This is a genomic window from Enterococcus durans, from assembly GCF_002277935.1.
GTDB lineage: Bacteria > Bacillota > Bacilli > Lactobacillales > Enterococcaceae > Enterococcus_B > Enterococcus_B durans.
Genome location: NZ_CP022930.1, coordinates 115,344 through 173,014 on the forward strand (window position 1 = coordinate 115,344; position 57,671 = coordinate 173,014).

The window sequence follows — 57,671 nt, forward strand, 5'->3', positions numbered from 1 at the left end:
ATAGTCTTCCTTAGATTCCCAGCTATCAGATACCAGCCAACTTAATGCAATTTTTTTATGTCCATCGCATCTTTGACTGTTGCTAACTCGTTTAAGATCAACGAAACAGCCTTGCAAGGAAATTGCTCGAGATAAAAAGGGAGGTTGATCTTTATCGCTATCTTTTCAAGAAAGCTTGGTCTCAGTTTTAAGAGTGATTGCTGAAGACAAAAAAGAAAGTACTTTATTGAAGTGTCCCCGCTAAACTTTGGAACTGGGGTCTTACTTCATTGTTAAGTACTTTCTTTTTCTTAGATATCACAATAATTTATTCGATTTATCCATACCTACAGTGATCGAAATGACTTCTGGATGATCCATGATCGTTCGAACCAATTCTTTTTCAAGCATATTCGTTTTTACTTTTACTATATAGTGTAAGGAACAAGTTTCTTTATTGATTTTTACTTTTTTTAAATTGCAGTTTTCTGTATACTCTGCAATTTTTTCTTCAATAATACTCGAAAGAAACAAGGATTTAGAAACTTTTAGCTTGATCGTTTTTTCAGTATTAAAAACTGTATGTTTATTTTTGATTGGAAGCGTGAAGATGATGACTTGGATAGCAGCAACTATACTAGACACGAATAGTGCATAGACAATATACCCCATTCCTGTGGCTAAACCAATCGACGTTGCCCAAAAAATACTGAAAATATCTCTTGAGTTCCCTTGAGCAGACCGGAACCGCACTAAGTTAAATGCGCCCAGAACAGCGATCCCCGTACCTAAGTTGCCGTTGATCAACAAAATGATGGTATGTACTAAAGTAGGTAACCCAATCAAGGCAAACATGAAGTTTTTTGTACAGTTGTTTTGATACATATGGGTGTAAGCAATCAGAATGCCTAGCAAAATCGACACCACCATACATAAAAAGAAATCATCTAGTGTGAGTTGAGAAGGCTCATTTTTTAAGACACTATTGAACATAGAGGGGGTCCTCTTGGATATATCTTTTATAGACTTGTTTATATTTAGAAAATTTTATCTCTTTTTTGCCCATCCTATCCAATCCTACCTGTAACCATTCAGGTATTTCTCCTGTCGTTTTTACTTCCATCAGCACATCGATTTCTGGCGCTACCAGATTGTCTTCTGTACAGTGTTCCCAGGTCGTTAAGTCCATTAGACGGTAATGGATATTTTGATCAAAAGTGATTCGCAAATCTTCTGAATCTCTATTTACAAATGCTTCTCTTAAATAATAGATATATACTTTGGGCTCCAATGCCAACCTTCTGAACAACCACTGTATTTCATTAAAAATATACTCTTCTTCTAAATTACTGAATGTGGTTTCTGCCAATTCGATATTTTCCAACATATCATCGAGCTCATGATGCGCTAATTTTATTCTACGTTTATCTGTCATTCCTTGAAACTTTCTTTTTATCTCTAAGTAGATAGGCGATATGTCCTGAGGATCTCCATATTTTCTGATTCTAAATTTTTCTCGATAGGACTTTTCTGTAGTGATTTCTTTTAAAAAGTGATGATCGTTTGTATCAAAATACAAGGAAGAAATAAAATGATCACTATATTTATCCCGAACTACCTGTTTTGGAAATAGTGTTTTCAAATACTTAGCTTGGTCATAAGTTAATGCAAATTTTCTTTCAATGCGTTTAAATCTTTTTTTGTTCATATACTATCTCCTATAAAATACTTTATCTCAAAATAGAATTACTTTCGATTATATTTGTGACAGTGAATGTATAAAAAAGCGAGTAGATAAATACTGATTTTTTCATTCTGGCCTACTTGTTCCACGTTTTACTATGTATACTTCTTGTCCATCTTGTTTTGTCCATCAAATCATCCGGTTCATTCCTTCCATAGATTTTATTGCCGTTAACATTTTATTATGCAACTGGTTTATTGCTTGACCGATATTTTCCAATAAAAAAAAATATCGTTTTCGCATTCATTTTCAATGTTACAGTTATTTGTATCTACAAAAGTCTTCATCATGATCGAGGTCTAAAAAATCTGTTAATTTGAAGATTTATGTTTTCGATAAAAGCTTTTTTCAACATAATTCGTTATAATAGAAACGTCGTGAAAAAACTGATTGACTATTTAGTAACTAACTTTTCTATATTCGATATATTTACTACTAAATGATGCTATCTTTTTTAAGAAAAAATTTACAAATCGAAAGGAGTTCATTCAATGAATCTTACTAGAGACCTGATATTTTTAGTTATCTATATTTTAGGAATGTCAGGCATCCTCTATTGGCGCAAGCGCCAAAGCGATCCCGCTCTATTCTTTTATTGTGGGACGTGGACTTTTATGATGATGGTCACTTACTTCGTCGTTTTAGAAGTTTTTTATCATACATTTTATTTTTTGATTCCATTGCTATTTTTCAGTATTTTTGCATTTTTCTATTTTAAGGAAAAACGTAGGTTAATCAATGGCGTACTTTTTAATACGTTTTTGATTGTCTTTGGTGGTTATCTAGGGTGGCTACTAATAGAGACGCAAAATATCTTTATCGGTGGGTTATTGGCTTTGATCGGGATACCAATATTAATTCTTTTGGCAATCGGTATCTACATTTTGATCATTTTTTTATTTTGGAATGGTGTTGTAGTCATGAAAAAAGAATCCCGTTCTTTGGCCAACCTTTTGACTCTCTTGTTAGGAGTCGCTTTGACTATCTTTTTGATATTGGACTATACATTAGTCCGTTGGCTCCCACAATGGGCAAATGCTCTATTTGCTGTCATTCCGTTTATTTTTGCTTATCTACTCATCGTTTTCTTTAATTTTATGACTGTTTCAATTTTGTATCAGTTCAACCGTCCAAGGTATAACCAAGATTATATCGTTGTTCTCGGCGCTGGCTTGATTGATGGTGAACGCGTATCTCCCCTACTTGCTAAAAGGATCAATAAGGCGATCGCATTTTATTGGGCACAAAGTAAAGCAACTTTGAATCCGCCAGTCTTGCTCATGTCAGGAGGAAAAGGAACCGATGAAAAAGTAGCTGAAGCCATTGCAATGAAACAATATGCTTTAGAAAAAGGGATTCCCGAGCGTGATATTCTAGTAGAAACGAATTCCACAACGACGCTAGAAAATATGCTGTTTTCAAAAGAAATAATGGATCAGCAAATGAATGGGCCTTATCGCGCAATTTTTACTTCAAATAATTACCATATCTTTAGAGCTGGACTATATGCGCGGCAAGCGAAACTCAACGCAAACGGAATCGGTGCAAAAACTGCACTATATTACCTACCGAATGCTATCTTAAGAGAATTTATTGCCATCCTTGTCTTACACAAAAAACGCCATCTTATCATCTGTGGCTTAATGGTTGGCTTTGCAGTATTTTCTGCTCTTATTCTCAAATTTGCTCAATAAAAAAGAGCGTGGGACAAAACTAAAAATCAGTTTTGCCACAGACTCTAACTCCGAATAAACGGTGGGAGCAGAAGCAACTCCTTCGGAAATAAGCGAAATTCACAAAAATTTGAAAAGCAATTTTCGTGAACTTCTTCTTATTTCTCGGAGTTAAACACTTCTGTCCCAACCTCTTTTTATTTCTCTTTTTGTCGTGAGATTCTTCCAAGGATCGGTAAGAACAAGATCCCTTTTTTCACTTCAACTTTTTGTGCAGAATAGATTCCACTATTTCCTGAACACATAAAGCTAATCAAACAGATCATAAAGAAGTAGCTGGCTGCTTGACCTCCAAAAAGTTCGATCCCCATAACAAAGCAAGCAATCGGTGTATTCGTTGCTCCAGAGAACACCCCAATAAACCCTAATCCTGCTAAAAAAGGTACTGATACATGAAGAATGGGTGCTAATGTCGCACCTAAAGTTGCCCCAATCTCAAACAAAGGGGTCACTTCGCCTCCTTGGTACCCCGCACCAAGTGATAGAACGGTAAAGCCAAGTTTCCCAAGAAAATCATAAAACTGTGCACTTCCATTAAATGCATCTTGTAATAAAGGTAAGCTTAATCCAAGATATCTTTGCGTCTGTAAAATCACTGCTACGAGTACCACGACTGCTCCTCCAATAAAGTTGCGTAAAACTGGATGAGGGATCCGCTTTGCATACCAAGCTTTTAACCAGACGATCGAACGGCTAAAGAGCCAGCCAATGATACCAAATGCAATGCCCGCAAGCAACAGTTTGAAGAAAAGCGAAGGGTCCCATGCAGGAATCGCCCCCATTTGATAATGGGTATGCTTGACATTGAAACTTTCCGTTACAAAGTTCGCAAAAAGTGCTGCAAAAAAGCTTGGAAACAGTGCTTCGGTTCTCACTTTTCCGATTGCCAATACTTCTAATCCAAACAATGTCCCAGCCAAGGGTGTCCCAAATACTGAGCTAAAACCTGCGCTGATCCCACTGATGACAAGAATCTCACGCTCGATTTTGTTCAATTTTAGCCAACGAGCAAAATTCTCAGCAAGTGCCCCGCCCATTTGGACCGCTGTACCCTCCCGACCAACAGAACCACCAAAAAGATGTGTGGTAATGGTGCCGAATAAGGTCAGTGGGATCAGCCGTAATGGAATCTTTTCATTTCCTCCATTCCCTTGATCGATCACTAAATTGTTTCCTCGGGAAGAATTGCCTCCATACGTCGTATATAGATAAGCAAAAAGTCCTCCACTTATCGGCAAAAGAAAAAGTAACCAAGGATGCTCCAGCCGAATAGCTGTCACATCAGTCAAACTAGTTAGAAAGAATGCGGATAAACTTCCCATAAAAATACCTAAAATTGCTGTGATCAATAACCATTTGATCATATAGATGATCACCTTCAATGGATCAGGTAATCGATTTTCCATCTCATTTCCTCCTCAAAAAAACGCCTACTAAAAAAAGGGATAGCCCCGTTTCTTTAGTAGGCGTCATTAGTTATCTTACGATCAACGTTTAAAGGCGAACACCATCACCTATTCACTTCACCAAATAAGATAGCATATTTTTCAGAAAAATACAATGAAATCACCGCTCACGTTTCACTCGTTCTGTGAATTCGTAAAAAGGAGCTAATTGTACCAACTGCTGATTACATTGGTCACTATCATGACAAATATAATTTCCTTTTTTCGTGTATGTTCCATCTGAACCAGTTTTTGTGGTAGAAAGAAAGAGTGAAACATTTGAAGTTCTTTGACAAATCGAACAAATTCCTTTGTTGATTGTAGGAGATAATGTTCCACTGATCCCTTTTAGTTTTTCTTCTTCATAATAGATCATAAATTTTTTTTGGCTACCTGGATCGTTCCAACCAATATAAGTATGTTCCCTTAAATCCAGTTGATTCCAATCTGGTTGTTTTAACTTTTTCACTTTTCGGAATAATTTATCGATCTGCGGTTTTGTCGGTTGTATGAATGGAAGAACGATCACTTTCAATTCCTCTAATAGTCGTTCTGCTTTTTCTTTTTTTATAGTGACGTCTAGTACCTTTTCCATAAATTCATTTACAGCTGTATTAGGATGACCAAGTACCTCGTGGATCTTTTCCGCAGCTAATGCTTGGACTGTTTGGACTGTCTTTGGATCATTCACTGAACTATAGGCGCTTAACAGCTGCTCGACTTCTCGCTTGATAAAATAATATTGATATGGTTTGATTGTTTTTTCCATGACTTTGAGTCCTTTCTTCTTTCAAAATCGGCTACTTTGAAGAAAAAAGTGATCTTTCTATCAAAGTGCCTTTAGATAAAGCCCTCAAACTCTTTTAAATAAGATACACATCGCATCTTATCATCACCCCCTTTATTTTTATGTTGGTTATGTACTTTTTCATCTCAACAAAGTAAACACTAAAAAGACCAATTAGTCAATGTCTAAACAAAAAACCCGAGGATTTTTTTCAAAATACTCGGGTCAAATACTTAGTTAACTACCTTAAATCGATTGTTCTTTACCGAAATATCGTTGCCATTTTTGTTTCATTGAAGCTGTCATTGGTTGAGCTGCTTCTTTGACTGCACAATATTTATCCACAAAAGTAACGATATAACCTTCTTTATATTTAGGAGGGGCAATCGTTGCTCCCCACATATGTTTCAAAATAATATCACGCTCTAGATCTGAAAGCTCCGTGATTTTTTCAGCATTTTTCACAGCGATCCTTGGGTGAACATACGCATGTGTACCTTCATCGAACTTCGTCGTACGCCAATCGTAGTAAAATAAATCATGTAAAAGGCCTGCTCGAGCAGTCGCTCTTGCATCACCGCCCCATTTTTTCGCTAATTTGTAGCTATAATAAGACACACTGATTGAATGCTCTAATCGTGTCGAGTGGACATGTTGCGTGTAATTTGCTAATTTCTTTACTGCATCAGTTTCTAATAGATCATTTATATAAGACATATATTCTTCGTCTTCACGCCATTTTTCTGTCATAATTATCGATCTGCCACCTTTTTGAATTCCATTTATCTTTGAAATTGAACTTAGTATACCACTAGTGTTCGTAATATTCTAGTGAGGTTTTCGCAAAATGCAGAAAGCTTAATAGTTCCTTAACTATACGGAGAAGTGATAAAGCATGATCCCCGCTGCAACTCCTACATTTAAAGACTCCGCATTTCCTTGAATCGGTATATACACATTTTTATCCGTTAGCGCCAGCACTTCTGGACGTACGCCTTGACCTTCATTCCCCATCACGATCGCATAATTTTTCGTTGTCTGGATATCATTCAGGGACACTGCTTCTTCATTCAGTTCTGTTCCATAGGTTATAAATCCTTGCTCTTTAAGGATAGGCAATAGTTTTGTTAGATCCTCTTGGATGATCGGTAAATGATAGTTACTCCCCTGCATGCTTCTTAATACTTTGGTACTGTAGACATCAGCCGTTCCCTTACCTAGCACGACACAAGATAGACCAAAAGCATCGGCTGTGCGGATCATTGTCCCTACATTGCCGGGATCTTGTACGTTGTCGAGCAACAACCAACCACCTTCAAAATTCGGTATCTCTCTTTTTTCCACTTCCACCACTGCCATGATCCCTTGCGGAGTTGGTAGATCTGAAACAGTTGCCATCACTTCTTCTGATACTAATGTAACAGAAAGTGTCTGATTTTCTTCAAGCCAACTAGACCACTCAGTCAGACCGCGTTGCGTAACAAAAAGTTCGTTGACCTTCGCATTTGAGGCAACAGCCTCCTCAATCAGGTGAAACCCTTCAAGCAGATATTCCCCTTTTTCTTCACGATATTTTTTCTTATGTAATTTTTTTAATTCTTTGATTCTTGGATTTTTTGCTGATTGGATTTCTTTCACATTTTTCACCTCAACTGATTATACCATGGATTAGATCATTGCACTTGTTCAGTAGCAAAAAAGTCGGTATCATTAATTTAAAAATAAAAGAAAGAACGGTGAATAAAATGAACAAAATCAAGATGAACGTGCAAGGACGTGTACAAGGCGTTGGTTTTCGCTATATGACAAAAATCGTAGCGGATCAATTAGGGATCACCGGAACAGTGAAAAATGAAGATGACGGCTCTGTCACGATCGAAGCTGCGGGCGACGATGAGGCAATCAAAAAATTCGTGGAAGAAGTCAAACGATCACCAAGCCCCAGCGGACGTGTCCAATATGTAGACCTTCAGGAAAATCCGATGATGGAGGACAGAAAAAAGTTTGTTGTAATAGGCTGACCTTCTAGAAATGAATAGGAAATGTCAGAAAAATCGGACTGTCTGTATGTAGATCGAAAAAGTTTGCCCCTCTCTCCATCCTAGATTGACAAAAAAACATTCTTATTAGCGAGTTTAGTAACCAGTGATAGGCATACGTAAAAGCGGGAGGACTTCAAAAATTTTGGTTCAATAAAATGGAGTCTATAATATTTTATGGTAGTGGAAAATCGACTTTGATTTTCCACTACCACTTTTTCATTGTCAAATCCTGACGCTGCCCAGTCAACAAGCCAACTCTCGAAAGGATCATTTTCCCTCTTTGTTCTAATGGATACCCATAGCTGTTTTCAAATATCCAGTTTTATCTAAAAATTTAGTTTTGCTAAACGATCAAAGGCTTCACCTAAAATTTCCAATGGTTGAGTCGCTGCTAGTCGAATATAGTTGTCCCCGATCGTTTCCTCAAACGCTTTTCCAGGGACAAAAAGTACGCCGCTTTTTTCTAAAACCTCTTCCACAAACGTTACTGAATCGAGCCCACTCTTACTGATATTAATAAAAGCATACATGCTTCCAGAAACAGAAGATAAAGATAAGTAAGGGATTTCTGCCACTCTTTTCTCAATATAAGCTAATCGTTCTTTGAATACTTCAACAACTGGCGGTACAAGCTGTTCATAGTGCTTTAAGGCGTAGATTGCACCTCTTTGAGAAGCAGTCGGTGCGGAATAAGTGATGTTTTCATTGATCAACCCAGCAATTTGATTGATGTATGCTGGTGCGATCATGTACCCTAAGCGCCAGCCAGTCATCGCAAACCCCTTCGATACACCACTGACAGTGATCGTATTATTAGGCGCAAATCGCGCCATCGGTACGAACTTCTCTTTAAAAGCAAAGTCTTCATAAATTTCATCGGAAATGATATAGAGTTCATTTTCGATTGCGACTTCAGCGATTTTTTTCAACGTGCTTTCAGAAAAAACAGCTCCCGTAGGATTATTCGGCGAATTGATGACGATCACCTTTGTACGATCCGTAATCGCTGCTTTTAAATCTTCCACATCCAACTGGAAGCCCTTTTCTTCATAGGTAGGAACAAAAACAGGCTTGCCTCCAGATAAAATGACTTGTTCCCGATATGGTGAAAAATAAGGTTCATGGATGATGACCTCATCCTCTGGATCTAGTAATGCCTGTAAAACTAGATACATCCCGTGCATTGCTCCGACTGTAGCTCGAACTTGGTTGCATTCAACGCTCAATCCATATTTCTTTTGATAAAAATCTACGACCGTTGACAAGAAATCTTTGCTGCCATCAGGTGCAGTATAATTAGTAGCACCATTTTTTACATCTGTATAAGCTGCTTCAATAATCGTCGGATCAGTGATCAAATCAGGATCACCAATCGATAAATCGATAATATCTTCTTTTTCCTTTGCCAAAATAGCAATATTCATCAACAGATTTTCTGCTGGTTGCTGAAACCGGCGTGCAATCTTACTTTTGTCCATCTTACTTCCTCCATCTTTGTTACAACACTTTGTTCAAGAAATCCTGTGTTCGACTATTTTGCGGATTTTCAAAAATCTCTTTCGGTGTTCCCTCTTCTTGAATGATGCCGTCAGCCATAAAAATCACACGATCGGCAACTTCTTTAGCAAAACCCATTTCATGAGTGACCACGACCATCGTCATCCCTTTTTTAGCTAAATCCTGCATGACTGCCAACACTTCACCGACCATTTCAGGATCAAGTGCAGATGTAGGTTCATCGAAAAGCATCACATCAGGATTCATTGCTAATGCTCGAGCAATTGCTACCCGTTGTTGCTGTCCCCCAGATAAACTGGTAGGATAACTGTCCACTTTTTCCTTTAGACCAACTTGGTTCAATAATGATAGAGCATGTTCTTTTGCTTTTTTAGGGTCTTCTTTTTTGATTTTTACAGGTGTGATGGTCAAATTTTCGAGTACATTCATATGGGGAAACAAGTTAAAACTTTGAAATACCATTCCCATTTTTTGACGAATTTGATTGATATCGCTGTCAGGGGCTGTAATGTTTTGTCCCTTAAAAAAGATTTCACCAGAAGTTGGTTCTTCCAGCAGATTCATACAACGTAGAATTGTACTTTTACCACTTCCTGAAGGGCCAATGATCACCACTACTTCTCCTTCTTTCACAGAAAGATCAATTGATTTTAAGACTTCATTCTCGCCAAAACTTTTTGACAGTTTTTTTACATTAAGCATTCAGACCCATTCTCCTTTCAACTAAAGCTAATATACGGGAAATACTGAAGGTCAACACGAAATAAATCAAAGAGACCAACACATATGGTAGGAATGGTTTGAAGCTAGCACCTTGTACCACGCCCGTTTGAAAGATCAATTCCGATACCCCAATGACCGAAACAACTGAGGACTCTTTGATGATCGTGACAAACTCATTTCCTAGAGCTGGAAGAATATTTTTGATTGCTTGTGGGAAGATGATGAAACGCATGGCTTCTTTCTGGTCCATCCCTAAAGAACGTGCAGCTTCCATCTGTCCTTTGTTGACCGCATTGATCCCAGCCCGAACAATTTCGGCTACATAAGCAGCACTATTCAACGAGACAGCAATACAACCTGCTACCAGTTTCGATAGATCCAATCCCAGTACTCCTGTTCCGAAGTAAACGATAAAGATTTGAACTAAGAGAGGTGTTCCCCGTACGTATTCGATATAAATAATGGCTAATGCCTTTAAAAATTTATTCTTACCCAATTTCATCAGTGCAAGCAAACTACCAAAGACCATTCCAAACAATACACCCACAAAAGCTAATAAAATAGTGTATTTTGTTCCAATCAAATAATACGGACCGTATTTTTGAAGAAAGGACTGATCATCTTGGAACATCAATTGATTCGCTTGTTTTTGATAATCTTTCAGCAAGCCGTCGTCATTGATCGTTTTGATTGACGCATTGACATGATTTTTCAGTTCTGGTGTATTTTTTGACATCGCAATAGCTGTGGTTTTTTCGCCTTGCGCAAATTTTACTGGAGTCAAAGCTACTTTCTTATTCTGTTGGGCATATGCTTCTGCAACTGGTTGTTCCAGCACAACACCTTCAACTTTTTCATTCAGCAAATTATTGATCAGATCAGGAACTTTTTGCAGGGAGGTCAACTCTGCACCAGTCAGTTCATTTTTCACTAACTCCTCTTGTGTGGTTTGCTTTTGCGCCCCAACGGCTAAGCCAGAAAAGTCGGCTGTCGTCTTAAATTTATTTTTGTCCTCTTTACGAACGAGTACTTTTTGCTGTACCACGAAATATGGGTCAGAAAAGTCAACTTCTTGTAAACGTTCTTCAGTCACCGCCATACCAGATATAACTAAATCGATCTTGCCAGTTTTCAACGCACCTAATAATGCATCAAAACCAAGTTCTTCTACTTTTAGTTTCACACCCATATCCTTTGCGATCTTTTCGGCAATGGATACATCAAAACCAACGATTTTATCCTTACCATCCACATTCGCATGGAATTCATAGGGCGCATAGTCTGCAGATAGGCCAACGACTAATTCTCCACTTTGTTTTATTCGCTCGTAAATTTCATCTTTTTCTGCACCTTGTACTTTTACTGGTAAAAAAACCAGTAGAAACATCAGCGCCACTAATAATATGTTTATTCCTTTTTTCATCCATTTGGCCACCTTTGAATAATAATGTAATCAGAAAAGCTATAAAAGAATAAATATTCATAAATAACTTGCTAATATACTAGCATAACTATTATAATAAAAAAAGATTAATTTAAAAAAATAATGGAAGAAGTTTTTTATATGACAAAAAATTTAATTGTTCGCGGTGCCCCTCAAGAGTATGAAATAAAAGAAAACGCATGGGATTCACTCCCTGAACACCTTTACAAAAGGCATATTGACAACGTTTTGATTCTCCATGGAAAAACATCTTGGAAAGCAGTAAAAGATGTTTTTCCAGATTTATCAATAACAAAAATTTTTGAATATTATGGTGGAGAATGTACCGATCCACTTGCTGACAGTTTTGTTTCTTTATGCAAAAAGAAGGATTTCAATGGTATTATTGCAGTCGGCGGCGGGAAAGTAGCAGATCTAGGAAAATTGATTGCCTATAAGACAAACTTACCAATCATCATCTTACCTACCTTAGCTGCGACGTGCGCAGCTTATACTCCACTTAGTGTGGTCTATAATGAAGAAGGAGTGATGCTTCGCTATGATATGTTCCCTAAAGCAAATGATTTAGTGTTGATCGATCCAAAGATCATTTTGCACTCCCCTCGCGAGATGATGATTGCCGGTATTGGTGACACCTTAGCAAAATGGTATGAATCTCACGCAATCATCTCTCAGTTAACTATCAAGCCTATCGAAGTCCAAGTAGCGGAATTTGCAGCGTTACGATGCCGCGAAATCCTTTTAGAGAAAAGTGCAGAGGCAATGGAAGCGATGGACCAGCAAAAAATCAATCAAGCTTTTATCGATGTCGTGGAAACAAACATTTTATTGGCTGGTATGGTTGGTGGGTTTGGCGATGACTACGGCCGAACAGCTGGAGCTCATTCCATTCACGATGCGATGACCGTACTCCCTGATAGCCATCAGCAACTTCATGGAAACAAAGTTGCATACGGTATCCTTGTCCAGCTGATGATCGAAAATAAATTAGCAGAAATCGAACACCTACTGCCGTTTTATCATCACTTGAACTTACCAACGAGTTTAGCTGATATGGGTTTACATTTAACAGAAAGTGACTATCAAGCCGTAGCTGAACGTGCATGTTTACCTGATGAAATGATCCACTTCATGAAAGAAACGATCACACCAGCACTGGTTGTCCAGAAAATGAAAGAGTTAGAACAAGTGACACAGGGATAGTTAGCCCCTTATACCATGGCAGTCAGCTTTTTTATGGATCGGCTCAATGGTAAAAAAAAAGAAGTGGAAAAAATTGACATTCCACTTCTTTTTTTTGCGCTAAAATTATGATTTCAAGGAAATATCCGTTGCTCATCTTATTTTAGAGAACGGAGGTGCTAAGTATGCTTTATACTGAAGTATTTTTAGCTGGATTCTTCTTTTTAACATTAAGCGTCTTTTTTGATCCTCCAATCGGTTATTTCTATGAAATTTCTATGAAGTTGATTGAATTATGAGCGCTTTTTTAGTATAGTTAAGCTTGTGTAAAAATTATAAAAGAGGAAGTATTTTATGAATAAATGGAAAAATTGGTTATTGGGCTCTGGGCTTGTCACGATCATGCTTTTCTTGTCCGGTTGTGTCCGCATGGATTCAAATGGTAACCCTGACACTTCAGGAATCATTTACCGTATATTGGTTCACCCAATGGGACAAGCGATTACATATTTAGTGGAAAACTTTAATTGGTCCTACGGCTGGGCTGTTATCTTGATGACAGTCATCGTTCGTATCATCATTTTGCCATTAGGTATTAGTCAATCGAAAAAAACAATGATCCAATCTGAAAAGATGCAAGCATTGAAACCACAAGTTGAAGCTGCGCAACAAAAATTGAAAGCTGCGACAACTCGAGAAGAACAAATGGCTGCACAAGCTGAAATGCAACAAGTTTATCGTGAAAATGGCTTAAGTATGACTGGTGGTATCGGTTGTTTACCGCTTCTGATCCAAATGCCGATCTTTTCTGCGCTATATTTCACTGCTCGCTATACAGAAGGCATCCGTGAATCAACCTTTTACGGGATCGACCTAGGTAACCCTAGCTTAGTTTTAGTAGCGATTGCCGGTATTGCTTATTTACTTCAAGGCTATATCTCAACTATCGGTATCCCTGAAGAACAAAAGAAAACGATGCGTACGATGTTGATCGTATCACCCGCTATGATCGTCTTCATGTCGATCAGTGCCCCAGCTGGTGTCACTCTTTACTGGGTAGTCGGTGGGATCTTTAGTTGTCTACAAACATTCATTACGAATGTCATCATGAAACCAAGATTAAAAGCGCAAGTTGCGGAAGAATTAAAACAAAATCCGCCAAAACAAGTGGTGACGCCTCGTAAAGATGTCACACCTGCTGAACCTGCGAAGCAAACAAAAAAACAAGTACAAGCACCAAAAAACAATGCGAAGAATGGTCGGAATGCTGGTAAACAGCAAAAGCGTAAATAGTTATTTGTAACTAGCTTCTTCGATCGACCAAGATCATTTCTGATTTTATGACGATAAAAGCCAACGTACTGTGAAATATAGAAAACTATATTTCGCGGTACGTTGGCTTTTTTATACACGGCCTCTTTACACATCCGTATTTATATCCAGTTGTATCACCAGTCAAGAAGTTGTGCTTGATTATTCTTCTTCATCGTCTCCCATGCCAGCAATCACTTGGTTCACTGAAACGATACTCTCACGACCCGAACCAATAAAATCTGGTTCTGCTCCAATCATTTGCGAATTGATGAATTCGATGACCATCGGCAAATTCATGCCAGCATATAGTTCGATCGTTTCACCTTCCATGATTAGCTTGGAAACGGTATTTGCAGGTGTCCCACCCAACAGATCGCAAAGCACTACGTAATCTTTCAATGGTGCTGTAACGGAGAGGAAGCTTTCTTTATACGTGTCCGCGCCATCTTCAGGCAATAAAGGGATCGTATAGATATTTTCTTGTGGTCCCATGATCATTTCTGTACTGTTTTTTAGTTCTTCACAAAATTTACCATGACTAATCAAGACTAGTTGTCTACTCATCTTTCCAATTCTCCCTTATTTCGAAATCACACCTAATGCAGATAATGCTACACATACGATCAATACGATGAATATTGCTCGAGTAGGTGTCATATTTTTCTTACCTAACATCCAATAAACGCCACCAACGATTCCAGCTGGTAAAAGTTTAGGTAAGATCATATCGATATAGTTTTGCATATTCAACGTTACATCCCCAATCGTTGGTGCCCATGAGAATTTAACATTGATCATGGTTGCTACTAACGCTCCAACCATGAAAACTCCTAGTAAAGTAGCCGCATCTGTCAATGCAGTCAAGCGTGATTGCATCGTGGTAACTAGAGAAATCCCTTCTTTGTAGGCAAATTCTAGTTGTTTCCAACGAAAGACCATGACAGCGACCTGAGCAAGGATCCAGATAAGGATACCTACTGGATTACCATCTGTTGCCATATTTGCGGCTAAAGCTCCAAATATGGTCGGGATCAATGCCGCAAATACAGAATCACCAATTGCAGCGAAGGAACCCATCAATCCTGCTTTCATCCCAGAAACAGTTTCCTTTGAAGAGACTCCTTCTTTTTCTTCGATAGCAAGATCGATCCCAGTAATGATCGTGTTAAAGAAATTAGACGTATTAAAAAATTGCGTATGTGTTTTCATCATTTCTTTTAATTCTGGTGTATCATCACCATAGATTTTTCTAAGTTGTGGCAAGATAGTATACAGATAACCTGAACCTTGCATTCTTTCATAGTTCCAACCTAATTGGAAAGTAAACAAACTTCTACGATTGATCTGCTTAAAATCTTCTTTGGTCAATTTATAATTAGATTTCGTCATCTTCGATTTCCCCCTCATCAGATTGTGATTGCTGACTTACTACTGGATGTTGGTCATTCTTTTGATCATTCTTATAACTGATCGTTGCCAGTGCTAGACCAATCAATGCCACAGCAAGCATCGGTAATGAATTGAATGTTCCTGGGAAATCTTTGACCACGCTAGCCACACTTGTTCCTAACAATTGGACATTCGAGAACACTGTTGCTAATAACGCTGTGATCGTAAATCCTAAAATCAGATAAGAAATGTGTTTCTTTACTGGTAGGTAGCGTAGTAAAATTGCAAACCCAACTGCTGGTAAGACTGCCCCTGCAACAGATAAGCCATCTCCTAGCCATTTTAGGTCGCCGTTTAAAACAGCCACAACATTTTGGACTAAGCCACCACCGAATGCTAGGGCCAAGAATACAGGAACCATTCTGGAAAGTGCCCAAGGTAATGCCCCCATCAAGAAGTTCCGTTCAATTGCTTTGTAATTCATTGTTTCCACATGTTGATCGATCCGATGTGCAAAATACGTATTCGCAAAACGTGCCAAAATATCTAATTGGATCATCAAACTTGCTACAGGAACCGCGATGGCCGCAATCGCTTGTTCTGGGTTCATCCCTAGAGAAATGGAGAAAGCTGTTGCTAAGATCGTTCCAGAGTTGGCATCGATTTTTGATGCACCACCAAATGTCCCTACCCCTAAAACAGTCAACTGCATACTTCCACCAATGATTAAACCTGCTTTTAAATCACCCATTACTAACCCAGCATATAATCCTGCAAAAACTGGGGCGCTCATTGAAGAATAAATCTGTAATTCATCTAAAATTTGATACCCTGCATATAATGTTAATAATAATATCTGCCACCATTGAATATCCATGAATCATTCCTCCTATTTGATTAAAAGACTCATAAAGTCTTCTGCTTTGTCATTTGGCACCATTTGAGCGATCAAATGAACGCCAAGCTGATCTAATTTCTTGAAGACCTCTACATCCGCATCTACGACATTGATTGATTTTGTGATGGAACGTGTTTCATCTGTTTGTGACATATTGCCGACATTTAATTCTTTGATCGGTACACCTTTTTCTACTAGCGCTAAGATACGATCTGGTTTTTTCGCTACGATCAGCACTCGTTGAGAATCATATTTACCTGCTAAAATATTTGCGGCTGCTTTTTCAATAGGTAAAATACTTAATTTGACTCCAGCTGGCGTTGCCAACTTTAACCCACTTTTTTCGATCGCATTTGTTGCTACCTCATCGTCTACGACCATGATCCGACCAATATTCAACTTTGTCGTCCAAAGATTTGCCACTTGTCCATGTATCAAACGTCCATCAATTCTTACTCCAATAATTGCCATCATCCATTCTCCTTTTCTAACTTTTTTCTATTGGTTCTTTGACAAAATCTATAACTTCACTGAATCTACCTTCTGTTTCAAAGATAACGATTTCATTTTGTCCTTTTCTAAGTAAACCCTCGGGAACAAACAGTGAAAGAATTGGTCCTACTTCCCAAAAACGACCAATATTCGTGCCATTCACCCAAACGATCCCTTTCCCAAACTCACTAAGGTCCAAATAAGTATCACCGATTTCTGACAGTTCCGCTTCAAAGCGGTAAAATGCTGGTTGACCTGCTTCCCATTTTTTTGAAAAATCGATGTGTTCTGTAGTCTCTAAAGGTAAACAATACTGTGTCCATTCTGTGATAAAATGAAGATCGCTCATCACTCCTGTACGTATTCCTTTTCTTTGCGTATCAGCTAGCAGCTTGTGTCCATAGTTGACCCGTCCCATATTTTCAAATAATAGATCAATTTGATGGTCTTCTTTCTCAAGTGTCAATGGAATGGTCTCACCGATCTCTGTTTGGTATTGAATCGCTTGCTTTTCTTCATCGAGAAAAACATGGACCCGATCACGTCCGTCGATGATCCGTAATTTTTCATTGACCGCATCTTTTTTGATCGTTGTTCGATACAATAGGTACCCAGTATTCTGACCCAATTCTTCCATTGTTTGAGGATAGGTCGAGTGGATCGGCTTGCTGATGGTATCCAGTGTTGCGAAAAAGCTGACTTTTTCTTTCAAGTTGATTCCTTTTTTGACGATTGTTTCTTTTATCCATGGTTCCATTTGCTGCATTTCTGGAAAATTTTCTGCCATCATTCGTTTCAGAGCAAAATATTTTTCCGTTGGATTTCCCTGCTCATCCAATGGTGCATCGTAATCATAGGAAGTGACTTGCGGCAAATCAATCGCGCCTCTGGCTGAACAGCCATTCATAAACCCAAAATTGGTTCCGCCATGGAACATATAGAGATTGATACTGCCGATCTGTAATGCTTCTTTGACTGCATCCGCTAATTCTTCCGGATCTCTTTTAATGATCGGCTCTTTCCAACGATTAAACCAGCCATCCCAAAATTCCATACACATCAACGGCCATTTTTTACCATGTGCTTCAAAAAACTGGGCCATATCTGCAAAATTTTCTTTTGCTTTTGAGCCAAAATTCCCTGTCGTAAAAACATCATCGTCAATCAAACTGCCTGCTCTTAATGTGGCTTGCCAAGGTCCATCAGAAGTGAATAGCGGTACATCGATTCCACCTTCCTCCAAGTATTTTTTTACTTGGCGCAGGTATGCTTTCTCTTCACCATACGAACCGTACTCATTTTCTACCTGCACCATTAAGACGTTGCCACCATGAGTGACTAGATGAGGAACGATTTTAGGTAGTAGCGTTTGGTAATACCGTTTGACATATTTCATGAAGCGAGGATCCGCTGAACGAATACGGCACTCCTTTGTCAATAGCCAAGCAGGCAAGCCACCAAATTCCCATTCTGCACAAATATAAGGGGCTGGACGTACGATTGCGTATAATCCAAGGGATTGCGCTAACTCTAGAAAATGGGAAAGATCCAATATTTTCGAAAAATCATAGGTTCCTTCTTCTTTTTCATGGAGATTCCAAGGCACATAGGTTTCCACAGTATTAAATCCAAGCGCTTTCAAATTGTGCAATGACCGCTCCCAATTCGTCGGATGCACTCGGAAATAATGGATGGCACCAGATAAAATTTTGAAAGGTTGACCGTCTAACAAAAACTCTTCTTTTATTTCAAATCTAGTCAAGCAAATTCCCTCCTCGTTTTTAGAAACCGCTTTCTAATTTTATAATCAACGAATCTTTCTGACGTTGATTTCCCCCCTAAAATAATCGACTTTCACAGGATCGATCCATCCTGTTTTTTCTTGTTGTGCATTCGCCATCCCACAGGCCATCGCAAACGCAAGTGTTTCTTCAATCGTATAGCTCTTTGATAGAGCATGTGCTAAGCCTGCAATAGTCGAATCTCCTGACCCCACAGGATTCACCACCGCGATTTTAGGAATCGTAACCTGATAGAAGTGTCTCCCTACTTTAGCGATTGCTCCTTTTGCGCCTAGCGAAAGAACGATCCAATTGATTCCTTCAAAAAGCGGATGATCCAATAATGATTGGATTTCATCTAACGAAGTAGCCGAAGAAATTGTTTGGTGGACCAACTCTCCTAATTCTTCCAAATTAGGTTTGATCAAAAATGGTTTTTCCTTGCCTTCCAAGACTTCAAGCAAGGTTTGACCAGAAGTATCTAACAATACTCGTGTTCCTTTTTTATTCGTTAGGGCAAGTAACTCTGCATAATAACTTTTAGAAAATCCTTGAGGCAGACTACCCGAAATCGTAAAGATATCAGTTGTTTCCATTAGTCGTGCAAAATGCTCGGTAAATTTATGTTGCTCTTCTTCCGTCACAACAGGACCGCTTTCCAATAGTTCTGTTTGATTCACTCCATGTAAAATAGCAATCGAATCTCTCGTTTCCCCTTTGATAGGTAAAAATTGATGCGTTATCCCTGATTGATCGAGTTGTTCTTTGATATATGCTCCATGCTGCCCGCCGACTAATCCAGTAGCTAAAACATCATCTGCTAATAAATGAAGGACACGAGCAACATTCAAGCCTTTTCCTCCAGCCGTTTTGTTGACCGTTTTGACCCGATTGACTTGGTCGATCCGTAATTCATCCAACGTGTAAGCGATGTCAATTGAAGGATTCATGGTAACTGTCGTGATCATTTTGCTGTCACCGAATCTTCTTTTACTTTGTCAAACCAAGGGGTGGCGTTTTCATTTATCACTTTATTCAACGATTCGATATTTTGTCGCCCTTGTGTTCTCAACCACTCAATCGCACCTTCTCTACCATTTTCAACATATGCTTTGACTCCATCTTTCCAAGTCGCACGTCCGCATAACACACCGTTGAATGTTGAACCAGATTCATGAGCAAAGATCAATGTTTGTTGGAACAATGCAGTCGAAACCCCTGCACTCAAGAAGATAAATGGTAACGGTGTTGCATCACTTTGTTCCTTGAAGAATGCCGCTGCTTCTTTTTTACTATACGCAATTTCACCATCAGAATAACCTTCTACATAGTTCATATTGACTGGCACTTCTACTTTCAATACATCCACTTTATATTTAGGATCAGAAAATTCTTTCATCATCTCGATCACTTTATGCGGTTTGATCTTCGCATATTCTAATGAAGTGCTGTCATTGGTTTTGGCATCATACGAAACCAATTCTAGATAAAACGGACGCTTTTCACCTGCACATTCACTGCCTAAACGTTCGATAAATACATGTTTCAAATGATTGATCTCTGGGTCTTCATCTACATCATAATAAAGCAAAAACTTGATCGCATCGGCTGTTTGTTCCTTTAATCTAAGCGTAGACCAATCCGCTAATAAATCAGGCAGACGTCCTGGAGTTGTCGCATCATAACCCGTTTTTTCATAGGCTAAAAGTAGTCCTGCTTCCTGATGTCTGGCTTTAGCAGCTGGCAATCCATACTCTGGATCTAGTAAAATAGCAGAAGCATAAGGCGTTAATTCTGCTGATACTAATTCTTTGAATTCAGTGATCTGTTGCGCCGTTGGTTCTTTTCCTAACGCTTTGATCATCTTTTTCAAAGCACCGCGTTGATCAATTGCCAATGCACTGATGATTCCTTCTTTTGTTGATAAACTCTTCATAGCTGCAATTTTTTCTTCATTCATCCTTCGTTTCCCCTTTGTTCACATATTCATGGATAATGACACCTTTGACCACTCGATTGACTGTACCTGTAGGCGATGGTGTATCTGGTTTATTCGCTACTTTTATCGACGTATCGAGCGCAATGATTTGGGCTGTCATGATCATAGGTAAGGCAAGATACGCATCAGGTAGGCTGATCGAAGCTTCTAACAAAAGACTTGTACCTGTGAAATCGATGTTTCCTGGTTGGGCGATCGCGATGACACTCGTGGTAATTTGGTCATCTTTTATTTCTTCTAGAATATCTAAGTCATAATTTCTTGTATACGGTTGGTTATTAACAAAACCAATAACAAGTGTTTCGCTATTTAAAAACGATTTTGGTCCATGGCGGAAGCCCATAGAAGAATCAAAGATCGTTGCCACTTTACCGGCTGTCAATTCCAATATTTTCAATTGTGCTTCTCTCGTTGCACCAGCCAAACTTCCTGAACCAAGATAGGCGATACGTTCAAATGACTTAGGCAATAATTTTTGGATTTCTTGATCTCGTGAAATTAGATCTTCTCCAGTTCTGATCAATTGTTGAAGATAACTTTCTTTTTTCTCAACGGCAGTTTGGTCGAATACCCATAACGCACTCAACAACATGCACGTAAAACTTCCTGTCATGGCAAATCCTGCATCATTTGATTTTTCTGGCATCAGTAAAAGATAATTTCGTTCATCTGTCGCTGCATTCTTTGCTAACTGACCTTCTTTAGCACAAGTAATCGTCAAATGAAACAATGTCTTGATTTGTTCATTGGCAATCTTGACTGTTGCCACACTTTCTGGACTATTTCCACTACGTGCAAATGACACCAGTAATGTCGGTTCATCCGGAAATAGAAATTCTTTTGGTGAAGACACGATATCTGTTGTACCAAAGCTATGAAAAATAAAGTGATCGTTATCACCGTATTCATTTAAATAAGGTACTGCTGTATCCCCGACATATTGTGATGTGCCTGCACCAGTAAAAATCACTCGAACTCTTTTGCCATTTGCTGCTTTTTTTATCTGGTCAAAAAACAATGCTAATTTTTCTTGATTCTGTGCTAATATCTCAGCTGTTTCTTTCCATAATTGCGGTTGCTGTTTGATTTCTCGCGTAGTTATTTCCGCACCCAACTCTTTTAATTTATCCTTCGATAGTTCAAACATGTTGTTTTCCCTCTCAATCATTTTCGGACGTGGCGGATCTTATAATGAAACTGGTCTGCTCTCGCTACACTATCCGTATATTCAATAATTTCATTTTTCACATTATAGGTCGTTCGGCTTAGATGTAATACCGGGGCACCATCAGCGATACGAAGCGGATCAGCATCTTTCTTTTGAACGATACTTGCATAAAATTCTTCATCTGCTAATTGGACTTGCTGTTCATAATCCTGAGAAAACACATCATACAATGGCTTACTTTCAAGTAATGGCAGATCAAGACCAATAAATAGTTTTGCAGGTAAATAAGAACGTTCCACCATCAATGGTTCGTCATCCGCTAAACGAAGTCTTTTCAATTTGAAAACTGTTTCGCCTAAATTGATGTTTAGATTCTTGGCAACCTTTTTGTTTGCTTCCATTTGCTTGAATTCCAAGATGACTGTATTAGGCACCCGTCCCAATTCCCTCATCTCTTCTGTAAAACTATACGCTCCCGCCAGATCAGACGACTTATCTGATAGATCAGACACATATGTTCCTTTTCCGTGTCGGCGATAAATATACCCTTGCGTCTCTAATTCTTGCAAAGCAAGGCGAACCGTTGTCCGACTCACTCCATAATGCTGACAAAGTTCTCTTTCAGATAACAATTTGTCATGAGGTGTCATCTGTGTTTCGATACGTTCTTTCAATACGTCAACTAGTTGATAATATAATGATTTTCCTTTACTTGAGCTCTCCATAAAAATACCTCTTCTTTACTGGTTATAACCACAACACAAGAATACCCACATATTCCTCATTTGTCAAAGGGTTTTTAGCACAAAAAAGCTATTATAACAAGGTTTAATGGTATTTTAGAACTGGTATCAAAAGATACCTTGAAAATACCAGTTGACAATAAAAGAACAAAAAAAAGACGAATTTTATAAATAATTCGTCTACATAGATTAACTTGTTGAACAATGTAATTCACATTGATTACTATGATATTCTTGCAACTAGCGTTTTTTTCTCCCACTTCATTTACACCCAACCACCAAAAAAATTAAAAATCATACGTTAGTAATAATTAAAAAATAACTTTTGCGTTTTTACACTTTATTTCTATAAAATTTGACAAATTTTTTTAAAAATAACTAATTATTTTGTCAGGTCGCATCTCAAAAAATTCTTTTCTTATTTCTTAACATAAATAGAAGTTGCTATTTCTTCTAATAATGTACCTAATTCTTTACTCTTTCGTTTTCCTTCTTCTAACAGCCAAATACTTGCTCCCTTTTCACCTTCTGTAACAAAAGGTGCTATACTCAATTAAAAATTCCATTAATAAATGTTGGAACTAATAGGAAGGGCTTAAATATCCTAATAATTTATTATGGAATTAATAAGAAACATAATGGAATAATAAAAAATCTGGAGAAAAACTTTCGCTTTCCTTCTCAGATTTAGTTTTATTTAATAAACAGGCAAAGCAATAGCAAACTGCATAATATTAGTTACAATAGTATTTGATAAATTTCTTGTTACATAACGTGTTACTATACATAAGCGTTCCACTTAGCAAAAAGATTCCAATTTTACGGTATTCAAATTTAAAATCTGTACTCTAACACTTATTGGTGGGATCTATTTAGGAGTCTTGTCGTTCAAATTGCTCAAGAATTCTACTTCCCCAATTTTGTAATTATTTGGTTTCACTTTGGCTCTTTCAAACACCAACTTATATTTCTTTTCAGTGTTCGAACTGGGGTTCCCCCTATAATCTCATTATCAGCTTCATGACTTTTTACTACCGTGGAATTGCAAGCAACAACAATATTATCTGATAAATGAACACCTTTCAAAATTACACTTTGTGCTCCAATCCAACAATGTTTACCTATAACTATTTTAGAGAGTGTAAAATATTTTGTGTAAATAGAAAAAAGGAAGTCCCTTCTGTAGAATAGAGTTACCACAACACATTCACAGAAAAGAGGACTTCCATATGAACGATTTTACTACAGAAATTCTAAAGACTCTAGCGAACAAAGGCGATTTGAATGAATTATTCCGTGTCCATTTGGAAAAAGCTGTCAATACGCTTCTCAAAACGGAGTTAACGGCTTTCCTCGATTACGAAAAGTACGATCGCATTGGTTTTAACACGGGTAATTCTCGTAACGGCTCCTATGACCGTACGGTCAAGACCGAGTACGGGGAACTTCATCTCCAGATTCCGCGCGACCGCAACGGCGAGTTCAAGCAACAGACTGTTCCTGCTTATAGACGGACGAATGATACCTTAGAGGAGACCGTCATTCACCTCTTCCGAAAAGGTATTACCATGTCGGAAATCGCAGACTTGATTGAGAAAATGTATGGGCATCACTACACGCCCCAAACCATGTCCAACATGACTAAAGTGCTGACTGAAGAAGTAAATGCATTTAAAGTTAGAACTCTAAATGATAAGTATGTCGCTATTTTCATGGATGCTACTTATATTCCTTTAAAACGGCAAACCGTCTCCAAAGAAGCAATCTATATTGCCATTGGTATACGAGAAGACGGCACTAAAGAAGTACTAAGTTATGCGATTGCTCCGACTGAATCGACCTACGTTTGGAATGAGTTGTTAGAGGACATTTACTCCAGAGGGGTTCATGATGTCTTACTGTTTATTACCGATGGCTTAAAAGGCATGAAAGATACGATTCACCAGATTTATCCTAAAGCTAAATACCAACATTGCTGTGTTCACGTTTCCCGTAATATTGCTCATAAAGTACGTGTCAAAGATCGAAAAGAAATCTGTGATGATTTTAAGGCTGTTTATCAAGCTAGCTCAAAGGAAGAGGCAAATACCTTTTTAGGGAGTATGATTGAGAAGTGGCAGAAAACTTATCCTAAAGTGACGCAGTCACTGATAAAAAATCAAGATTTATTGACTTTTTATGAGTTTCCGCCTGGTATCCGCCGAAGCATTTACTCAACTAATTTAATCGAATCTTTCAATAAACAAATCAAGAAATACAGCCGCAGAAAAGAGCAGTTTCAAAATGAAGAATCACTAGAGCGTTTCCTAGTATCCATCTTTGATACATACAATCAAAAATTCTTAAATAGAAGCCATAAAGGCTTCCAACAAGTGACGGATACATTAGCTTCAATGTTTACTGAGTAACCCATTATTTTGCAGAAGGACGAGTTATTTACACAAAATTATTGACGCTCCCAGCTTTTTTATTTACAATCACAAATAAACTAATATATTAATAGAACTATTTGTAAAAAGTTGCCCTTATACAATCATACCACAACTTGTTTTTTTGAGTAGGGAAATTCGAAATTCAAAATTAAATAAAACAGAAATAATAGTACTCTAAACTGATTTCATTTCTATTTTTCTCATTTTAATAAGTATTTCTAAAATTTAATCAAAAAATAAAATAACTAAAATTATTAATGATAAAAATATGACATCTATTCACATCAGAAAAGAAATACTCTATACCTTTTGATGTTGCTGCCATTAGGTAACGTCTTTTATGATTCAAAAGTATAGAAAAGACACCTTAAAATCCTTTGACATTAATTTGACGAACCAATTCATAAGGAAATTCAAGATGTCTCGTACTCAGCTAACTCAAAATCCCCTAGTCCATATTAAAAAGAGAATTGTTTGACCAAAGAAATATATAAGAAACAACTTTGCTTGATTTATTGATTTATAAAGAGATTTTTATTCAACGGAAGCCCTTTCAACAAGATAGACAGAACGTGGGACAAAAGTAAGAAACACTTTTGTCTCATTCTTTATAAACGAATAAACGGTGGGAGCAGAAGAAACTCCTTCGGAAATAAGCCGAAATTCACAAAAATTTGAAAAGCAATTTTCGTTCATTTCTTCTTATTTCTCGGAGTTAAACACTTCTGTCTCAACCTCTGTCCAAATTATTCTAAGATTTCTCATCACCAACATCATTTGACAATGAGCCAACATAAATTCCATGGTTCCAGTTTGATCCATGTAGCTGGATTCCTCCAACTCATTGTCTAAAAATCTATTTCGTGATGATTTGATCTAAACTTGCTAATGACAATGCCATCTCAGCAATTTGTTGTAATTGTGCTAAGCGATTGTTACGTACAGCTGGATCTTCGACCATTACCATCGTTTGATCGAAATATGCCTCGATCAATGGGCGTAATGCCACAAGCTGATTGTAATTTTCATCAAGGCTTTGATCTGGTAATTGCGCTTTTACTTGATTGGCTGCTTCATATAATTCTTTTTCTGCTTCGTTTTCAAAAAGAGCTGGATCAATTTCTTTTGCAGTATCGTCTTCCACTTTCTTCGCCAGATTGACCACACGAGTCAAAGCTTCCATTGATGGTTTAAAGTCTTCATCTTCCAATCGTTCTTTAAATAATTGAGCTGCAGCAAAAGCTTTTGTCAAGTCTTTCTGTTCTGCGTTCAAAACAGCATCGATGATATCATGACGTACTTTTTTCGTTGTCAACAATTGACGCAAGCGTCCTTTTACGAAATCAATGACTTCTTTTTGACCTTCAGATAATTCAATACCAAAACGAGTAATGTCTTGATTGATTTCTTGATTGATCGCATGTTGTAAGTTGACCAATGGAAATGCCCAATTTTTCGCTTCGATGATCCGAACGACTCCGTAAGCTTGACGACGCAATGCATAGGGATCATTTGAACCACTTGGGATCATACCAACAGTGAAGAAAGAGAAGATACTGTCTAGCTTATCAGCGATTGCTAATACTGCACCGATAGCTGATTCTGGAAGCTCTCCTTCACTTGAAGTCGGCATATAGTGTTCTTTGATAGCACGAGCAACTGCTGGTTTTTCACCATTTAGTCGAGCATACTTTTCACCCATGATTCCTTGAAGTTCTGGAAATTCGCCCACCATATTGGTTACCAAGTCAAACTTGTAGATCTCAGCAGCACGTTGTAAATCAGCTAATTCTTCTGTAGAAAGACCAACTGACTCGCCTAAAATACGTGCAATTACTTGGACACGTTGCATTTTTTCATAGATACTGCCGATTTTTTCATGGAACGTTACAGATTTCAATTTTTCGACATACTGATCAATGGACATTTTTTTGTCTTCATTATAGAAGAATTCTGCGTCTTCTAATCGAGCGGTCAGCACTTTTTGATTTCCTCGGATCACGTTGTCTAATTTTACATGATCGCCATTACGTGCTGAGATGAAGTGTGGCAATAACAGACCTTCTTCATTTCTTACTTCAAAGTAGCGTTGGTGTTCTTTCATTGATGTCACTAACACTTCTTCTGGTACAGACAAGTATTTTTCTTCGAAATCACCTGCAAAGACAGTTGGATATTCGACTAGATTATTGACTTCTTCCAAAAGAGTGGCATCTAGATCAATGACCCAGTTATTTTTTTGTGCAAGTTCTTCTGCTTGTTCAACGATCATTTGTTGTCTTTTTTGCGGTGCAGCAATCACGAACTGCTCTTGTAATTTTTCTTCATATTCCTTCGCATGGGCGAAAGTCACATCTTCTCCTAGGAAGCGGTGTCCACGTGAGCGACGGTCGGTTTTTACATCCAACACCTCAAAGGGGATCACTTCATCATCTAATAAAGCAACGATCCAATGAATCGGACGGATATATTCAAAATCAAAATCAGCCCAGTGCATCGTCACTGGGAAAGTCAAACTTTTGACTACTTCAGCAAGACCTGTCAATACTTCTTTTGCTGGTTTCCCATGCGTATATTTTGTCACATAGACATATTCGACACCTTTTAGTTCTCTAAAAGTGATATCGTCAGTTGTCAGTCCTTGTCCGCGAACAAACCCTTGTGCTGCTTTTGACCAATTTCCTTCAGCATCTAGAGCGATTTTTTTCGCAGGACCTTTGACTTCCTCTTCGCTATCTTCTTGGCGTTCTGGAATATTCGTTACTTTGATTGCCAATCGTCTTGGCGTTGAGAATGTTTCAATTGAATCATACGTTAATTGATGTTCATCCAAAAATTTTGCTGTTTTTTGTTCCAACTGTTTCATACTTGGTGTCACTACATGGGCAGGCATTTCTTCCAAACCAATTTCCAATAATAGATCTTTTGCCATCTTATTCAGCCTCCTTGTTGTTTTTCGGATCTGCTGTGTTTTTATTCAATAATGGGAATCCAAGTTTTTCTCGTTCTGCCACGAAAATCTTTGCTACTGCTTTTGCCATGTTGCGAATTCGAGAAAGATAGCCAGCACGTTCAGTCACAGATACTGCGCCGCGTGCATCCAACAAGTTGAAGGTATGGCTGCATTTCAAGATATAATCATAGGCAGGATGAACAAGATTTTCATCGATACACCGTTTTGCTTCTTTTTCAAAACGATCGAAATTACTTAGTAACAATTCTTGGTCGCTCACTTCAAATGAGTATTTAGAATGTTCATATTCTGGTTGTTTGAAGATCTCCCCGTATTTTACTCCATCAGACCACTCTAGATCGTAGACACTTTCTACTTCTTGGATGTAAGATGCTAAACGTTCCAAACCATAAGTGATTTCTGACGTAACTGGTTTACATGGAAGTCCGCCAACTTGTTGGAAATACGTGAATTGAGTGATTTCCATACCGTCTAACCAAACTTCCCAACCAACACCGGCACAGCCCATCGAAGGGTTTTCCCAGTTGTCTTCAACAAAACGGATGTCGTGTTCTAAAGGATCGACTCCTAATAAACGCAAGCTTTCAAGATATAGTTCCTGAATATTTTCTGGTGATGGTTTCATGACTACTTGGAATTGATGATGTTGATAAAGACGATTCGGATTTTCACCATAACGGCCATCTGCTGGTCGACGTGATGGTTCAACATATGCTGCGTTCCATGGTTCTGGTCCGATAGCACGTAAGAAGGTGTAGGGACTCATCGTTCCCGCCCCTTTTTCTGTATCGTACGCTTGCATCAACATACAGCCATTTGATGACCAAAATTTTTGCAACGTTAAGATCATGTCTTGCACTGATAATTTTTTACTCATATCTTTTGCTCCTTCCAATTAAAAAACGTTTTATGAGAAAATCAGAATAACAAAAAAAGCCCCTATGCTTGTCTAAACAAACATAGGGACGAATAGTTTCGCGGTTCCACCCTACTTCCGAAAAAATCGGCAGCTTCATTGGTCGTACTCCCAAGTGCCTCTTCAAAAACCGCCAGCGTTCGGCTTACACCCTCCCGAACTCGCTTGTGCTACGTATTTTTTACTGTGCTTGATCATCGTACTTATCTATTAAGAGTTCACATAATGAAAAGCTTTAAATCACATTCTCATTCATCTAGCTTCAATAATAGACGGTATACCGCCCTTTTGTCAAATAGTTTTGAGCCTTCTTTGAAAATTCTACTCATTTTTTTCATTTTCGGCAGTTGGTTTATCCTCTTTTTCAGGGACTTTCAATACATGTTCCCAAGATTTCATTTGATCAATAAATTTTTTGCTTTTCAAATGGATTCCTACGTATTCTTCATACAACTGATCAATCAGCTGGCGAATCGCTTGTTTGGTTTCTTCCTTCAAGCTGATCCCATTGATCTTGTCATAGGAGATTGCCGAAAACATTCGTACAAAATAAACAGCTCTCGGATCTGCATGGTAGCGATGGTGATCCATACCCCAGTGTTTTTCACAGATCACGCCCCCATATTTTGACGAGTAATCAAATTTCCCTTGGGTTTCTCCACAAACCACGCAATGCGTCCAAATCGGAGCAATCCCAAAGCGCTGTAACAACTGAACCTCAAAAATATTCGTGATGATTTCCGCATCATCGCCTTGATCCATCCGATTCAATGCTAATTGGGTAAAATGGAATAGATGAGGATCATACTGATGATCTTCAATTGCAGCATCGACTAAATTCAGCAAATACGTGCCATAACCGCTTAAAAAGATATCTTCTTGGATATGTCGAAAAGCATGAACATCTTTGACACTTGTAATGAAAGAAAGTCCTTCATTTTTAAAGGTGCCTATATAGGTTGCTTCAGTGAAGGGCAGAAGTGCTGGAGCTAACGGCTGATTTTGCCGATGGATCCCTTTTACGTAAAACATCATTTTCCCAGCAGATTCCGTAAAGATCTTCACTAATTTATCTTTTTCTTTATAGTTTCTACTGGATAAGATGATACCTTTAGATTCTGCAAGTTGACTCATAGTAGCACCCCTTTCACATCTGAGTTTCTTGTATATTGAACAGACAGCTATTACTAGCGATCATCATTAAGTAAATCATGTTTAGAGGAGTGTGGGACAAAACTAAAAATCAGGGTTTCCACAGACTCTCGAATAAACGGCGGCCAAAAGTCAGGTTTTTCGGAAATTTCGAAAAAGAGGCTGGGACAGAAGTGTTTAACTCCGAGAAATAAGAAGAAATTCACGAAAATTGCTTTTCAAATTTTTGTTAATTTCTGCTTATTTCCGAAGGAGTTGCTTCTGCTCCCACCGTTTATTCATTTTTAAAAGAATGAGACAAAAGTGTTTCTTACTTTTGTCCCACTCGTTTTTCTCTCCAATTTCTCAAACCTAAACGACTTTTGTCTCGACCTTCTCTTTATCCATTAATGAACGAGCCGATTTAATACTCGTCCTTACGGTACCCAAAATCTTGCAAGTAGACTTGTTTGTCACGCCAATCTTTTTGGACTTTTACCCACAATTCAAGGTATACTTTATCACCTAAAAGATTTTCAATATCTTTTCTGGCTTTCGTGCCGATCTGTTTCAGCATCTTGCCGCCTTTACCGATAATGATTCCTTTTTGACTGTCACGTTCCACAATGATCGTTGCTTGGATCTGTACCTTGTCATTCTCATTTCGTTTCATCGAGTCGATCACAACAGCGACTGAATGTGGGACTTCATCTCTAGTTAAGACTAATACTTTTTCTCGGATCAATTCTGAAACAATAAAGTATTCTGGGTGATCCGTTACTTGGTCATCAGGGAAATACTGAGGACCTTCAGGCATTTCGTCAACCAGAACCTCCATCAAACGTTCTACGTTGTTTCCTTCAGTAGCGGAAATTGGTACCACTTGTGCAAATTCCATCTGTGTCGAATAGTCTTCGATGATGCCTAACAACTCATCTGGATGAACTTTATCGATTTTATTGATGACTAGGTACACTGGTGAATGAACATTTTTTAAACGTTCGATAATGAAGTCATCTCCGCGTCCGCGCTTCTGATCCGCACTAATCATAAATAACACAGCATCTACTTCTCTTAACGCACTGTAAGCTGCTTCTACCATGAAATCGCCTAAGCGGTGTTTTGGCTTGTGGATACCAGGTGTGTCGATAAATATCAGCTGCGCCTCTGGTGTCGTATAGACTCCTTGGATTTTATTTCTGGTCGTTTGTGCTTTGTCACTCATGATCGCAATTTTTTGACCAACGATCCGATTTAATAGCGTTGATTTCCCAACATTTGGGCGCCCAACGATTGCTACGAATCCTGATTTATGTTCTGTCATAATTTTCTCCTTTAATTAAAAAACAATTGATAGATTTTAGGGACAAATAAGATAAGTCCAACGATCACCGCAAAGCAAGCTGTTACAAGAACCGCACCAGCTGCCATATCCTTGATCTTTTTCCCAATGGGATGAAAATGAAAGTCAGTGAACATATCGACAACATTTTCGAAAACTGTATTGATGATCTCAACGATCCACACTAAAAACACGGCTAGAAGTAACCATAACCATTCACTGATACTTAGCTGAAAAACGATTCCCATAAGTAACGCGAACAAACCGAATACCACATGTTTTTTCATGTTGCGCTCTTCATCAAATACTGTTTTGACGCCTTGAAGCGCAAACTCTACTGACATCAAAAAGTGTTTATTCTTTTCAACATTTTTTTCGATATTCTTATCTTTTAAGTCCATACGCATCCAATATCTCTTTCTGTAAGCCAAACATCTCTTTCTCATCTTCTGGCGTCATATGGTCATAGCCGTTGATATGCAAGAAACCATGTACCGCCAAAAATCCTAGTTCCCGATCGTACGAATGTCCGTATTCTTCTGCTTGTTCAGCTGCTCGCTCGATTGAGATCATGATATCTCCCAATACTCGTGGCATCGGATTATCCCCATCTTCAAAGATCACAGGAATTTCATCTTCCCCTTCTTCTTCCAATGCAAAACTGATGACATCTGTTGGTGCATCTTTCCCACGATATACGCGATTGATTTCTTGAATTGCGGCATTATCCATAAAAGTAACAGACATTTCTGTTTCCTCTGGCAAATTTAAGTGTGAGGCAGCAAATTGAAGCAGATCCTCGATTTCTTTGATTTTTTCTTCTGAAACTTTTTCTGTTTCATCCATAAATGTAATGTCCATTATTATCGCTTCTTTCCCTTACTAATCTTCTGTTTTTTCGACTTCTTCTTTCATTTTTTCCGCTTCTGATTTCATTTTAGGATACTTGATCCTTGAATGGAAGGTACTGCTCAACCCACTGATTAATGATTTTTCAACTTTGCGGATTTCTTTCAGTGTCAATCCACTATCATCAAGCTGTCCATCAGAAATACGTTCTTCGATCAAATTATGAACAAACTGCTCGATTTTTTCTCCTGTAGGATGATCCATCGCACGAACAGCTGCTTCACAGCTATCGGCAATGTTGACGATCCCTGCTTCTCTTGTTTGTGGTTTTGGACCTGGGTAACGGAATTGCTCTTCCGTCACTTCTGGATTCCGTTCTTTTGCTTTGATATAAAAATATTTCATTAACGTAGTCCCGTGATGCTGACGACAAATATCGATCACCATCTGTGGCATCTCATACTCTTCTAAAATTTTAGCGCCATCAGTTACATGGCCAAAAATGATTTGTTTACTATCCTCTGGTAATAGAAAATTATGAGGATTTTCTGCACCTGATGGCAAATTTTCCACAAAGAAACTGGCATGTTTGATTTTGCCGATATCATGATAATAGCAGGCTACTCGCGTCAATAAAGAACGACCACCGATATCAGCGACTGCATTTGCACTTAGGTTAGCGACCATCATACTATGATGATATGTGCCTGGTGCTTCTTCTAACAACTGCTTCAGTAACGGATGATTTGGATTACTCAATTCATTTAGTACGATGACGCTATCGTCATTGACCATCAATTCAATATATGGATGTAAGCCCATCGTCAACAGATAGGACAGCAACGTACCCATAAATCCGCATACCAGCATCAACCATGTGGTACCATCGCTAAAACTCATACCTTGATAAATGATCAATACAATATCCATCAGTAGTGGAAAGATAATCACCCACATCATGGCTGAAACCCATTGTTCAGAAACCCGTTGCCGTTTTAAGACAGTTGCTAACAGCCCGCTAAACAAATAGGACATCAATATCGCTGTCAAAAAGTTCGTTCCGATCGAATCATAATAGATGAACAAAGCAGTAACTGTTTGGAACAAAGCCGCAATGATCCCTGAACGCCGATTCAAGAAAACATTCAGCACTAAAGGTGCAAACGCTGCAGGATAAAATAGCGGGATATAAGCTGCTTGCTCGGTTTGGAACAATTGGAAAAATTTCATTAATAGAACACTGAGGGACATCACCGTCACATAAAAAAGAACATATTCTGTTCTTTTGGCTGCTTCATGATACTGCATCGAGTTATAGAATAATACAGCAATTTGTAAAAGAACAGCTAAAATCATCGCAACTAATGGAAAAATCGATGTCGTTTGATTTGTCAGACCTAAAAGTTCAAGTTTTTTCATTGCTGCCGAATCGATTTGGTTTCCTTCACGGACAATGATTTCTCCTTGGTAGATCATGACTGGCTGAACTGCTTCTCTAGCTGCTTGTTTCAACTCTTCAGTTTTCTTTTCATTCAGCACATCATTTACAACGATTCCTTGATCCACTAGATAATGGATCATTTGTTGCTGATCGGTAGAAACATTCAAGTACTGGATCTGATCCTCTGCCTCTTGTTTGAAGGCTTCTAAGTCACTTTCTCGTACTTGTTTACTCATTTGTTCATCGATCAGTTTTAAACTTTGATCGCGAACTTCATTGATTTGACTTTCTGTCATCCCAAATATTTTTGTGTAGAAATTAGTCGGTAGCTTCTGGAAGAATGCTACATTTTCTGCATTCACACTTTCAAAATTTTTCTTTAGGGCAGCAATCCGTTCATCGATCGTCGGTTTTGGTACGTTTTCGTTATCTTTTGATTTTTCTACGTTGTCTTTATATGTTTTGTCAATGGAATCATTCGTTTTTTCGATCAAATCAAACAGTTGGTTGATCCGGTTATTCTGATCATCGACTAGATCCTGTTGATACGTATACTCTGGCGTAACAGCTTCTGCTGCTAATTTTCGCTTTTGTTCCGTTTCTTCCGTATTTTCAATAGTTTTATTCGCCCGGATACTCTCCTCGGCTACTTGACCTTCTTTAAAATCATTTGCCTTTTGCTTTACACTACTGAAAGTAACCCCACAGATGATGATGAAAAACAAAAACAACAAGAAAGGCATTGCAGCCTTCCCCAGTTTTGCTTGTAATTGTTGTAGTATCTTGTTCAACATATGCTTATCCTCCTAAGCCCTACTCTTGATGAAGATCTGCTTTTTCATAAGCTTTGATGATTTCTGCTACAACAGGGTGACGAACAACATCACTTGCTTCAAAATTGACAAATGCAATTTTCTTGATTTGCTTCAATGTTCGTTCAGCATGAACAAGCCCACTTTGTGTACCTCTCGGCAAATCGATTTGGCTTGTGTCACCGTTGACGATCATTTTAGACTGATAGCCTAAACGGGTCAAAAACATCTTCATTTGTGCCACTGTCGTATTCTGCGCTTCATCTAAAATCACAAATGCGTCATCTAATGTTCGCCCACGCATATAGGCTAACGGAGCTATTTCGATAACTCCACGCTCCATCAACCGATTCGTATGATCCAATCCAAAGATCTGATAAAGCGCATCGTATACTGGACGCAGATAGGGATCTACTTTTTCCTTTAAATCTCCAGGTAGAAAGCCTAGATTTTCACCTGCTTCGACTGCTGGACGAGTCAAAATGATTTTTTGGACCTCGCCTTTTTTCAACGCTGCTATCGCTAGCACGACCGCAAGAAATGTTTTCCCTGTTCCAGCTGGTCCTACGCCAAACACGATATCATGTTTAGCGACCGCTTCAACGTATTTCTTTTGGCCACTATTTTTCACTCTAATCGGTTTTCCATTGCGATCCTTGACGATTTCTTCTTCATACATTTCTACAAAATAGCCTAAGGTCCCTTTTTGACCCATTTTTAAAGCAGTCACTACATCAGGTGTGCTGATATGGATCCCTCGTTTGATCAACTCTTGTAACGTACGGATCACTTCAGCGGCTAATGAAAGACCTGGCTCTTCTCCAATGATTTGGATCATTTCTCCTCTTGTATGGATAGTGGTCTCGGTCATTTCCTCGATCAATTTTATATGTTTATCATGTGCACCTAAAAGCATACTGACATCGTCAGCAGCAGTTAATCTAATCTCTAAAGAACTGGACGCTTCTGTCAAAAATAGACATCTCCTTTACTTCAAATCATTCTTTCCTATTTTACCATATCCGAGAAAAACTATATAGCAAATAAAAAAGGGACTACACAAAGGACTCTATTTCGTGATTTCTTAGGATATTTTTTAGGAAAAATAACGGTCTTCTACTCGGATATTCAGCATAAAAATATTACGTTGTCCCTTTTCCCATCGATGCTGGGACAGAAGTGTTTAACTCCGAGAAATAAGAAGGTGTTGCTTCTTCTCCCACCGTTTATTCGTTTTTAAAGAATGAGACAAACGTGTTTATTACTTTTATCTTACGCTCCTCACACAAAAGCATCTTATTTTGAAAATCAAAAAAATTAGTTTATTCGTAAATTTAATCTTGCTTTTTAAAATAAGTGGTAGTATCATAATTTCAATAAATTAGATAACACATAAAACGTAGAGGAAAACAGTAGCTACTCAAGTATTTATTCCCAGTGAGTCATGTAAGTGAAAAATGACAATAAATCGAGTGAGCGAACATCATTTCCGAGTCGATGTCGAAAACGTAGAGCATCGTGGCTGCCACCATTATCAGGCTAGCGGATAACTTTTACAAAAAAGCGTCCGTGAAAATAGACAGCTTATTCAAGCTAAAAAAGGTGGTACCGTTCTAGTTATTTAGAGCCCTTTTCCCAAGTGGAAAAGGGCTCTTTTTTATTTTCTTTTAAGGTGGTGGTTCCCATGGAAACTGACATTAGTGAGATTCGAAGCACAAAACAAACATTCATTTATCTATTTTTTATTATCGGAGGAATTATTAATGAACAAAGCAAAAACTTATTCTTGGAAACAACTTCTAGTCGTCAGTTCTCTCATCTTCGGCATGTTTTTTGGATCAGGTAATCTGATTTTTCCAGTCCACCTTGGTCAACTTGCAGGTCAAAACTGGTTGAATGCCAGTGTCGGCTTTGCTATTTCTGGTGCATTATTCCCACTTCTAGCGATTCTAGCAGTCGTAGTGACGAACAGCGATGGCTTATATGATCTAGCCAAACCAGTCGGCAAATGGTACGCTGCTTTATTTCTTGTCCTTGTCCATCTAACGATTGGTCCTTTTTTTGGTACACCTCGTACTGCCGCTACTGCTTTTGAAATGGCCGCAAAACCATTTCTTCCAGAAAAATTCACTACGATCGGCATGCTCGTGTTCTCTGCGTTATTCTTCTTATGTGCCTATTTATTGACCGTCCATCCTACACGCCTCGTTAAATATGTAGGAAAATATTTAAACACGATCTTTCTCATCTTATTAGCAGTCATCTTTTTCGTTGCCTTCATCCATCCTATGGGTGGCCTCCATCAAGCTGCCGATACTACTTATCGATCGAACGCTTTAACAAATGGTGTCCTAGAAGGCTACAATACAGTCGATGCTGTTGCTTTACTTGCGCTAAGTGTTACTTTTGTACATGCTGTTCGTGATCTAGGATTAAAAAATAGACAGGTGACCTTGCTGACTGCCAAAGCAGGTACTCTTAGTGTTGCATTTGAAGTAGTCATCTATTTTGGACTTGTCCTTTTAGGGGCGATGAGCTTAAACAAGTTAACATTATCCGAAAACGGAGGTACAGCTCTTTCACAAATCGTTCAATACTATTTAGGAAACTTTGGCGCTGTCTTTTTAGGAGTCATGGTCACTTTAGGCGTATTTACTACCGCGATGGGATTAGTCGTTTCTTTTGCCCAAGATTTCCATAAATTATTTCCTAAGGTCAGCTACCTTACTTGGTTACGTCTCACTACATTTGTTTCCTTTGTTGTAGCCAATGCTGGATTAGACAATATCATCCAATGGTCTTTACCTGTATTGATGCTCCTTTATCCACTTTCTCTTGCATTGATCTTACTCTCATTGACCGCCAGATTTTTCCAAAGAAATCCAGTCATCTATCAAGTGACGATGCTCTTTACCGCTGTACCAGCTGTTCTAGATATGTTCGCCAATTCTCCTGCACTAGTCAGACAGCAATCTGTTGTTGCTGCTCTACTGGCTTTCTATCATCATCATGTACCCCTAGCTTCACTTGGATTAGGTTGGGTCGTTCCTACCTTATTGGGTTATCTGATCAGTCTATTAGGTTATTACGGTTACCAAGCGCTAACGATGAAGACTAGAGAGAATGAACAAGTAAATAATTGATTGGACTATCTAAAAAGAGTTGGTTATTCCTTTAAAGGAATAACCAACTCTTTTTAGGTTGAAGTAAAAAAAACGGCTCTATAATTTATGGGACTGATGAATCAAAATTGATTCTTCAGCCCCATTTTTCATTTTAGGTATTAAAAAACATATCGTTCTCTAGTATGATTAAATCACCACAAAATAAACTACGAGAGGACGATATGTTCTATGAATGATTCTATCAAAAAAATGTTGCGATTAATAGACCAAAATTTAGTAATCACTGAAGTTTCTTACGAGCTGTTTCAAAACAAAAAAACGATGGTCATCGATGCGGTTCTCTCTCCTGCTCCTTGTGCTTGTGCACATTGCGGTTCCTCTGTAATCGATGCTCACGGTCAAACGACCATTGTGAAGAATGGCAAGAAGAAAACTATTGTCCGCTTTGAAGAATACAACCACATGCCACTGATCATGCGTTTGAAAAAGCAACGCTACACCTGTAAAAACTGTTTGCGTCATTGGACAGCCCAAAGCTACTTTGTCCGTCCTAGACATTCGATTGCCAATCATGTCAAATGGAAAATCACTGCTTTACTCGCCGAAAAGATGTCTTTATCATTGATTGCCAAGCTTTGTCAGGTATCTTTGACGACTGTGATTCGTACATTGAAAGAGTTGAAAAACTATCTTCCGAAGCCGTCAAAAAGGACCCTGCCAAAAGTATTGATGGTGGATGAATTTCGTTCGCACGCTTCGATTGAGGATAAAATGAGCTTTATTTGTGCGGATGGCGAGACAGGAAAACTCATTGATATTTTGCCTACACGTAAATTATCGCGTTTGACACACTATTTTAGTCGCTGTACGAATCCTGAAGCGGTGGAATACTTAGTGACAGATATGAATGCCGCCTACTTCCAATTGACAAAACGTGTCTTACCGAATGCGAAAGTCGTCATTGATCGTTTTCATATCACCAAACATCTGAATCAGGCATTCAATGATTTTCGTGTACAAGAAATGAAAAGATTACACCAGTTAGGGCAACGAAGAGAAGCCGAGAAAGTGAAAAAGAACTGGCGCTTTCTTCTAAAAAACCGTCAAAAAATCAATTACTATGACTACAAAACATGGCGCAGTTTTCGTGCACCTAAATACCCGCTACTCACTGAAGCAATGATGATCGATCGATTACTGGCGTTTTCAACGCCTTTAAAGGAAGCCTATACTTTTTTCCATGAGCTGACCGAAGCCTTTCGAGACAAAGAACCTGACTTATTTTTTACCTTATTAAAAAATCTTCCTGAAACACTTGATGTCCAATTTCGCACGAAACTTCAAAACCTTTTAACTTACGAAGAAGGGATTTACAATGCTATGATTTACCCGTATTCTAATGGCAAAATAGAGGCCAAAAATACCCATATCAAGACACTGAAACGATTATCTTATGGATTTAAATCATTTGAGAACATGAAAATCAGGATTTTTTTGATCAATCAATTGATTCAAGTGAAATAACAAAAAAATCTGAGACAGAAGGTTAAGTCCTTCTATCCCAGATTTGATTTTACAAAACTCATCAGTCCTTATTGACAAAGAGCCTTTAAATTACAAGATTAGGATTGCAATAGTTCTTTCACGATTGCATTGACCTGATTTCCATCTGCTTTTCCTTTGACTTTAGGCATAATCACACCCATGACTTTACCAAATTCTTTTACAGAAGAAGCACCAGTTTGCGTAATCGCTTCTTGAACAAGTTGACGAATATCATCCTCAGATAATTGCTCTGGCATGTATTTCTCAACGATCACAATTTCACTTTTCACTTTTTCAGCCAAATCGTCACGCCCAGCTTCTTCAAACTCATGTAAAGAATCACGGCGTTGCTTCATTTCACGAGACAACACTGTTAGTTCTTCATCTTCCGTCAAGTCGTGACCTTCTTTGATCTGCTCGTTTTGAATAGATGACTTGATCATACGAATCACCTGCAAAGATTCTTTATCTTTCGCTTTCATCGCTGTCTTCATGTCATCGTTCAATCTACTTAGTAGTGACACACTACCAACTCCAATTCATCAAAGAACTAGAATTTTTTGCGTTTTCTAGCTGCTTCAGATTTTTTCTTGCGTTTTACACTTGGTTTTTCGTAGAATTCACGTTTACGAGATTCTTGTAAAGTACCCGCTTTTGACACGGAACGTTTGAAGCGACGAAGAGCATCGTCAAGTGATTCGTTTTTGCGAACGACTGTTTTTGACATGTTAATTCCCTCCCTCCGAGCTTAAAAAGTAACCGTAATTGTTATTGAAATTTAAATCCCAAAAAACAAGAATGTCCTGTAAATATTATATCTAAAGCTCTTTTGACCGTCAAGGGAATCTTGTGTTTTTTTTAAATAATCAAATGTTATTTTATTTAAAACAATTATTGACAGTTTTCACACCGTCCGAAGATCTCGAAACGATGGCCTTCGATCGTACAACCATTTAATTGGTCCTGAAAATAATTCATTGGGCACATATGGATCTCCTTGGTCGTTCCACAAACCGTGCAGATAAAGTGATGATGGTGCCCGATCTCTCCCTGACAACAATGAAAGCGAAATTTCATTTCTCCATTCAAATCTGTTTCTTCCAATAAATCAAGTTCAGAAAAATCATGAAGGTTTCGATAAACTGTATCATAACTGACCCCTTTGAACTCCTGATTCATGTAATCAAAAACTTCTTTAGCCGATACATATCGATTTCGTTTTACTAAGTAAGTCAACATCGCTTCGCGCTTCTTCGTATACTTGAATCCGTTATTTTTCAATGTTTCTAATGATTGTTCGATTAATGTTTGCTTTTTCAAGGCGTCCCCTCCAAATCAAAATGATTACGAAGTATATGTTCCACAGTATGGTATACTAAAGATAAAAAAATTGCAAGTGAGGTTTTATATCTATGACTTTTGAGACAACAGAGATCGTTACCTTTTTCGTCATTTCTGATTCTGCTGGCGAAACAGCAACCAAGTTAGCGCAAGCAACGATGGCTCAATATCCATCAGTCGAGTTCAATTTATTCCGACGGACATTTGTAACAGACAAAGAAGCACTTCAACAAGCCTTAGAAGATGCCCTTGAAGAAAAAGCACTTGTCCTTCATACTTTGATCAACCAAGAATTGATTGAAATGACACGTGATTTTTGCCAGAAAAATGACCTATTTAGTTTTGACGTCATGACGCCGCCAATCCAAGAAATCGAACGATTGACTGGAGTTAAACCGACACGGCAGCCTGGGGCACTCCATTTATTGAATGAAAATTATTTTAGACGGATCAAAGCGATGGAATTTGCTGTAAAATATGATGATGGAAAAGATCCCCGTGGTTTTTTAGAAGCAGATGTTGTCCTGCTTGGGGTATCACGAACATCAAAAACACCATTAAGTTTGTTTTTAGCAAATAAGAACCTGAAAGTTGCGAACTTGCCACTGATCCCTCAAGCCCATATCCCTAAACAGCTCTGGGAAATCGATCCGAAAAAAATTGTTGGCTTGACCAACAATCCGGATATCCTTAATAACATTCGCAAAGAGCGGATGCGTTCTTATGGACTAAATCCAGACACAGCCTATTCTGATATTGAAAAAATACGAGCTGAACTAGATTTCGCAAATGATCTTTATAAAAAACTAGGATGCGTGGTCATCAACGTCGCCTCCCTTTCAATCGAAGAAACTGCATCACTGATTTTAAATGCACTAGACTTAGAAGACCATAGTTACTACGGTACCGAAACCTCTGGTGAGAAATGAACAAAGAGAGAGTGGGACAAAAGTGTTTCTTACTTTTGTCCCACTCTTTAAAAACGAATAAACGGTGGGAGCAGAAGCAACTCCTTCTTAAACAAGCCGAAATTCACAAAAATTTGAAAAGCAATTTCCGTTAATTTCTTCTTATTTCTGGGAGTTAAACACTTCTGTCCCATCCTCACCAAACATAGATAAACAGTAACAGCAACTCTTTTCAGAAAAACAAATCGAAACTCGAATGTGGGACAAACCTAAACGACTTTTGTGTCTACCTCTTTGAATCTATCTTTTGCTCCATTGAATTCATTAGTGATAGGAATAATTATGGTGGCATTGATTGGTCGATCACTCGTTTACTAAAACGATTTTTCCCTTAGCATGATGAGTCGCACTTAATTCATGGGCAGCCTTCACACCTTCTGCTGTAAGTGGATACGTATGACCAACGACGCTTTTAACTTTTCCTGCTTCCATTAGATCAGCAATCTCTTGTAATTGTTTGCCGTCTGGTTGAAGCCAAATACTTTTTGCCACCGCAATGTTCTTCGCTAATTCTTCATCAGGTTGGTCAACGACTGAGATCAACCGTCCTTTTGGATTCAATACTTCGAAGCTGGCTTTTTGAATATCCCCACCCATCGTATCGAAAACTAAGTCCACATCTTCTAATACTTCTGAAAAGTCAGTGGTATGGTAATCAATCACTTGATCCGCACCAAGTTCTTTTAGTAACTTATGGTTCTTTTCACTAGCAGTCGTAATGACAAAAGCGCCCGCATTTTTAGCTAATTGAATAGCATAAATACCGACTCCGCCAGCACCCGCGTGGATCAAGACTCTTTCACCAGCTTTTAATTTGCCATGCGTGAATAGCGATTGATAAGCAGTTAAACCTGCTAACGGCACAGCCGCCGCATCTTCAAAAGAAACAGAATCAGGTTTTTTAGCTAATAAATGATCGTCTACGATCGTATAATCAGCATAGGTGCCGAAACGAGTTGTTTCTGGTCGTGCAAATACTGCTTGGCCGACTTGCCAATCTTGCACTTCTGAACCAACTGCCGCAATCTCACCTGCAACATCCCAACCTAGAATAATCGGAAATTCCCAAGGCATCATTTGTGCTAGATACCCTTCACGAAGTTTCCAGTCAATCGGATTGACTGAGGTAGCTTTGACTTTGACCAACACTTGATGGGCCCCTAGTTCAGGTAAAGTTACTCTGCTTTCTTTCAATTGGTCTGCATGACCATATTCTTCTATAACGATTGCGCGTGTTTCCATTCGTACATCCCTCCATATCGTCTTATTATAAAAGTCCTAGTGAATATCCGGAAATGATTTGCACTCATCAAACAGATGAGATTCTAAAAGATACATGATTTGGTATTTTTCTGCCAACTTTTTTAGATACGGAAGTACCTCGTCCTGACGTTCTGTTAATTGATCCAGCAGAACAAAAAAGTGCTGTTTTTCTTCTGCTGTTGCCGTCTTTTTAAAATATCCCCAAACGTGTTCATATGTATTTCTCTTCGCTTTTAGATCAACCGGCATTCTTTTTACAATATCCAAGTGCTGATAAAATTGCTTGTTTTTCGTCTCTGACCACTGATTACCAGAAAAAAGCTGGCGTAACGCTAAATATTCTTTTTGTGATCGTGCCATGACGTAATATTTCCATCGGGCCCATTCTTTTTGGCTCTCGCGCATCTTTCACACCTCTTTCTTTCATCTTAACACCTGACCAGTTGACTATTGAAGAAAAAGGCTCACTAGTTCATGTAACATTTGATTGAACATAGCAGTTGGGATCAACAAATAACGATGGAATTGAAAAATACCAATTAAAGATAGAAATAAATTCCATAATTGAACCTCAACTGAAGCCATGAGAGGTCCAAATGAGGTCGAGACAAAAGTGTTTCTTACTTTTGTCCCACACTCGTTTTTGAAATTTCAGAAAAACCTGACTTTTGGACGCCGTTTATTTGAGAGAGGCTGGGACAGAAGTGTTTAACTCCGAGAAATAAGAAGAAATGAACGAAAATTGCTTTTCAAATTTTTGTGAATTTCGGCTTATTTCCGAAGGAGTTGCTTCTGCTCCCGCCGTTTACTCAAGAGTCTGTAGCAAATCTGATTTTTAGATCTATCCCACGTTCGTCTTGTTACTTATCTATGGTTTAAGAACAATAATACTATGGGGGAATTTCTCTATATGTATTTACACTCTCATTTATTTTCTTAAATCCTAAAAAGACCTTGGAATCCCCATTATTCCAAGGTCCAATTTCTAGAAGGGTTTAATAAATTTTTTAGAGGGTTTCTAGAAATCTCATCGCTACACACTTAATTTAGCATGTTTGAATATATTATTTTAACCAACTATTACCTTAACATAATCCACTAATTGACAAATTCCACTTGATATCAAACTAAAAAAGCAGTTTCATTTAATACAATTCAAAAGAAAACCCGCAAAGTCATCAAAACCATCGTTATCGCACCGGTTATGAGCATCGCTGCTTCATAGGCGACAGGTGTTTTTTCCAACTGCTTAGGTGTTAGCTTCACAATTGCAACATCAGGAGATCCCGTTTGCAAGTATTTTTCATAGGCGTAGGTTTTTGGGATGAGACCGACTGTCACGTTTTTGGTATTTTTTCGCAGACGTTCCTTCAACTCATCGAAGGTCACGACTTCCCAATAGATCTTCGGATAATCCCGCATCACTTGCCGCAAATTTTCATAATTGAAAGTCATGGGATTTTTCGGTTGATTCTTTTGACTCATCTTTTGATTATCCACCAATACATAACCAGTGGTTCGACCAACGACCGCTCCCTTTGGTGCCATTTGCCGCATGAAATCTTCCGCGCCAATTTTGATTGCTTTGATGGAGGGCTTGGCTTGCTTGATCAACGGAAAATAACGTTGAGACATGGAAGTGACTGCCACCGCCTCATATTCAGCGATCTTTTCAGGTGTCAAATCATAGCCCGGCACGGTTTCCCATTCATAGTCTGAATAGTCTATTTTGAGATAATTTAATAACCGAGGGACATAATTTTGGTCTTGACTGGACCAAAAGATTCCATCGGGAGTTTGAGTTGCTGTAACTGGTATCAAACCTTTCATTTTCTTCTCCTCCTAGAGTATATATTCACTTTGAATCAAAAGAATGATCAGATCCATGACGATAAAAAAAATCCACAAATAAATTCCCAAGTCATACATATTTTCTCCTTGAGCATAAACATTTGCCAACCGTTTTGTCCGACGCAAATATTCTGAGACGATCAACGTACCTCCTAGGGAATAAATCAGCACATATTTCATAGAAAAAGGATGGAGTACTAATTGAACCGCTAACATGATTACTGACCAAATCAAGAAGATGATTAAAAAATCCCGACCAATTTTCCTTTTATCCACTTGCTTATTTTTTTCATTAGGCGCTTGGATCAATTCATCCAAAGAAACGTGAAAGAGTTCACTGAGGAGAATCAAATTCTCTAATTCCGGTTGCCCTTTATCATTCTCCCAATTCGAAATCGTCTGGCGGGTAACGAAAATCCGTTCCGCCAATTGCGCTTGGGTCAAATCTTGTGAGACCCGTAATTTTTTTAGACCTTCACCAAATGTCATTTTCCCACTTCCCTTCTTCTTCATTGTAGCAAAATAGCTTTTTTTGGGAAGAAAATCTTGTCAAAAACCATGTCAAAGTGAACCGACATCCTATTAAATCAAGTTTTCCAAAAAGGACTCACTGATCTTAGTCTTGCACCGATCAGTGAGTCCACCATTAATTATCCTATTTTTAACTGGTTCTTATTTGTCCTCACTCTTTGAAAATTTGCTAGTTTTATTTATAAAATCAATATCTCGTCGAATACCTTCGTGAGGGAAGTTCCATACTCCTTTGATTAGCTGAATCTTGATTAAACAAGTATTTTCGTCATTATCGTCGTTGGCTTGCTCATACCATTCGGAAAAAATATTGCGGACGGTTTTCATTATTTGGACATTTTTTTCGTCATTGACCCAACCGAGATTTTCGGCCATGCCCTCTGCGGTGAAACTTTCAACCACAATACCAATCGACACTGCTGGATTGACCGTCAGCTGCTGCACTTTGTCAGTAGTAGCATAGGATGTAACGTAGAAGGCTCCGTCAAGATAGACTGCATCGACTAATCGTACTACTGGTTTTGGTAAACCATCATCCGTTGTCTCAAGCGCGATGGTTGAAAGAGCAATTAGATTATCTTTATCCCCAAGTTTCTCTGATAGATATTGCATTTCTTCATTATAGGTTGTCATTGAATTCTCTCCATTTCTTAGTTATAAAAATAGTTTCATGGCAATCGTTTTTACGCATTTTTTTCTGTCAAAACGTCAGTCAAAATAGAAAAGCAACATTCTTTACGTTGATTGTAAACCTGCGCTGATTTGTATTGCTATTGCTTTCACACTAAATTGCTACTCAACAAAAGCTTCCACACATCATCATTTAATCATTTTATCATTATATTGTAATTTTTTTCACTTTTTAACTTTTTTTGCAATAAGACGTACTTCATGATGATCAATTTTATTTTTACATAGTTTCCTTGTTCGTCACTACCTACGTTCTTTTCACTAATATCATCTGGATAATACTTCCGAATCTCGTTCTTCTTTTTGAATACATACAGATTTATTTTTTAAATTCAAGATTTTTTTCAGTCGTCAGTTGTTACTTAGTCAAATTTTTATTGGCACGTTACACGTTCTCCTCATCGATTACTTCTGTATGAACAGAAAGATAGGATTCCAAACATTTTAAATGTCCTCAATCATTTTTAAGTCCTCCCTTTCCGCCTACATGTCCACCAGCATCTAGTACTGCTAATTAAATTTATAAAAGAGGTCGAGCCAAAAGTCGTTTAGGTTTGAGAAATAAAAAAAAAAATGAGCAATACAAATAACGTATTGCTCGTTTTTTTGAAATTTCCGAAAATCCTGACTTTTGGACGCCGTTTATTCGAGAGAGGCTGGGACAGAAGTGTTTAACTCCGAGAAATAAGAAGAAATGAACGAAAATTGCTTTTCAAATTTTTGTGAATTTCGGCTTACTTCCGAAGGAGTTGCTTCTGCTCCCGCCGTTTATTCGAGAATCTGTACCAAAACTGAATTCTAGATTTGTCCCACATTTTTTATAATCATTTTGAACTATTTTCAGTGAGTATTTGAGAGATTCCTGTTTCAAAAGAGGTAATTTTAAAATCAGGAAAAGTCTTTTTGAATTTGTCGGATACAAAAACATTATCGACCTCATATCTAGGAAGTAACTCATCTAATTCCCGTACCTTTTTACTGAAAAGCTTAGCTACTTTAAATTGCCATAAAGGAATGACTTTATACTTCAATGATTTATTGAGTATTTTTTCAGAAATATCGAGCATATCTTGAAAGGTATGAGGCTCATCACAAGGCAAATGCCAAATCTGACCATAGGCTGTTGGTGTATTTCCAATCAATGCCATTGCTCGGCTAGCATCAGGGGTCCATATCAATGTACGCAACGTATCTTTATTGACAGGGATAATAGCGGTAGCGTTACTTTTAACTTTGTTTAGTACCAGCGTATTTGTGATGCTTTGTGTTTTACCTGGTCCATAAAACTCTGGAGCGCGACAAATAACTGCTTCTAAACGCCCCGTTTCCATTTCGCTTACTATTGATTCTGCCATCCTAGAACGTATGATAGATTTTCTTCCTACAGGTGAATAGTTAGTATTTTCATCCTGTGGTGTACTATCTTTTGGATACATATATGTGTTATCAAAAAAAACAAGCTTACTGTTGGATTCTTTGCAAGCCTGAATAACATTCGTAGTAATTTTAAGAAAATTGTTTTCCCAAAGATCAGAGTCCATTGGTAAGCCAACGGTGAAATAAACAATATCACTATTTTCGATCGCTTTCTTGGTTTGATTAAAGTCCATTAAATCTGCTGAAACCAGTTGATCCGTAGGGTTGATTTTTTTAGGTTTTCGACTGACTAATCGAATGTCGGTTGTATAATGTTTGGATAATTCTTTTGCTAGTTCATGGCCTATTTGTCCATTGCTTCCTAAAATTGTTTGCATGTCTTTCGCTCCTCAAGATATAATTTTGCGACAGCTCGTACAGAAAACGGATTTTGCCCGGTAATAATCCGCCCATCTTTTAATGCAAATTCCTTATAGAATCGTTTTTTTTGAAATAGAGCATTTCTTTCTTCAGCTACTTTTTGATTAAAGAAAGGAACAACTTTCGCTTTTCCTGCCAAAATTTCTTCTGCTTTTGTAAAGCCAGTAATTCTTTTTCCAGAAATCAAAAAGTTGCCTTCACTATCTTTAATATTGAATAGTCCAGCTACCCCGTGACAAACAGATAGAATATAACCATTATTTTCATAAATGATTCGAGCAATTTCTTGTATTTCTTTATTATCAGGAAAATCCCACATCACACCGTGTCCCCCTGTATAATAAATCGCATGATAATTATTGGGATCTATATCTTTTGGTTTTTTCGTATTTATCAAACCTTCTTGCACAAATTTTTCTTCTGAATATATTTTCATGATATCTTTATCTATATATTTCATGCTCCTAGGGTCTAGAGGAACAAATCCACCTAAAGGGCTTACGAAATCAACTTCCACATTATGTTTATAGAGTTCATCAACAAATTCCGCACTTTCACCTAACCAAAGCCCCGTTGCTTCATTTGTACCAGCATATTTATTACTATTGGTTTCAACAATCAATACTTTTTTCATAAATTCTCCCTCTCAGTCTCATTCATGATGCTAACAACATTATTTAAAAAGTTTTGAAGCTTCTTGATCTCAGTTTGCTCATGGTCAAGATAGTAAAAATTTTTTGTTCCCTCTTGCTTGAAATTAACAATCTTTGCATCTTTTAAAATTTTTAAATGATGTGAAATCGCAGGTCTAGATAAATTAATTTCTTCTTGTAATGAAGTCACTTGTAGTCCCGCACAATCTTTTTCTTCAAGCAAGCGAATAATGATTGCTTGCCTTTTTTTATCACCAAGGGCAATCAAAAAATCGCTCAAATCATATAACTCTTGTTTTAACATCGAATAATCAGCCAAAATAATCTCTCCTTTTATAGTTCGAAGGTTTAAACTATTAAACCATATAAAAAAGATTATTTCAATAAAATACACTCGAACCCTTGGAAATAAGCTAAATGAACAAAATGAAAAACAACCTGATCAAGATCACAAAAAGATTCCCATTCAGCTTTAGGACTTTTCGTCACCATAGAAAGAAAATGCTGATCCAGCAAAACCTTGGGGAAATTATTTGATCATACAAAAAAAGAGTGGAGGACAAAACTAAAAATCAGTTTTGTCCCACACTTCCAAGTGATTTGACTACCACACTATTTGGCTTAGAGCCAAACAAATGTGAAAATCACCTATTTTTACTGATGTTCAACGTGTTTCAATGTTTGTTCCAAAATATCTAATACGTGGAAGTCATCTAAGCTGTACAAGATTGCTTTTCCTTCACGATGTGATTTAACGACATGATTTTCTCTTAACAAACGTAACTGATGGGAAACAGCTGACTGCTCCATTTCAACTGCTTGGCTGATTGCTGTGACGTTTTGTTCACCATCTTTTAAATAGATCAAGATTTTTAATCTGGTTGGATCACTTAATACTTTAAACAACTGACTGACTTTTTCTACTTCGCTTTTCTGGTTGTCTGACAATCGGTTCACCTCCATCGAAAAAGACTGACTTCTAAAGTTTACCACTTTTTCTGTCAGTCTCAAGTCTTTTTATTCTTCTGTCATTTCTTTGATCGTTGCTTCATACCGGTTGATTTTATTTTCAGCATCCTCGGCAGATTCGCCTTTGACTCCGATATAAAACTTGATTTTCGGCTCTGTTCCTGAAGGTCGAATAGCGATCCAACCATCTTCCTCCAATACGTATTTCAATACATCAGAAGGTGGTGTCGTCAATTTCTCAACGTTTCCTTCAGTGTCTGTTTTTGTCAATTCTTTGAAATCTTCTGTTTGAAGGGCCTTAGCACCGGCGAATTCAGTTGGTGCATTATCGCGGAACTGTTTCATTAGCGCAGCGATCTTAGCTGACCCTTCTTGGCCACTCATGGTAACAGATATCGTTTTTTCCGCATAGTACCCATATTTTTCGAAAATCGTTTGTAATCCATCATACAATGTTTTTCCTTGTTTTTTATAGAAAGCAGCAACTTCGGCTAATAGTAGCAATGCTTGGATCGCATCTTTATCCCGCACAAATGGTTTCACTAAATAGCCATAGCTTTCCTCAAAACCGAACATGAAAGTTTGGGAATGATCTTCTTCAAATTGGTGGATTTTTTCTGCGATAAATTTGAAACCTGTTAAAACATTCAACATCTTTGCGCCATAGCTTTCTGCAATAGCTGCAGGTAATTCGCTAGAAACAATCGATTTAAGAACAGCAGCATTTTCAGGAAGTGTGCCGCGAGATTGATGTGCTTCTAGAATGTATTGAACCAACAATGCACCGATCTGGTTTCCTGTCAGTACCTTGTAAGTACCGTCTGGCTGACGTACAGCCGCCCCTAAACGGTCGGCATCTGGATCGGTAGCAATCAATAAATCTGCGTCTTCTTTTTCACCAAGACGCATCGCATATTCAAAAGCAGAATGTTCTTCTGGATTTGGTGATTTGACTGTCGTAAAGTCTGGGTCTGGGATTGCTTGCTCTGGTACTAATACAAATTGTTCAAAACCAGCTTGTTTCAATGCTCTTTCTCCAAGCATCTTACCAGTTCCATGTAATGGGGTGTACACTAATTTCAAATCTTTCCCCATTGTTTCGACTAACTCCTGATCAATCGTTACAGCTTTGATTTCTTCAAGATAAGCACGATCCACTTCTTCTCCGATAATCGTGATCAAATCACTTGCCTTCGCTTTTTCGTCTTCCAGTACTTCTACTTTCAATGGATTGCTTACTTCACGAACATATTTTGTCAATGCGTCCGCGTCAGCTGGCGGCATTTGCCCACCATCTTCTCCATATACTTTATAACCATTATAAGCGGCAGGGTTATGTGAAGCTGTCACCATGATACCCGCAAACGTATTCAAATGACGGACCGCAAAAGATAACTCGGGTGTTGGTCGTAAACTTTCAAAAACAAAAGATGGAATATCGTGTTGTGCCAACGTTTTTGCAGCTTCCATTGCAAATTCTGGTGATTGATGACGTGAATCATACGCAATTGCTACCCCGCGTTTTTTTATTTCTGTTCCTTGTGTATCCATGAAACGTGCAAGCCCTTCTGTAGCTTGTCTGACCGTATAGATGTTCATTCGATTGATTCCAGGACCTAAGATTCCTCGCATGCCAGCTGTCCCGAATTCTAATGGTGCATAAAAAGCATCTTCCAATTTTTCAGGATCTTGACGCAGATCATTTAATTGTTGTTTTAAATTTTCTTCTAAATTTTCTTCATTTGCCCATTGCTCGTATACTTGTTCCCAAGACATGAAGCTAACACCTCTTTCTAAAATATGTTCCTTCCTTAGTATAGCATTCTCTTTTTATATAGAAAAGCGCATGACACGAAAACAATACCCTATTCTCAGACAAAACCACCGTTTTTTGTTTTGATACGATTAAAAGAAAAACACTCAAAAAGAGGTGTTCAAGCATTTTTTGTAGTAATTATTTTTGTACCTAATTCACTTTATCCACCAGCAAATGCCATGGTGGAATCAAACGATTGTTTCTATGAACGTTCATAGCCCATAGGAATCAGTTAAAACACTCCTATTTTTTAACAATCTGGTTCTATTTTTTTGCAAGACCCTGCTTGTTTAGATAGTCTTTCATTCCCATTCTAGACAATCGATGGAAACTATTTACTGTGCCATCTCCCCACGTTTTATTACTAGAATTGCCTATACGGTTAGTATAATATCGTCTTGTTGTTTCTTCATATTCATTGATGATTTCATCTGTATCCTTGTTGTATTTGTCTATATGGTAGATACCCGCCATTGGAATCCTAGGTTTCAATTCATTTTTAGTTTTTGGATATCCTACAACTAATCCAAAAACGGGAAAAACATATTCTGGTAATTCTAACAGGTCAGATATTTCTACAATAGCATCGCGAATACCACCAATATAACAAACTCCCAAGCCCATTGATTCTGCTGCAACAGTCATATTTTGTGCGGCTAAACTCGCATCGATCGCCCCTGCTAGAATAGCATCAACTCCTTCGAGCATTGGTTGGATATCAATATTCCTTTCTTGTGATAACCGATGTAATCTTTGCAGATCTGCACAAAAGACAAAGAAGTGACTACCTTCGGAAATAAAAGGCTGATTTCCAGCTAATTCAGCAATCTTCCCTTTTAATTTATCATCCTCTACGCCAATAATCGTGTATGCTTGTAAAAAACTTGCAGAAGATGCGGACTGAGCAGCCAGTATCAATTCTTTTACTTGTTCTTCATTGATTTTTTTATCCAAAAATTGTCTAACTGAAACATGTTTTTTTAATAATTCAATGGTTTCATTCATGTGAGATTTCCCCTTATCCTTTAAATTACGTCCTATATTACCATTTTTGTAGTGATCACTCAAAAAAACATTTGGTCGAAAGATTCCACCTGTTTCTATAGTGTAAATGTAGATATCAAAAGAGGTCGTTTCGGTTTGAGAAATTGGAGAAAAAAACGATGCCGGAACATCACTTCTTAAGATAGTCATTTATTGATAAACTTCCTGTGCAAACACATCTGTTTATCTCCACTAAAATGGACCACCCCCCGACAAATAGCCAGAGAGTGGTCCAAAATCTCGATTATATCTATTTTTCATTCTTTTTATCGATTGTTGGAACCAATAATAGAAGTAGGAAATGACGCCTAAGCGCCCACCTTTAGCAATTAACGCTATACTTTTTGTCTAGGCTTCAGTTGGTTCACCTAATGATTCAAGATATTTATACACTTGTTGTCCAGCAATCCCGCCATCTCCAACAGCTGTTGTGATTTGACGTAGGTCTTTTTCACGGACATCGCCGATTGCGAAGACACCTGGCATCGTTGTACGCATGTCTTGATCCGTTGGAATCCAGCCTGCTGCATTCGTCAATCCTGCTTTTTTGAATGGTTCAGTTAATGGATCAAGTCCCACATAGATGAAAACACCATCAGCCGCTAATTCGACTGTTTCATTTGTTTTGACATTGTGAGCTTTGACTCCTGTGACGACCATATCATTCCCGATGATTTCATCAGTGACCGTATCCCAGACAAAAGAAATCTTTTCATTTGCAAAAGCTCGATCTTGAATGATTTTTTGTGCGCGCAACTCATCTCTACGGTGAACGATCACTACTTCGGAAGCAAATTGAGTAAGGTAGATTGCTTCTTCTACTGCTGAATCTCCTCCACCGATGACCACTAAACGTTTGTTGCGGAAAAATGCACCATCACAAACTGCACAATAAGAAACGCCACGTCCAGCATATTCTTCTTCGCCTGGAACGCCTAATTTACGGTGGATACATCCTGTAGCAATGATCACTGTTTTTGCTTCATAGCTTTTGTCTTCACAGATGACTTCTTTATAATCGCCATGGTCTTTGATATCTTGAACGATACCATACACGTTTTCAGTGCCAAATCTTGACACTCCTTCATACATTTTATACGCTAAATCCGGTCCCATGATCGAATCGAAGCCTGGATAATTTTCTACTTCAGCTGTATTGTTCATTTGTCCCCCAGGAGCACCTTGTTCGATCATAGCCACTGATAGATTTGAACGTGAAGCATACAATGCGGCAGTCATACCAGCAGGCCCCGCACCAATTACGATAACATCATACATATGTACATTCCTCCATTTAGAAATCAAGTAAGCCTACTTTACAGCCTATACCAAAAAAAGTCTATTGTTCTGCTTACAATTTCGAATAGACTTATTATACTCGAGAATTCAGCTTAAAAACAATAGACTTTTTAGACTATATTTAATTACTTAGATCTTCTCCATTTGTTGCAATCACTTTTTGATACCAGTCAAATGATTTTTTCTTTGAACGTTTCAGTGTTCCATTTCCGTAGTTATCACGATCCACGTAAATGAATCCATAACGTTTTTTCATTTCTCCTGTTCCTGCAGAAACTAGATCGATACATCCCCAAGTCGTATAGCCTAACAAATCAATTCCATCTAGTTCCACTGCATCTTTCATCGCTTGGATATGCTGTGCTAAATAATCGATACGATAATCGTCTTCAACGTAGCCATTTTCATCTGGAGTATCGATTGCGCCTAAGCCGTTTTCGACAATGAATAGAGGTTTTTGATAGCGATCATAGATATCGTTCATCGTTATACGCAAGCCTAAAGGATCGATTTGCCATCCCCATTCACTTTCTTTTAAATAAGGATTTTTCGCCGACGCAAAGATGTTTCCGGCGGTTTGCTCCAATAATTCTGGATCAGTGGTAGCTACTCGTGAAGAGTAATATGAAAATGAAATAAAATCGACAGTATGTTCTTTTAAAAGTGCCAAATCTTCGGATGTCATATCGATCACGATCCCATCACGTTCCATTTTCTTAAGAGCGTATGCCGGATATTCTCCTCTTGATTGAACGTCGATAAAGAAATAGTTCTCATGATCTGCCTGTCTTGATGCCCAAACATCTTCTGGTTTACAAGTAAACGGATAATTGGTCCCCGCTGCCAGCATACAGCCCACTTTATTTTCTGGATCAACTTCATGAGCAATCTTCGTAGCGATCGCACTGGCTACTAATTCATGGTGGGCAGATTGATATTTGATTTGTTCAATATTGTCGCCTTCTTCAAAGTAGAGTCCAGCACCCATAAATGGAGCGTGGAGGATCATATTGATTTCATTGAAGGTTAGCCAATAATGGACCAAACCTTTATAACGATTGAAGATCACCTGACAAAGGTTTTCATAAAAACCGATCAGTTCCCGTGATCGCCAAGCACCATATTCTTCGACCAAGTGCATTGGGCAATCGAAATGTGTGATGGTCACCAAGGGTTCAATGCCATATTTTTGGCATTCCTTGAATACATCTTCGTAGAATTTCAATCCTTCTTCATTTGGTTCCTTTTCATCCCCTTTTGGAAAAATACGACTCCAAGCGATGGACATCCGATAAGTTTTGAAACCCATTTCTGCAAATAGTGCGATATCTTCTTTGTAGTTGTGGTACATATCGATTGCTTCTTTTGCAGGATAGAAATGTTCCTCATCAAAATCAAACATCTTTTTTTGACCAGTAATCACAGAAAATCGATCCTCACCGATAGGAACGACATCGACATTCGCTAAACCACGACCACCTTCATCATAGCCACCTTCACATTGATTGGCAGCTGTAGCTCCGCCCCATAAAAAATCTTTTCTAAATGCCATTATATCTCCTCCGTCACTTTGATTAAATTTCGTGCAACTTCATCTTTTACTTCAATACCGTCTTCTTTCAAACGGTCGATCGTTTGCTTGAATTGTGGTAAATACGCTTCATGGGCAATAAACAATTCATCCATGATTCGCTTGGCAGTCTCGCCAGAACGGACCAACGGATTGATCGTAAAGGCTTGGAGTGCTGTGCCATAATCGCCTGTTACAGCTGCTTCGATCGTCAATAACTCCATGTTCTTCATCACTTGGAGCCAGCCTCTTTCTGCAGGTGGTAAAGAACCGAAGGCAACATTTCTAGCTCCATTCGCACCCACGTAAGCTGTCACTTCAACTACACAATCCGCTGGCAGATCAGGGACTGCTCCATCATTTTTCGTAGAAACCACGATTTGTGTCTCTTTATTCCCATAGATAGAAGCAATCGTTTCGCAAGCCGCATCTGAATAATACGCGCCTCCACGTTTTTGTAATTGTTCTGGCTTATGGTCTAACTTAGGGTCTTTGTATAATTCAAATAATTCTGCTTCTGTTTCTTTCACTTGTTGTGCTCTTGTTCCGATCGTTCGATACTCCTCTAACGCGTGATGAAGCATTTCTTCTTCCCGATAGTAATAGCGATGGTATCCACAAGGAATCATTTGCATTTGTTTTAATTGTTCTTTAAAGAAAGGAACATCAAAGATATTTTTCGGTAAGCCATTATCATCCGCATACAATCGATCAATCAACTCATTTGTACGATCATTCCCTTTCGCATCCGCTACTTTATGCCAATGGAAATGATTCAAACCAGCAAATTTATAGATAAGATCTTCTTTCGCCTCTCCTAACATTCCTGGTTCCGTCATCATGGCCATTACAGGAACATTGCACAGACCGATGACTTTTTCCCAGTGTCCGTAACGCACAACTGCTTCTGTGACCATCCCACTTGGATTAGCAAAATTGATCAACCAAGCATTCGGGCAAAGCTGTTTCATTTCTTCTACGATAGCCAAGACGACTGGGATCGTGCGAAATGCTTTGAACATTCCTCCCGCACCATTCGTTTCTTGCCCCAACATACCGTAGTAAGCAGGGATACGTTCGTCTTTCACTCGTGCATCAAGCTGGCCAACTCGAAACTGTGTGGTAACAAAATCGGCGTCTTTCAATGCTTCTTCTCTGTTCAATGTCGCATAGATCTGAACGTCATATGGGGAAGCATCCCACATACGCTGTGACATTTCACGGACGATCCTTAGTTTTTCACTTCCTTCTTCCACATCGACTAACCATATTTCTCTAATAGGTAATTCTTCATATCGCTTAATAAAGCCTTCCATCAATTCAGGGGTATAGCTACTTCCTCCGCCAATCGTTGCAATCTTGACTCCTTGCTTCATAGACTCACTCCTTCATTTTGTTTACAACTATATTATGTTTCTTGTAAAAAAATATCTCAATAATTTGTCGCTTTTTTGAATATTGATTTACATATATTCGTTTATATACAGATTTATTTGTAAAAATCCTGCGAATAAGGCTAGTAACAATTGACACTACCTTGTATAACGTTTACAATTCATTTACACAAAATTCTAAAAAACTGCAAAGGAGATGCAACATGTTATTACAGGAGAAAATAAAACAAACCTCTTTTTCACCATCTGAAACTGTTGTTATCGAATTTATTCAAACGCATGAACATCAGCTAAATGAATTGACGATCCAACAAATTGCCAAAACATGTTACGTTCATCCTTCTACATTGATACGGATAGCAAAGAAACTCGGCTTTAGCGGGTGGGTGACTTTTAAAGAAGCTTTGGTTACAGAAACAGAATATCTTGAAGGCAATTTTCAAGAAGTCGATGCCAATCTTCCCTTTTTAGAAAACGAAGGGATCATGACCATTGCAAACAAAATTGCTTCTCTAGAACGGATGACGATTGAAGATACGTTATCTCTCCTCCATCACGATGAACTACAAAAAGCAAAACAGCTTTTATTGAGAGCAAAAAAAATCGTCCTTTTTTCCAGCAACTCCAACACATTGATTTCTCAAGACTTTATGCTAAAAATGAAACGGATCAAACACGATGTCACAATCGTCACAACTTTCGGGGAAACATACTACGAAGCCTATAACTGTACCCCTGACACCTGTGCAATCTTGATCTCTTATACTGGAGAAAATAAAACGATCCTACGTACAGCAGCCATTTTACAGGAAATCCACGTTCCCATTTTGGCTCTAACCAGTATTGGAGATTCGACCCTTTCTTCTCTCAGTACAGCTGTATTACGCATGACTACAAGGGAACGCTTATATTCAAAAATCAGTAATTTTACCATCAACACATCGATCTGTTATTTGCTAGATGTGTTATACGGATGTGTGTTTGCAGAAGATTATCAAAGAAATTTAGATCATCTGATTAAAATCGGTCAAAAAGTGGATAATCGACCAATCAGTTCATCGATCATGGAAGAGCCCTCCACTTATTTACGCAACTCTTAATCGTGAGTGTGCTCCGTTTGTTCTTGTTTGCCAATGAATAAACAGAGCACACTCTTTCTTCCACTTATAGACTCGTCACAGCAGTAAGCAGCTCATCGCCATTATTGACGATGATCCCTGTTTTTTCAGCTATTGATTCATAATCCGTTGCATTGGTTATGATCACTGGTGTCTCGATGCTGTACCCTGCTTTTTCAATACCTTCCTTATCAAATTTGAGAAGTACTTGGCCTTTCGTCACTTTGTCACCTTGTGCAACAAATGATTGGAAATATTTCCCTTCCAATTGAACGGTATCTACACCCACATGGATCAATAATTCAAGGCCTGTCTCTGACACTAATCCAATCGCATGTTTTGTTGGAAATAAAGTCAAAACTGTTCCATCAAACGGTGCTAAAACTTCCCCTTTATCTGGATAAATCAAACTACCTTTT

At 38.2% G+C, this 57,671-nt stretch carries 56 protein-coding genes, 2 pseudogenes and 1 riboswitch (2 of these 59 cut by a window edge); of the genes and pseudogenes, 12 read left to right on the forward strand and 46 right to left on the reverse strand.

Annotation, left to right across the window (positions count from 1 at the left end):
- On the forward strand, positions 1-4 hold the 3' portion of the coding sequence (locus CJZ72_RS00590) for a DUF3788 family protein (RefSeq protein ID WP_081134367.1). Its footprint begins 281 nt before the window's first position; only the last 4 of its 285 coding nucleotides appear in the window; its start codon lies beyond the left edge, outside the window; its stop codon occupies positions 2-4.
- A 293-nt stretch (positions 5-297) separates the two neighbouring features.
- Here the strand turns inward: CJZ72_RS00590 and CJZ72_RS00595 are convergent, their stop codons facing one another.
- Both CJZ72_RS00595 and CJZ72_RS00600 read right to left on the reverse strand, forming a co-directional pair.
- The gene (locus CJZ72_RS00595; RefSeq protein ID WP_095443529.1) at positions 298-972 is read right to left on the reverse strand and encodes a DUF4956 domain-containing protein; all 675 of its coding nucleotides are present in this window, start codon (positions 970-972) and stop codon (positions 298-300) included.
- A complete protein-coding gene (locus tag CJZ72_RS00600; RefSeq protein ID WP_095443530.1) occupies positions 962-1,687 on the reverse strand; it encodes a polyphosphate polymerase domain-containing protein in 726 nt (241 codons plus the stop codon). The genes CJZ72_RS00595 and CJZ72_RS00600 overlap by 11 nt, the downstream gene beginning before the upstream one ends.
- 527 nt (positions 1,688-2,214) lie before the next feature.
- Here CJZ72_RS00600 and CJZ72_RS00605 point away from each other — a divergent pair.
- Entirely contained in the window at positions 2,215-3,417 is a 1,203-nt protein-coding gene (locus CJZ72_RS00605) for a YdcF family protein (protein ID WP_095443531.1), read from the forward strand.
- Between the two features lie 176 nt (positions 3,418-3,593).
- Here CJZ72_RS00605 and CJZ72_RS00610 read toward each other — a convergent pair whose 3' ends face one another.
- The 4 genes from CJZ72_RS00610 to CJZ72_RS00625 all read right to left on the reverse strand — a co-directional run bounded on the left by CJZ72_RS00610 (position 3,594) and on the right by CJZ72_RS00625 (position 7,326).
- A complete protein-coding gene (locus CJZ72_RS00610) occupies positions 3,594-4,862 on the reverse strand; it encodes a voltage-gated chloride channel family protein (RefSeq protein WP_095443532.1) in 1,269 nt (422 codons plus the stop codon).
- A gap of 50 nt (positions 4,863-4,912) precedes the next feature.
- A riboswitch (Fluoride riboswitch) is annotated at positions 4,913-4,980 on the reverse strand.
- Between the two features lie 42 nt (positions 4,981-5,022).
- A complete protein-coding gene (locus CJZ72_RS00615) occupies positions 5,023-5,670 on the reverse strand; it encodes a FusB/FusC family EF-G-binding protein (RefSeq protein ID WP_095443533.1) in 648 nt (215 codons plus the stop codon).
- Positions 5,671-5,934: 264 nt separating this feature from the next.
- Positions 5,935-6,438: an HD domain-containing protein gene (locus CJZ72_RS00620; RefSeq protein ID WP_005875533.1), complete on the reverse strand. Its 504-nt coding sequence runs from the start codon at positions 6,436-6,438 to the stop codon at positions 5,935-5,937.
- A gap of 123 nt (positions 6,439-6,561) precedes the next feature.
- Positions 6,562-7,326 (reverse strand): TrmH family RNA methyltransferase, encoded by a 765-nt coding sequence (locus tag CJZ72_RS00625; RefSeq protein ID WP_095443534.1) that lies wholly within the window; start codon positions 7,324-7,326, stop codon positions 6,562-6,564.
- 107 nt (positions 7,327-7,433) lie between these two features.
- Here CJZ72_RS00625 and CJZ72_RS00630 point away from each other — a divergent pair, with 107 nt between their 5' ends.
- On the forward strand, positions 7,434-7,709 hold the full coding sequence (locus tag CJZ72_RS00630) for an acylphosphatase (RefSeq protein WP_005875530.1): 276 nt from the start codon (positions 7,434-7,436) through the stop codon (positions 7,707-7,709).
- Between the two features lie 347 nt (positions 7,710-8,056).
- On the opposite strand, the gene CJZ72_RS00635 is transcribed toward CJZ72_RS00630, so the two are convergent.
- Genes CJZ72_RS00635 through CJZ72_RS00645 form a run of 3 tightly spaced genes read right to left on the reverse strand, consistent with a single transcriptional unit; the run spans position 8,057 to position 11,394 of the window.
- Positions 8,057-9,208: a pyridoxal phosphate-dependent aminotransferase gene (locus CJZ72_RS00635; RefSeq protein WP_095443535.1), complete on the reverse strand. Its 1,152-nt coding sequence runs from the start codon at positions 9,206-9,208 to the stop codon at positions 8,057-8,059.
- Positions 9,209-9,227: 19 nt separating this feature from the next.
- Positions 9,228-9,950, reverse strand: coding sequence for an amino acid ABC transporter ATP-binding protein (locus tag CJZ72_RS00640; RefSeq protein WP_053109150.1), 723 nt, complete (start codon positions 9,948-9,950; stop codon positions 9,228-9,230).
- The gene (locus tag CJZ72_RS00645; protein WP_005875524.1) at positions 9,943-11,394 is read right to left on the reverse strand and encodes an ABC transporter substrate-binding protein/permease; all 1,452 of its coding nucleotides are present in this window, start codon (positions 11,392-11,394) and stop codon (positions 9,943-9,945) included. Before CJZ72_RS00645 ends, CJZ72_RS00640 begins: the two co-directional genes overlap by 8 nt.
- A gap of 141 nt (positions 11,395-11,535) precedes the next feature.
- On the opposite strand from CJZ72_RS00645, the gene CJZ72_RS00650 reads away from it, so the two are divergent.
- Both CJZ72_RS00650 and yidC read left to right on the forward strand, forming a co-directional pair.
- Positions 11,536-12,618, forward strand: coding sequence for an iron-containing alcohol dehydrogenase family protein (locus tag CJZ72_RS00650; protein WP_095443536.1), 1,083 nt, complete (start codon positions 11,536-11,538; stop codon positions 12,616-12,618).
- Between the two features lie 333 nt (positions 12,619-12,951).
- On the forward strand, positions 12,952-13,890 hold the full coding sequence (gene yidC / locus CJZ72_RS00655) for a membrane protein insertase YidC (protein ID WP_005875520.1): 939 nt from the start codon (positions 12,952-12,954) through the stop codon (positions 13,888-13,890).
- A 180-nt stretch (positions 13,891-14,070) separates the two neighbouring features.
- Here yidC and CJZ72_RS00660 read toward each other — a convergent pair whose 3' ends face one another.
- The 11 genes from CJZ72_RS00660 to CJZ72_RS00715 form a co-directional block, all read right to left on the reverse strand.
- Positions 14,071-14,475 (reverse strand): PTS sugar transporter subunit IIA, encoded by a 405-nt coding sequence (locus tag CJZ72_RS00660; protein WP_095443537.1) that lies wholly within the window; start codon positions 14,473-14,475, stop codon positions 14,071-14,073.
- A 15-nt stretch (positions 14,476-14,490) separates the two neighbouring features.
- On the reverse strand, positions 14,491-15,300 hold the full coding sequence (locus CJZ72_RS00665; RefSeq protein ID WP_053109154.1) for a PTS system mannose/fructose/sorbose family transporter subunit IID: 810 nt from the start codon (positions 15,298-15,300) through the stop codon (positions 14,491-14,493).
- Complete coding sequence (locus CJZ72_RS00670) at positions 15,287-16,177, reverse strand: PTS mannose/fructose/sorbose/N-acetylgalactosamine transporter subunit IIC (protein ID WP_005875514.1); 891 nt, start codon at positions 16,175-16,177, stop codon at positions 15,287-15,289. Before CJZ72_RS00670 ends, CJZ72_RS00665 begins: the two co-directional genes overlap by 14 nt.
- A gap of 12 nt (positions 16,178-16,189) precedes the next feature.
- Positions 16,190-16,669, reverse strand: coding sequence for a PTS system mannose/fructose/N-acetylgalactosamine-transporter subunit IIB (locus CJZ72_RS00675; protein ID WP_005875511.1), 480 nt, complete (start codon positions 16,667-16,669; stop codon positions 16,190-16,192).
- A 16-nt stretch (positions 16,670-16,685) separates the two neighbouring features.
- Positions 16,686-18,452, reverse strand: coding sequence for a glycoside hydrolase family 35 protein (locus CJZ72_RS00680; protein ID WP_119219211.1), 1,767 nt, complete (start codon positions 18,450-18,452; stop codon positions 16,686-16,688).
- A 45-nt stretch (positions 18,453-18,497) separates the two neighbouring features.
- Positions 18,498-19,439 carry a hexose kinase gene (locus CJZ72_RS00685; protein ID WP_095443538.1) on the reverse strand — a complete coding sequence of 314 codons (942 nt, stop codon included), beginning with the start codon at positions 19,437-19,439 and terminating at the stop codon, positions 18,498-18,500.
- The gene (gene lacD, locus CJZ72_RS00690; RefSeq protein ID WP_095443539.1) at positions 19,436-20,431 is read right to left on the reverse strand and encodes a tagatose-bisphosphate aldolase; all 996 of its coding nucleotides are present in this window, start codon (positions 20,429-20,431) and stop codon (positions 19,436-19,438) included. Before lacD ends, CJZ72_RS00685 begins: the two co-directional genes overlap by 4 nt.
- Positions 20,424-21,617 carry an SIS domain-containing protein gene (locus tag CJZ72_RS00695; RefSeq protein WP_095443540.1) on the reverse strand — a complete coding sequence of 398 codons (1,194 nt, stop codon included), beginning with the start codon at positions 21,615-21,617 and terminating at the stop codon, positions 20,424-20,426. Before CJZ72_RS00695 ends, lacD begins: the two co-directional genes overlap by 8 nt.
- Positions 21,618-21,634: 17 nt before the next feature.
- The gene (locus CJZ72_RS00700) at positions 21,635-22,363 is read right to left on the reverse strand and encodes a GntR family transcriptional regulator (protein ID WP_016177465.1); all 729 of its coding nucleotides are present in this window, start codon (positions 22,361-22,363) and stop codon (positions 21,635-21,637) included.
- 436 nt (positions 22,364-22,799) lie between these two features.
- On the reverse strand, positions 22,800-22,934 hold the full coding sequence (locus CJZ72_RS14910) for a hypothetical protein (protein WP_260453173.1): 135 nt from the start codon (positions 22,932-22,934) through the stop codon (positions 22,800-22,802).
- 383 nt (positions 22,935-23,317) lie between these two features.
- Positions 23,318-23,581: an acyltransferase gene (locus tag CJZ72_RS00715; RefSeq protein ID WP_232509769.1), complete on the reverse strand. Its 264-nt coding sequence runs from the start codon at positions 23,579-23,581 to the stop codon at positions 23,318-23,320.
- 29 nt (positions 23,582-23,610) lie between these two features.
- On the opposite strand from CJZ72_RS00715, the gene CJZ72_RS00720 reads away from it, so the two are divergent.
- The gene (locus CJZ72_RS00720) at positions 23,611-24,789 is read left to right on the forward strand and encodes an IS256-like element ISEfm2 family transposase (RefSeq protein WP_081133701.1); all 1,179 of its coding nucleotides are present in this window, start codon (positions 23,611-23,613) and stop codon (positions 24,787-24,789) included.
- 880 nt (positions 24,790-25,669) lie between these two features.
- On the opposite strand, the gene glyS is transcribed toward CJZ72_RS00720, so the two are convergent.
- From glyS to CJZ72_RS00760, 8 genes are all read right to left on the reverse strand, one after another.
- Positions 25,670-27,745: a glycine--tRNA ligase subunit beta gene (glyS, locus tag CJZ72_RS00725; RefSeq protein WP_095443541.1), complete on the reverse strand. Its 2,076-nt coding sequence runs from the start codon at positions 27,743-27,745 to the stop codon at positions 25,670-25,672.
- A gap of 1 nt (position 27,746) precedes the next feature.
- Positions 27,747-28,664, reverse strand: a complete 918-nt coding sequence (glyQ, locus tag CJZ72_RS00730) for a glycine--tRNA ligase subunit alpha (protein ID WP_005880314.1) — start codon at positions 28,662-28,664, stop codon at positions 27,747-27,749.
- Between the two features lie 360 nt (positions 28,665-29,024).
- Complete coding sequence (recO, locus tag CJZ72_RS00735) at positions 29,025-29,837, reverse strand: DNA repair protein RecO (protein WP_005880316.1); 813 nt, start codon at positions 29,835-29,837, stop codon at positions 29,025-29,027.
- Between the two features lie 421 nt (positions 29,838-30,258).
- Positions 30,259-31,158 (reverse strand): GTPase Era, encoded by a 900-nt coding sequence (gene era / locus CJZ72_RS00740; RefSeq protein ID WP_005880318.1) that lies wholly within the window; start codon positions 31,156-31,158, stop codon positions 30,259-30,261.
- Positions 31,159-31,169: 11 nt separating this feature from the next.
- Positions 31,170-31,577, reverse strand: coding sequence for a diacylglycerol kinase family protein (locus tag CJZ72_RS00745; protein ID WP_005880320.1), 408 nt, complete (start codon positions 31,575-31,577; stop codon positions 31,170-31,172).
- A complete protein-coding gene (gene ybeY, locus CJZ72_RS00750) occupies positions 31,561-32,037 on the reverse strand; it encodes an rRNA maturation RNase YbeY (protein WP_005880322.1) in 477 nt (158 codons plus the stop codon). Before ybeY ends, CJZ72_RS00745 begins: the two co-directional genes overlap by 17 nt.
- A 21-nt stretch (positions 32,038-32,058) precedes the next feature.
- Entirely contained in the window at positions 32,059-34,260 is a 2,202-nt protein-coding gene (locus tag CJZ72_RS00755) for an HD family phosphohydrolase (protein WP_081134267.1), read from the reverse strand.
- Positions 34,261-34,279: 19 nt separating this feature from the next.
- Positions 34,280-35,251 (reverse strand): PhoH family protein, encoded by a 972-nt coding sequence (locus CJZ72_RS00760; protein WP_005880325.1) that lies wholly within the window; start codon positions 35,249-35,251, stop codon positions 34,280-34,282.
- Between the two features lie 790 nt (positions 35,252-36,041).
- Between CJZ72_RS00760 and brnQ the strand changes: the two genes are divergently transcribed.
- Both brnQ and CJZ72_RS00770 read left to right on the forward strand, forming a co-directional pair.
- Positions 36,042-37,421: a branched-chain amino acid transport system II carrier protein gene (gene brnQ, locus CJZ72_RS00765; RefSeq protein WP_095443542.1), complete on the forward strand. Its 1,380-nt coding sequence runs from the start codon at positions 36,042-36,044 to the stop codon at positions 37,419-37,421.
- A 210-nt stretch (positions 37,422-37,631) separates the two neighbouring features.
- The gene (locus CJZ72_RS00770) at positions 37,632-38,927 is read left to right on the forward strand and encodes an ISL3 family transposase (protein ID WP_081135856.1); all 1,296 of its coding nucleotides are present in this window, start codon (positions 37,632-37,634) and stop codon (positions 38,925-38,927) included.
- 98 nt (positions 38,928-39,025) lie between these two features.
- On the opposite strand, the gene CJZ72_RS00775 is transcribed toward CJZ72_RS00770, so the two are convergent.
- The 3 genes from CJZ72_RS00775 to CJZ72_RS00785 all read right to left on the reverse strand — a co-directional run bounded on the left by CJZ72_RS00775 (position 39,026) and on the right by CJZ72_RS00785 (position 40,268).
- On the reverse strand, positions 39,026-39,472 hold the full coding sequence (locus tag CJZ72_RS00775; RefSeq protein WP_005880329.1) for a GatB/YqeY domain-containing protein: 447 nt from the start codon (positions 39,470-39,472) through the stop codon (positions 39,026-39,028).
- A 26-nt stretch (positions 39,473-39,498) separates the two neighbouring features.
- A complete protein-coding gene (rpsU, locus tag CJZ72_RS00780) occupies positions 39,499-39,675 on the reverse strand; it encodes a 30S ribosomal protein S21 (protein ID WP_002356740.1) in 177 nt (58 codons plus the stop codon).
- Positions 39,676-39,839: 164 nt separating this feature from the next.
- Positions 39,840-40,268: a Fur family transcriptional regulator gene (locus tag CJZ72_RS00785; RefSeq protein WP_005880331.1), complete on the reverse strand. Its 429-nt coding sequence runs from the start codon at positions 40,266-40,268 to the stop codon at positions 39,840-39,842.
- Positions 40,269-40,360: 92 nt separating this feature from the next.
- On the opposite strand from CJZ72_RS00785, the gene CJZ72_RS00790 reads away from it, so the two are divergent.
- Complete coding sequence (locus CJZ72_RS00790) at positions 40,361-41,218, forward strand: pyruvate, water dikinase regulatory protein (RefSeq protein ID WP_005880333.1); 858 nt, start codon at positions 40,361-40,363, stop codon at positions 41,216-41,218.
- A gap of 342 nt (positions 41,219-41,560) precedes the next feature.
- On the opposite strand, the gene CJZ72_RS00795 is transcribed toward CJZ72_RS00790, so the two are convergent.
- Together CJZ72_RS00795 and CJZ72_RS00800 are read right to left on the reverse strand one after the other, a co-directional pair.
- Positions 41,561-42,499: an NADP-dependent oxidoreductase gene (locus tag CJZ72_RS00795; protein WP_095443543.1), complete on the reverse strand. Its 939-nt coding sequence runs from the start codon at positions 42,497-42,499 to the stop codon at positions 41,561-41,563.
- 36 nt (positions 42,500-42,535) lie between these two features.
- A complete protein-coding gene (locus tag CJZ72_RS00800; RefSeq protein WP_095443544.1) occupies positions 42,536-42,925 on the reverse strand; it encodes a YbgA family protein in 390 nt (129 codons plus the stop codon).
- Positions 42,926-43,213: 288 nt separating this feature from the next.
- Here CJZ72_RS00800 and CJZ72_RS15005 point away from each other — a divergent pair.
- A pseudogene (locus CJZ72_RS15005) lies at positions 43,214-43,327 on the forward strand (DUF3788 family protein); the annotation flags it as partial.
- A gap of 348 nt (positions 43,328-43,675) precedes the next feature.
- Here CJZ72_RS15005 and CJZ72_RS00810 read toward each other — a convergent pair.
- From CJZ72_RS00810 to CJZ72_RS00820, 3 genes are all read right to left on the reverse strand, one after another.
- Complete coding sequence (locus CJZ72_RS00810) at positions 43,676-44,350, reverse strand: hypothetical protein (RefSeq protein WP_005880339.1); 675 nt, start codon at positions 44,348-44,350, stop codon at positions 43,676-43,678.
- Between the two features lie 12 nt (positions 44,351-44,362).
- The gene (locus CJZ72_RS00815; protein ID WP_081134266.1) at positions 44,363-44,884 is read right to left on the reverse strand and encodes a helix-turn-helix transcriptional regulator; all 522 of its coding nucleotides are present in this window, start codon (positions 44,882-44,884) and stop codon (positions 44,363-44,365) included.
- 159 nt (positions 44,885-45,043) lie between these two features.
- Entirely contained in the window at positions 45,044-45,535 is a 492-nt protein-coding gene (locus CJZ72_RS00820) for a pyridoxamine 5-phosphate oxidase (RefSeq protein ID WP_095443545.1), read from the reverse strand.
- Positions 45,536-46,236: 701 nt separating this feature from the next.
- Between CJZ72_RS00820 and CJZ72_RS15185 the strand changes: the two are divergent.
- Positions 46,237-46,416 (forward strand): annotated as a pseudogene (locus CJZ72_RS15185) (hypothetical protein).
- Here CJZ72_RS15185 and CJZ72_RS00830 read toward each other — a convergent pair.
- The 9 genes from CJZ72_RS00830 to CJZ72_RS00870 form a co-directional block, all read right to left on the reverse strand.
- Positions 46,417-47,346: an NAD-dependent epimerase/dehydratase family protein gene (locus CJZ72_RS00830; RefSeq protein ID WP_095443546.1), complete on the reverse strand. Its 930-nt coding sequence runs from the start codon at positions 47,344-47,346 to the stop codon at positions 46,417-46,419.
- On the reverse strand, positions 47,331-48,023 hold the full coding sequence (locus CJZ72_RS00835; RefSeq protein ID WP_095443547.1) for a type 1 glutamine amidotransferase domain-containing protein: 693 nt from the start codon (positions 48,021-48,023) through the stop codon (positions 47,331-47,333). Before CJZ72_RS00835 ends, CJZ72_RS00830 begins: the two co-directional genes overlap by 16 nt.
- Positions 48,020-48,361 carry an ArsR/SmtB family transcription factor gene (locus CJZ72_RS00840; RefSeq protein WP_095443548.1) on the reverse strand — a complete coding sequence of 114 codons (342 nt, stop codon included), beginning with the start codon at positions 48,359-48,361 and terminating at the stop codon, positions 48,020-48,022. The genes CJZ72_RS00835 and CJZ72_RS00840 overlap by 4 nt, the downstream gene beginning before the upstream one ends.
- 335 nt (positions 48,362-48,696) lie before the next feature.
- A complete protein-coding gene (locus CJZ72_RS00845) occupies positions 48,697-48,990 on the reverse strand; it encodes an ArsR/SmtB family transcription factor (RefSeq protein WP_005880349.1) in 294 nt (97 codons plus the stop codon).
- A 69-nt stretch (positions 48,991-49,059) separates the two neighbouring features.
- Entirely contained in the window at positions 49,060-50,787 is a 1,728-nt protein-coding gene (locus CJZ72_RS00850; RefSeq protein ID WP_095443549.1) for a phospho-sugar mutase, read from the reverse strand.
- Positions 50,788-51,091: 304 nt separating this feature from the next.
- Positions 51,092-51,832 carry an oxygen-insensitive NADPH nitroreductase gene (nfsA, locus tag CJZ72_RS00855; protein ID WP_227260292.1) on the reverse strand — a complete coding sequence of 247 codons (741 nt, stop codon included), beginning with the start codon at positions 51,830-51,832 and terminating at the stop codon, positions 51,092-51,094.
- 387 nt (positions 51,833-52,219) lie between these two features.
- On the reverse strand, positions 52,220-53,173 hold the full coding sequence (gene trxB / locus CJZ72_RS00860; protein ID WP_258079036.1) for a thioredoxin-disulfide reductase: 954 nt from the start codon (positions 53,171-53,173) through the stop codon (positions 52,220-52,222).
- Positions 53,174-53,291: 118 nt separating this feature from the next.
- Complete coding sequence (locus CJZ72_RS00865) at positions 53,292-54,722, reverse strand: 6-phospho-beta-glucosidase (RefSeq protein ID WP_095443550.1); 1,431 nt, start codon at positions 54,720-54,722, stop codon at positions 53,292-53,294.
- Positions 54,722-56,116: a 6-phospho-beta-glucosidase gene (locus CJZ72_RS00870; protein ID WP_095443551.1), complete on the reverse strand. Its 1,395-nt coding sequence runs from the start codon at positions 56,114-56,116 to the stop codon at positions 54,722-54,724. The genes CJZ72_RS00865 and CJZ72_RS00870 overlap by 1 nt, the downstream gene beginning before the upstream one ends.
- A 221-nt stretch (positions 56,117-56,337) precedes the next feature.
- Here CJZ72_RS00870 and CJZ72_RS00875 point away from each other — a divergent pair, with 221 nt between their 5' ends.
- Entirely contained in the window at positions 56,338-57,234 is an 897-nt protein-coding gene (locus CJZ72_RS00875; RefSeq protein WP_005880364.1) for a MurR/RpiR family transcriptional regulator, read from the forward strand.
- A gap of 64 nt (positions 57,235-57,298) precedes the next feature.
- Here CJZ72_RS00875 and CJZ72_RS00880 read toward each other — a convergent pair whose 3' ends face one another.
- Positions 57,299-57,671: the 3' portion of a beta-glucoside-specific PTS transporter subunit IIABC gene (locus tag CJZ72_RS00880; protein ID WP_095443552.1), read on the reverse strand. It continues 1,520 nt past the right edge of the window; only the last 373 of its 1,893 coding nucleotides appear in the window; the start codon falls outside the window, past its right edge; it ends in the stop codon at positions 57,299-57,301.

Bases quoted from the DNA above. Each gene is read 5' to 3' on its own strand.
- CJZ72_RS00595 (WP_095443529.1), bottom strand. From the start codon at position 972: ATGTTCAATAGTGTCTTAAAAAATGAGCCTTCTCAACTCACACTAGAT.
- CJZ72_RS00600 (WP_095443530.1), bottom strand. From the start codon at position 1,687: ATGAACAAAAAAAGATTTAAACGCATTGAAAGAAAATTTGCATTAACT.
- CJZ72_RS00605 (WP_095443531.1), top strand. From the start codon at position 2,215: ATGAATCTTACTAGAGACCTGATATTTTTAGTTATCTATATTTTAGGA.
- CJZ72_RS00610 (WP_095443532.1), bottom strand. From the start codon at position 4,862: ATGGAAAATCGATTACCTGATCCATTGAAGGTGATCATCTATATGATC.
- CJZ72_RS00615 (WP_095443533.1), bottom strand. From the start codon at position 5,670: ATGGAAAAAACAATCAAACCATATCAATATTATTTTATCAAGCGAGAA.
- CJZ72_RS00620 (WP_005875533.1), bottom strand. From the start codon at position 6,438: ATGACAGAAAAATGGCGTGAAGACGAAGAATATATGTCTTATATAAAT.
- CJZ72_RS00630 (WP_005875530.1), top strand. From the start codon at position 7,434: ATGAACAAAATCAAGATGAACGTGCAAGGACGTGTACAAGGCGTTGGT.
- CJZ72_RS00635 (WP_095443535.1), bottom strand. From the start codon at position 9,208: ATGGACAAAAGTAAGATTGCACGCCGGTTTCAGCAACCAGCAGAAAAT.
- CJZ72_RS00640 (WP_053109150.1), bottom strand. From the start codon at position 9,950: ATGCTTAATGTAAAAAAACTGTCAAAAAGTTTTGGCGAGAATGAAGTC.
- CJZ72_RS00645 (WP_005875524.1), bottom strand. From the start codon at position 11,394: ATGAAAAAAGGAATAAACATATTATTAGTGGCGCTGATGTTTCTACTG.
- CJZ72_RS00650 (WP_095443536.1), top strand. From the start codon at position 11,536: ATGACAAAAAATTTAATTGTTCGCGGTGCCCCTCAAGAGTATGAAATA.
- yidC (WP_005875520.1), top strand. From the start codon at position 12,952: ATGAATAAATGGAAAAATTGGTTATTGGGCTCTGGGCTTGTCACGATC.
- CJZ72_RS00660 (WP_095443537.1), bottom strand. From the start codon at position 14,475: ATGAGTAGACAACTAGTCTTGATTAGTCATGGTAAATTTTGTGAAGAA.
- CJZ72_RS00665 (WP_053109154.1), bottom strand. From the start codon at position 15,300: ATGACGAAATCTAATTATAAATTGACCAAAGAAGATTTTAAGCAGATC.
- CJZ72_RS00670 (WP_005875514.1), bottom strand. From the start codon at position 16,177: ATGGATATTCAATGGTGGCAGATATTATTATTAACATTATATGCAGGG.
- CJZ72_RS00675 (WP_005875511.1), bottom strand. From the start codon at position 16,669: ATGGCAATTATTGGAGTAAGAATTGATGGACGTTTGATACATGGACAA.
- CJZ72_RS00685 (WP_095443538.1), bottom strand. From the start codon at position 19,439: ATGATCACGACAGTTACCATGAATCCTTCAATTGACATCGCTTACACG.
- lacD (WP_095443539.1), bottom strand. From the start codon at position 20,431: ATGAATGAAGAAAAAATTGCAGCTATGAAGAGTTTATCAACAAAAGAA.
- CJZ72_RS00695 (WP_095443540.1), bottom strand. From the start codon at position 21,617: ATGTTTGAACTATCGAAGGATAAATTAAAAGAGTTGGGTGCGGAAATA.
- CJZ72_RS00700 (WP_016177465.1), bottom strand. From the start codon at position 22,363: ATGGAGAGCTCAAGTAAAGGAAAATCATTATATTATCAACTAGTTGAC.
- CJZ72_RS00720 (WP_081133701.1), top strand. From the start codon at position 23,611: ATGAACGATTTTACTACAGAAATTCTAAAGACTCTAGCGAACAAAGGC.
- glyS (WP_095443541.1), bottom strand. From the start codon at position 27,745: ATGGCAAAAGATCTATTATTGGAAATTGGTTTGGAAGAAATGCCTGCC.
- glyQ (WP_005880314.1), bottom strand. From the start codon at position 28,664: ATGAGTAAAAAATTATCAGTGCAAGACATGATCTTAACGTTGCAAAAA.
- recO (WP_005880316.1), bottom strand. From the start codon at position 29,837: ATGAGTCAACTTGCAGAATCTAAAGGTATCATCTTATCCAGTAGAAAC.
- era (WP_005880318.1), bottom strand. From the start codon at position 31,158: ATGACAGAACATAAATCAGGATTCGTAGCAATCGTTGGGCGCCCAAAT.
- CJZ72_RS00745 (WP_005880320.1), bottom strand. From the start codon at position 31,577: ATGGACTTAAAAGATAAGAATATCGAAAAAAATGTTGAAAAGAATAAA.
- ybeY (WP_005880322.1), bottom strand. From the start codon at position 32,037: ATGGACATTACATTTATGGATGAAACAGAAAAAGTTTCAGAAGAAAAA.
- CJZ72_RS00755 (WP_081134267.1), bottom strand. From the start codon at position 34,260: ATGTTGAACAAGATACTACAACAATTACAAGCAAAACTGGGGAAGGCT.
- brnQ (WP_095443542.1), top strand. From the start codon at position 36,042: ATGAACAAAGCAAAAACTTATTCTTGGAAACAACTTCTAGTCGTCAGT.
- CJZ72_RS00770 (WP_081135856.1), top strand. From the start codon at position 37,632: ATGAATGATTCTATCAAAAAAATGTTGCGATTAATAGACCAAAATTTA.
- rpsU (WP_002356740.1), bottom strand. From the start codon at position 39,675: ATGTCAAAAACAGTCGTTCGCAAAAACGAATCACTTGACGATGCTCTT.
- CJZ72_RS00790 (WP_005880333.1), top strand. From the start codon at position 40,361: ATGACTTTTGAGACAACAGAGATCGTTACCTTTTTCGTCATTTCTGAT.
- CJZ72_RS00795 (WP_095443543.1), bottom strand. From the start codon at position 42,499: ATGGAAACACGCGCAATCGTTATAGAAGAATATGGTCATGCAGACCAA.
- CJZ72_RS00800 (WP_095443544.1), bottom strand. From the start codon at position 42,925: ATGCGCGAGAGCCAAAAAGAATGGGCCCGATGGAAATATTACGTCATG.
- CJZ72_RS00810 (WP_005880339.1), bottom strand. From the start codon at position 44,350: ATGAAAGGTTTGATACCAGTTACAGCAACTCAAACTCCCGATGGAATC.
- CJZ72_RS00815 (WP_081134266.1), bottom strand. From the start codon at position 44,884: ATGAAGAAGAAGGGAAGTGGGAAAATGACATTTGGTGAAGGTCTAAAA.
- CJZ72_RS00820 (WP_095443545.1), bottom strand. From the start codon at position 45,535: ATGACAACCTATAATGAAGAAATGCAATATCTATCAGAGAAACTTGGG.
- CJZ72_RS00830 (WP_095443546.1), bottom strand. From the start codon at position 47,346: ATGCAAACAATTTTAGGAAGCAATGGACAAATAGGCCATGAACTAGCA.
- CJZ72_RS00835 (WP_095443547.1), bottom strand. From the start codon at position 48,023: ATGAAAAAAGTATTGATTGTTGAAACCAATAGTAATAAATATGCTGGT.
- CJZ72_RS00850 (WP_095443549.1), bottom strand. From the start codon at position 50,787: ATGTCTTGGGAACAAGTATACGAGCAATGGGCAAATGAAGAAAATTTA.
- nfsA (WP_227260292.1), bottom strand. From the start codon at position 51,832: ATGAATGAAACCATTGAATTATTAAAAAAACATGTTTCAGTTAGACAA.
- CJZ72_RS00865 (WP_095443550.1), bottom strand. From the start codon at position 54,722: ATGGCATTTAGAAAAGATTTTTTATGGGGCGGAGCTACAGCTGCCAAT.
- CJZ72_RS00870 (WP_095443551.1), bottom strand. From the start codon at position 56,116: ATGAAGCAAGGAGTCAAGATTGCAACGATTGGCGGAGGAAGTAGCTAT.
- CJZ72_RS00875 (WP_005880364.1), top strand. From the start codon at position 56,338: ATGTTATTACAGGAGAAAATAAAACAAACCTCTTTTTCACCATCTGAA.